Below are 57,006 nucleotides of genomic sequence, written 5' to 3'. Positions count from 1 at the left end.
CACGGAGTCGGCGCCACCCGCGACTGCGGCCTGTACGAGTTCGCGACCGCGCTGGCCGCCGCCGGCGTCGACGTCCTCACGTTCGACTACCGTCACTTCGCCGAATCCACCGGCACGCCAAGGCAGTTGGTGGATTTGGACAAACAGCTCGCGGACTATCACAGCGCGATCAGCTACGTCCGCGCACTGAGTGATGTCGATTCGCAGCGCATCGTGGTGTGGGGGGTGTCCCTGTCCGGTGGCCACGTCGTCAACGTTGCCGCCCACGACCCGACAATTGCCGCCGTCATCAGTCTTACGCCGGCGGTGGACGGATTTGCGGCCGTCCGTCAGATGGTCAAAGCGAACGGACTCGCCCACATCGCGCGGTTGATGCGGATCGGCCTCGCCGACGCCTTCGCCGCAGCGCTACGACGACCGGCGGTACTGACACCGATCGTCGACTCTCCTGGAAAACCTGCTGCGCTGTGCTCCCCCGGCGCCGTCGACGGAATGCGCGCGATCGCCGGACCGACTTGGCGCAACGCCATCGCGGCTCGGATCTTCCTGCGTATCGGCCGCTACCGGCCCATCACGGCCAGCGAGCGAGTCCGATGTCCAGTGCTCATGCAAATCGCCGACGGTGACCGGTCCGCGCCCCCCAGCGCCGCAACCGCGGCCGCTCAGCGTCTGCGGGCCACCGTGCACCGCTATCCCTGTGACCACTTCGACGTCTACCCCGGCGCGTCGCTTCACGAACAGGTGGTGCAAGACCAGGTGCGCTTCCTGCGACGCGTGATGTCCCCTATCAACGAGGCGGTTCCCGTATGAGAGCGGTCCAGCTGATCGCACCTGGAGAATTGGCGATCACCGAAGTCGATGTGCCGGCGATCGGTCCCGGCGAAGTTCTGCTCAAAGTCGCCGCCGCCGGGTTGTGCCACTCGGACGTACATGTGCGACACACGCCCGAGGCGATGTTCCCCTTGCCCTTGACCTTGGGGCACGAAACCGCCGGCCATGTCGTGGGTATCGGCTCAGACGTCGCCGGTTGGTCGGAGGGCGACGGAGTACTGGTCCACCTGATCTGGGCCTGCGGCGTCTGCGCCGCATGTGCGCGGGGCGATGACAACGTCTGTGACGAATCTGGACGGGTGGCCATTCCACCTACCCCTGGTTTGGGACCAGCCGGCGGCATGGCTGAGTACATGGCGGTGCCGGCACGTTACCTCGTTCCCCTCGGCGATCTCGATCCCGTCACCGCCGCACCTCTCGCCGATGCCGCCATGACGCCGTATCACGTCATCCGCAATTCGCTGCGCGTCCTACGCCCCGGCGCCACTGCCGTGGTGATCGGCATTGGAGGCCTGGGGCATCTCGCCGTGCAGATACTGCGTAACCTGTCGGCAGCCAAGATCGTGGCCGTCGACCTCAGCGACACGCGACTGGATACTGCGCGCCGCCATGGTGCACACGCCACCCTGCACGCGGATTCCGACGCAGCTGCTGCGATCCTCGAAATGACGGCGGGGCGCGGTGCGGACGCGGTGTTCGACTTCGTCGGGGGCCAGCCAACGGTCGAACTCGCCGCAGAAGTGATCGCTCCCGACGGCATCTATCAACTGGTGGGAATCGGCGGCGGCCATGTGCCGATCGCCGCAGAACCACGCTTCGGTGTCGGGTGGCCTTGGGGCGCCACTGTGCGTACCTCCTATGGCGGCACCAAATCCGACTTACTCAACTGTGTTGCTCTCGCCGCGGCGGGGCGACTGTCTGTCGATGTGGACACCTTCGCCTTGACCGACGCCATCACGGCATTCGACCGACTCGAAGAGGGAACCATCAATGGAAGGGCGGTACTGATCCCGTGACACGCCGATTCGAAAACCGCACCGTTTTCGTCACCGGAGGAGCCCGCGGCATGGGGGCATCCCATGCCCGCGCATTCGCCGCCGAAGGCGCGAACGTCGTCATCGCCGATATTCTTGATGACGAAGGGCACGCGCTGGCAGAAGAATTGGGTGCCGCGTCGCTGTACACCCATCTCGATGTCAGTGACATTCAGCAGTGGCAGAATGCAATTGGAGATGCCGAGCGCATTTTCGGACCGCTCCATGCGCTCGTCAACAACGCCGGCATCGGCGGAACGCCCGCGACGCTGCTCGATACCGAGATCGATGAGTGGCATCGGGTGCTGGGAGTCAACTTGGACGGGACGTTCTTCGGCATCAAGACAGCGACACCGTCCCTCATCCGCGCCGGCGGGGGTGCCATCGTGAACGTGTCATCGTTCGCGGGCCTGCTTGGCTCGCCTCTGCTCGGCGGCTATTCGGCGAGCAAGTTCGCCGTCCGGGGGTTGACCAAGGTGGCTGCGATGGAGCTGGGGTCCTTCGGAATTCGCGTCAATTCGATTCACCCGGGGTACATTCGGACTCCCCTTCTCGAGGGCATCCCAGATGAAGCCGTACACGGGCGGCTGGCGATCGACCGCATCGCGACTCCAGACGACGTCACACCGGTGGTGCTGTTTGCCGCCAGTGACGATGCGCGCTACTGCACCGGAGCCGAATTCGCCGTTGACGGCGGCTGGTCTGCCGGGGAGCCCAGCCCGATCTTCGTGGCACCGGGTGCGCCGATGCCCGAGGCGCTGACGCTATGACCGCCGCCATGCCCGAGGTCGGTTTCTACACCCTGGCCGGTCAAGCCGACCACCCAAGTGACCTCATCGATGAAGTGCGTGATGCCGAAAACATCGGCATTGGCGAGTGTTTCATTTCGGAGCGGTTCTCCACCAAAGAGGCAGCAACCATCTGTGGCGCTGTGGGCGCCGTCAGCGAGACGATCGGGATCACCACTGGCGCCACCAATCACAACACCCGCCACCCGATCGTCACCGCCGCCTACGCGACGACGATGCATCGTCTGACCGGTGGACGATTCACCTTGGGTATCGGACGCGGAGTTCCGCCGATCCAGCGAGCGTTCGGGATGCCCGAGATCACTACCGCGCAGATGGAGGATTTCGCGCATATAATGCGCCGCCTGTTCCGGGGTGAGACCGTGGTCGGCCACGACGGACCGATCGGCCGCTACCCGGCGCTTCGCCTTGACCCGAATTTCGACGAAGATGTCAAGCTCGGCATCGTGGCCTTCGGCCCGAATTCACTGGCGCTCGGGGGCCGCGCCTTCGACAAGGTCATCCTGCACACGTTCTTTACCGATGACACGCTGCAGCGGTGTGTGCGCACCATCAAGTCGGCTGCCGAGCAGGCCGGTCGCGATCCCGCCGACGTCCAGGTGTGGTCGTGTCTGGCGACCATCGGCGACCATCTGCCCGAGGAGTTGCGCCTGCGAAAGACGGTCGGACGCCTGGCCACCTATCTCCAGGGCTATGGCGACCTCATGGTTACCACAAACGGATGGGATCCACTGGTACTCAAAAGGTTCCGCGAAGATGCGGTGGTCCAGGAATTCCAGCCACCCGGCGGTGCCCTACGAGTCATCGACAGCCCGTCAACAACCGTAGCCCAACTGGAACACATCGCGACCTTGCTGCCCGACGAGTGGGTCGGCGTCGCCGCCGCCGGCAGTCCCGAGCAATGCGCGGCCACTGTTAAACGACAGCTCGAACTCGGCGCCGACGGCGTCATCCTGCACGGCGCATCGCCCAGCGAGCTCGACCCCATCATTCCCGCATACCGGAACATCCGTTGAACACGAAGGAATCTGTCATGTCATCGATCCCGCACACCGTCGCGGAGTTCACCCCCGAGGCGGTGACCGATCTGCTGTCCCAGCGGCCCGAATGGAGCGATCTGCGTGTCGCGGAGGTGCAACCTGCCCCGGTCGGCACAGGCCAGATGGCCAGTAGCTACCGACTAACGCTGCAGTATGCAGCGCGACCCGACGGCGCGCCGTCCTCGGTGATCGCCAAGGTCTCCAGCACAGATCCCACCAGCCGGCAGATGGGTGCGGCTACCGGGGCGTATCAGCGCGAAGTGCTGTTCTACCAACATCTTGGTGATCTGACCGACGTGCGGGCACCGGAGTGCTTCGCTGCCCACATTACCGACGATCACACCGACTTTGTGTTGCTACTCGAGGATATGGGCCCCGCCCTGACGGTCGAGCAGATCGGTGGGTGCACCGTTGACCAGGCCAACCTGGCTCTGCAGCAAGCAGCGGCCCTGCATGCCGGGTCGTGGGGCCATGACAAATTAACCGAGCAGTCCTGGCTTCCCGTCGAAACCGTCTGGAACGCATTGGCCGGCGGATTGCCGGACATCATCGAGCCATGGCTCCAGCGTTTCGGCAGTTACCTCAAGCCTGAGCACGTCGACGTGGTGCACCGGCTCGGCGGTGAGGTGCCGAAGTGGCTCTCCACGCTGAGTGAACACCGGACGCTGTGGCACGGCGACTTTCGGCTGGACAACCTGTTGTTCGACGCCCAGGACGGACGGACGGAGATCGCGGTCGTCGACTGGCAGAGCGTGGCTGCCGCCCCCGGGATCATCGACGTCTCCTACCTTTTGGGCACGTCATTGTCCGAGGCAGACAGGACCACCCACGAACGCGCGCTCGTCGGCGAATACCATCGCCACCTACTCGCGCGTGGCGTCACCGGATACGACGCCGATCAATGCTGGCAGGAGTATCAGGCGCACGCCCTCTACGGACTGGTCCTATCCATACCTGTCTCGTTGGGCGTGGTGAGTACAGACCGCGGCGACACCATGTTCGGCGCCATGGCAAGCCGCGCGGCCGCCCAGATCGTGGACAACGACAGCTTCACAGCACTGGCAGGGTTGGCCCGGTGACCGAGCCCGATCGGACACCCATCGTCCTGCTGCACGGGGCGACGTCATCAGCGCGGACCTGGGACGACGTGGTGCCTGCCATCGGCGGTCCCCATGAGGTTCTGGCGCCAACTCTGGCCGGACACCTCGGTGGCCCGCCCCTGTCGGTCCCGCCCCGCGACGTCGTCGACGGCATCGTCGACGCCCTTTGCCGCCATCTCGATGACGCCGGGATCGAGACTGCACACCTCGTCGGGAACTCCCTCGGCGGCTGGGTAGCGCTGGAACTGGCGCGACGCGGCCGCGCGGCATCGGTTCTGGCGCTCTCCCCGGCCGGGGCCTGGCGCACCAACCGCGACCTGCGCCGCTTGCTGCGACTCTTTCGTGTCGGCGCGTTCGGTGCTCGGCACGTAACAACAATCAGCCGTCTGATCCGACCTCCGTGGGGCCGGCGCATCTTCATGCGCCCGATGGCCGAGCACGGCGACCGGATGAGCCTCGCGCAGGTCAACGCGGCCCTCGAAGACATGGCCGGGTGCGCAATCTTGACCGATTTGCTTGCCGGAGCTCGTGATCGGGGCCCTATCCGTCGGATTGAACAGCTTGACTGCCCGGTGCGGATAGCGTGGGGAGTCGAGGACAGGACGCTACCGTTCATGCGATATGGGGTACCGATGGTCGCGGCGGTGCCCGGCGCGCAGTTGACGATGGTGCCCGACGTCGGGCATGTGCCGATGATCGACGACCCTCAACTCGTCGGTCAGATGATTGCTAGCTTCGTCGCCGAAGTCTGTGACACCAAGTGATTTTCGGTGACGCAGGCGCCCGACCGCTACCGCCCGCCGAGCGCACTCCCGAGTTCGGCGCGCCAGGCCAGGACTCTTCCGGCGACCCCAATGTCGATATGTTGCCCCAGCCAGTGCCCGCAGCGACGCCTCATGTCCTGGTTGTCCGCCACCTCCTCGGGAAAGATGCCGATCCATGTTGATTGCATTTGACGACTACCCGGTACATCAGACCGCGCTCCCGCTGGCGCAGTGCGGCAACGGCAGTCCGAATCACTACGACCGTTTCTGGTTCAATGGCTTTCGCGAAGACCTGATGTTCGGTGTCGCATTCTGCGTGTACCCCAACCGGCAGATCATGGACGGTGCGTTCTCGGTTGTCCGCGAAGGCCACCAACGATCGGTGTTCGCCAGCGGCCGGATCAATCCAGATCCGCTCGACACCCGGATCGGACCGATCCGCATCGAGGTAATCGAACCCATGCGGGTCAATCGGGTGATCGTGAATGCTCCCGAGCATGGTGTAGTGGCTGATCTGACCTACATCGCTGCCACCGACGCCATCGAAGAGACCCGGCAGATCTCCTATCAGGGCGCTCGACTGTTCATGGATGCCACCCGAGCCACCCAATGGGGCACCTGGACCGGTCACATCGAAATCGAGGGCGAAACAATAGATCTCAGGGACACCTATGCCACCAAGGATCGGTCCTGGGGCTCACGGTCAGCCCACGGGTGGACCGACGGTGCTCCCACGCTACCGCCGCAAGTCTTGTTCCTCTGGGCGCCGATCCATTTCGAGCGCCACTGCTTCCACTATCTGGTGTTCGAGAATCCAGACGGGACAAGCTGGGCACGCGATGCCCGCGTCGTTGCCAAACGAACAACTCATGGCGTTGAATCCGTCGCAGAGCCGATTGCATTGGCACGGGTCGAGCACCGCGTCGATTGGGCACCAGGGCAGCGGCGCTCACGGAGTGCAACCCTGCTCACCCACGCCTTGGACGGAACAGTCGATGAACTAACCCTCGAACCGATCGCCACATTCCAGATGAAGGGTATCGGCTACGGCCACCCGCGCTGGAGTCACGGCAGTTGGCATGACGAACTAGCTGTCGGCGGTGAATCCTACGACGTCGACGTGCTGGATCCTCTCGCGCCGGAGAATCTGCATGTCCAGCAATTGGTTCGGGCGACCTGGCGCGGCGAGCAGGGTCTCGGTGTGCTCGAGCAGGTCATGATCGGCCCGTTTCCGCACTACGGCTTCCCTGACTTCCTAGGTCCGCCAAATCACTGAGCGCAAACGCCCCGGCGCGCCGGGGTGCACCTGGGCGGTCAGTCTTGATTACCCGGCTATCTGTTGGCCCGCAGCAATATTCGCGCGGCTCGGTCGATGACAGGCTTGTCGACCATCTTCCCGTCGACGACGCACGCCTTCCCATCGGCCGCCTCCGCGGTGACCTTTCGCGCCCACTCCAGCTCCGGTGGCGACGGGGAAAATCCCTCGTGAACCACAGCGATCTGCCGTGGATGGATGCACAGTTTGCCGCCGAATCCCAGTCCCACCGCATGTCTCACGTCGTCAGCGAGCCGGCCCGCATCGCCAAGTTCGGTGGTGACCCCGTCAAGCGGTGCGGGCCGCCCCGCGGCGGCGGAGCCAAGCACCACGGCACTGCGCGCGTACTGCAGTGCACTTTGTGCATCCGGGTCCACACCAAGCTCGGCACTCAGATCGATGCTGCCGAAAGCCGCGCGCACCACTGTGCCGCATCCACAGATCTCCGCGGTCGCGTTGACCCCGACGGCCGTCTCGATCAGCGCCACGATCGGTGCAGCCGGCGCCAGCCGACTGGCAATACCCCCGACCTGAGAAACACTGTGTGCCTTGGGAATCATCACCGCTGCCTCGTGGCGGGAAAGCATTTCCAGATCGTCTTCACACCATGGGGTGTCCGTCCCGTTCACCCGCACCATGAGTTGAGCGCCGGTGCTGACCAGATAGTCGTCCACCGCCGCGCGCGCAGCGTCCTTGTCGGCGATCGCGACGGCGTCCTCCAAGTCCAGGACGACAACGTCCGCGCCGCTGGCGAGGGCCTTGGGAAATCGATCGGGCCGGTCGCCGGGGACGAACAGGACGCTGCGCGCGGTGGCGATCCGCTCGGCGAGACCGCTCAGCGCGACACCGCCGGCTTGTGGACGGCAACGATCTTCTCCACCACGATCTTCGCCGTCTCGGCACACGCCGTGGTTCCACCGTTGGCGTACTCCTTGACGCCATCGCCGACATTCCACAGCCCGGCGAACGGGGTGTCATGAGTGAGGTCGTAGCCGGCGACTGCACGCTGCGGTGGCCAGTCGTCGCGGGTGACCGCGATGTTGAGAACGCGGGCACGACGATCGAAGTCGTCGATGTTGTCGCGGAGATCCTGCAGCAAGAACTGGGTTTCGGCGGACTCGTCGAAGTCGCCGGTCGGATTCTTGGGCACCGAGGTTCCCACGTAGAGGTGCCAACCCTCCGGGGCCATCTCCGGGCAGACATCGGTGAAGTTTGCGATGTAGGCCAGTCTGCGCGACTTCGCGAAGCTGAGCATGCCGGGCACCTCGATCAGGCGCTCCTGGCTGGCGAAATTCACCGAGATCATCGATGTCGGGCGATCCGCCTTCTTCACCAAATCCTGATAATCCGGCGGCACGTTCTCCTCGCCGAGCAGCGCGACGGTGGCAGCAGGACCGATGTCGCTGACCACCACAGGCGCATCGATCCGCACATTCTCTCCGTTGCGAATGACCTCGATGCCGGTCACGACATCACCGTCACCTTTGTGGATCTTCGAAACCGGGGTGGACAGCCAGATCTGGCCGCCGTTGGCCACGACCGCATCGGCCAGGGCGCGCCAGATGCCGATGGTGCCTTCGGGGTGGAAGCCGAAGCGCTTGAAGGCACTCTTGCGGGTGAAGTAGGTCAGAAACACGCGCGCCGGCAGGTCCTCGGACCCCACGGCGAACACCGAGGCGCACATATTACGGAAGATGCCGTGCACGCCTTCGTTCTTCGTGTACTTGGACACCCAGTCAGCGGTGGACAGTTCGTCCTCGGGTAGTCCGGAGTCGTTCCGTGCGGCACCGATGCCTTTGACCAGTTTGGCGCCCTGACGGGTCAACTTGCCGAGCAGGAAACCCCACCCGCCGCCGGTGACGTCGACGTCTTTCCCGGCGATGCGGTAGAGAATCGGCGGCTGGGGTTCGCGGATGTCGAAGCGGGCTCCCACTTCGTTGCACGTCTCCTGGGTGATGCCGCCGACCTCGATGACGATGGCCCCGTTGTTGACCTTGAACCCGTCGATGTCATCGGTGGAAGCACGGCCCCCGACCTTGTCCAACCGCTCGACCACCAGGGTGCGGTAGCCCAGCTTGGTCAGACGGGCGGCCGTGAATAGTCCACCGGCACCCGCGCCGATCACCACGGCGTCGAATGTGTTGTCCGTTGACGTCATTGTCTTTCTCCTTCGGTGCTGTGAGGGCTGTCAGTACGAGCGGGGCAGGCCGAGAGAGGTCTGGGCGACGAAGTTCAGCACCATCTCGCGACTGACCGGCGCGGTGCGCATCAGCCTGGTGACGAACCACAGTTCAGACAGTCCGTATTCGTGTGAGAGTCCGTTGCCACCGTGGGTCTGGATGGCTTGATCCAGTGCCTTGAGGGCTGCTTCTGACGCCGAGAACTTGGCGATGTTCGCCGCCTCACCGGCAGGCAGCCCCGCGTCGAACTGCTGAGCGCTGAGCGCGGTCGCGAGCCGGCTCAACTCGACGGCGATATGGCTCTCGGCCAGCGGATGCGAGATGCCCTGGTGGGCGCCGATCGGGGTCGACCACACGGTACGTTCCTTGGCGTAGGCGGTGGCTTTCTCGATGGCGTAACGCCCGACACCTCCGCAGATGGCGCCGACCAGGATCCGCTCCGGGTTCAACCCGTCGAAGACCTGCCGCAGTCCGTTGCCCGCCTGTCCGATCAGTGCGTCCTCACCGACCTCCACCTCGTCGAGGAAGACGGTGAACTGCTTGTCGGGCGACACGATCGACGTGTCGATCTGTTGATACGACAAGCCTTTCGCATCGGTCGGCACGACGAACAAGGAGAGCTTGGACTTTTCCGAGGTGGAGTGGTCCCCGTCCCGAGCCACGACGAGCAGGGCGTCGCACTGGTCGATAGCTGAGATGTAGTACTTCGATCCGGAGAGCACCCAACCGGTTGCGGTCTTGCGGGCGGTCGTCTTGACGTTGTGGCTGTTGGACCCGGCGTCAGGCTCGGTGAGCCCGAACGCAATCTTCTGGCTGCCGTCGGCGATCCCGGGCAGCCAGCGCTGTTTCATTTCTTCCGAGCCGTGGTGGGCCAGGATACTGCCGCAGATCGCCGGCGAGATCACCCAGATCAGCATCGGCATACCGTGTGCCGCCAACTCCTCGACGACGACCACGGCCTCGGCCATCCCGCCGCCACCGCCGCCGTATTCCTCGGGCAGGTGCACCCCGAGCAGGCCGGCCGCGCCGAGATCCTTCCAGAGTTCCTCGATGTCCTCACCGGCCCGGCCTCGCTGCAGGAAGTACGCCTGCCCGTAGCGGTTGGCAATGCCCGCGACGCTTTCGCGAATTGCCTTGTGCTCCTCGGTGTCCTGGATGAGTCCGACCATGTCATCGTCCTTCGAAGATCGGGGTCCGCTTCTCGGCGAACGCCGAGATGGCGGACGCCGCATCGCGGGTGTTTCCTGTTGCCTTGGTGCCGCGCAACTCCGCGGCGAGTTGTGCGGTCAGATCATTGCTCCAGCTGTCCTTCAGCAGAGCTCGCATCGTGGCGAAAGCCACAGTCGGCCCCTCTGCCAGTTCGCGCGCCAAAGCTGTTGCACGAGCGCGGAGTTCATCGGCCGGCACGATCTCGTTGACCAGGCCCCAGGCGAGAGCCTCCTCGGCGGTGATCGGCGCGTTGCGCAGGTAGGCTGCCGCGGCGCGGCGCGGCCCGATGAGGCGTGGCAGGTAATACGTACCGCCACCGTCACCGGATAGACCAATGCCGGCGAAAGCCGCGATAAATCGGCTGTCCTCAGCGGCCAGGACGAGGTCGGCAGCATAAATGAAGCCCAGACCGCCGCCTGCGACCGCTCCGTGGGCTGCGGCAACGATAGGTGCCTCGACCCGGCTCAGGATGTCGAATCCCTCGTGGTACGGCCGGATCATCTTCTCAAACAGCTTGTCGTAGCCTTCCCCGCCGCCTTCGAGAAAATACGAGATGTCACCACCGACGGTGAGGGCCGGACCGTTTCCGCAGATCAGGACTGCACGGACCGAACGATCTGCGGCGATCCTGCGGGCGACCTCCAGGGTCTCCTGGCCCATCCGAAGATTGATCGCGTTGCGCTTGTCTGGCCGGTTCAAGCAGATTGTGGCGACACCGTGCTCGACCCGGTAGTCGATGGTCTGCAGTATTCCGTCGCCATCGAGGGCCGCATGCCAGGCTGCGGTGTCGGTGAGCTGTTTGAGTGAGGCGATGCGCCCATCGCCGTCGAAGGCCAGGATATGTACAAATGCGGCGTCGAGTTCGGCGCCGCTGCGCCGCGCGGTGCCGCGGTAGGTGCCGATGACTGCGAGGCGGCCGTCCTCCAGCGCCTGAAAGTCCTCGGCAACAGCGCGGGCTTTGAAGTGCTCGCCAATCCGCCACCACAGATTGGTGCGCATAGCGTCGGCTCCCACATGAGTGCCGCCCATGTCGAGCGGCAGACCTTCGGCGGCATGACCGATGAAATCCGATGCCAACAAATGTGTCAGGGCGTCCGCGTTGCCCGTCGCCAGCGCCTGGTAGAGGCTCTCGGCGGCGGCGACTTTCCAGTCTCGGGTGATCTCAACCGACATAGCGCACAATCGATTCGATCACGGCGGCGGGCTTGGCCGCTCCTTCGACCTCGATGGTCGTGACGAGGGTGGCTTGGACTGCGGTGTCGAGTCTGTCGACCTGTGTGATTCGCGAGGAGGCGCGAAGCTTGGCACCGACCGGCACCGGGGTGATGAAACGCACCTTGTTGAAGCCATAGTTGATCGCCATGGCGACGTTGTCGACCCGGTAGAGATCGTGCATGAACCGGGGCAGCAACGACAGCGTCAGCAGGCCGTGTGCGATGGTGCCACCGAATGGTCCAGACGCGGCCCGGTCAGGGTCGACGTGGATCCACTGGTGGTCATCGGTGGCGTCGGCGAACTTGTCGACGCGCTGCTGATCCACTTCGAGCCAGTCGGTGGGGCCGAGTTCGGTCCCGGCTGCCGATTCAAAGTCCTCGAGGTTGTCGAATACCTTCATAAGGTCGAAAATCCTTTCTCTACACGTGTTTTCCGACGGGTTCTCCGTCACAGATCTGGTCGAGGTATTCGGCCATGCCATGGACTTCGTCGCCCTCTTCGAGCTGCCAACGGATCGCGGATTCGACGATGCGGGTGGTCGCCGATCCATCAGCACTGCGGTGCCTCAGCGGGACAGAGGACAAGGCCTCGCCGCGCAGTCGCCACTTGCGTTGGCCGGTGCCGATGGACACTTCGATGCGCTGCTGAAAACCGTCGTCGTCGCGGTCTGTGGAGATGGTGATGTCGTCGCAGGCATGCACGTTCTCCCCGTCGAAGACGAACCCTCCGCGGCGGCTGGACCCGTCGGGTTCGCCGAAATATGCTGCCATGAAGCCGAATTCACTGGAACTACCGTGAATCCAACGGTAGAACCAGGGGGCTTGCCATGAGCGCGGGCCCCACGAATGATCGCGAAGGCCGTGCCCCTGGACGGTGTGGCGGTGGCCATCGATCTCGATAACACCACTAACCGCAGTGAGTTGTTCATAGTGGTTCGGCGCGAAGGACTGGTCACCCGATTCGAAGGTCTGTTCATGGGCCGGCGCAATAGCGCTGTAGCGCAATTCGATCCGCGCCGGAGCGATCGGGCTCGCCGTCAGCGCCGCCTTCGGCTCACTCATGGCGCGAGGATCGGCCAAGACAGAGACATCGCCGGCGAAACGGACCCGCACCTCCTCCATGGGCCGCACGACATCAACTGCCACGCTGCCGGCATTCATGGCCGCATTCGCAGTGACCTTGGGCCGAGCGAATCCGAAGCCCACCTTCCCGCCGGGCAGATAGAGGCATACCGTTCTCTCCCCTATGCCTTCATTGGGACGGTTCGCCAGGCGCAGGAAACCGGCGATCCCGGTGTCGGGATCGTGGAACTCGAAGTACATCGACTCGTTGAAGTTGAGTTCCGGTCCGATCGGATGCGTGTAGTCGTCCAGCGCCGTTACCATCGATGATTCCTCAGCAGTGATGCGGCCTCGATGAGGCAGTAGTTGATTTCTTCGTCGACATTGCCCAGGTCCGCCTGGGACACATCGGTACGGCGTCGAGTCTCGGCGGCTTGCAGCAGCGTCGCGGAAGTCCAGTAGGCAAGCGCCCTTTGGTAGTTCAGGTTGTGCAGTTCGATGCCGGTGCGTGCGGCGTAGAAGTCGAGCAGTTCCTCCCTGGAAGGAAATCCGCCGACAAGAGTCGGGCTGTTCGGGCAACCGGTCGGCTCGTCGGGCCCGCGCCAGCTGTTGAGCAGCCACGCCAGATCCGACAGCGGATTTCCTGCCGTACACCGTTCCCAGTCCAGAACCGCGACAACCTTGGCGTCTTGGGTGACGATGTTGGCTAAGCGATAGTCACCGTGTACCAGCCGGATACGGGGCTCGCGGTCGGGCCGGCGCGCAAGAAGCCGGGTACGCACTGCGCACCAAGCAGAATCGTGCACGCTACTGCTTCCCGATGATGTCCACACGTCGGCCAGCACGGCCAACTGCCGGTCCATGTGCCTCGCGCCGAATTCGGGTAGCCCGACACTGGCCGGATCCACCGTGTGCAGCCGCGCGAGCGCATCGACGACGTTCTCACCGAGGCGACGGCGCTCATCGACCGTCAAACGCGATGCCTGCAGCTCATCGTCGATCACCACTCCCGCCGCCACGCTCGTCACCATGAAGTGGCATCCACGCTGGTCGCCGTGCCCGGTCACTCTCGGGACCGGCAGGCCCATGGCCGACAGCCGGGTCAGTACCGCCGCTTCCCGATCGAACGAACGCGAGTCGGGGCGGGTCCGCTCCCGCAAGATCCACTGACGCCTGGCCTGGTCGGTCACCAGCCATGTGGCATTGGTGTAGCCCAGACCCGTGCGCGTCACAGCGAGCGGCGCGTCAATGGGCCCTGCTTGTTCTGTAAGCCAGGCGGCGAGCACGCGTGGGCGTCCCGACATCGGCCGATCCAAAGCCGGTAGCCGCGACCGGTCCAACGCTCCGATGACCATCGCGGCGGACCTCCTCTGCGCAAACAACTGGGTTTTGAATAGGCCTTTGACCACCTGCAGTGGTTCCTATCACGGCTATATCGCGACGCTAACACATTTTTCTAGTTTCTGTTAAATTTTTGTGTGAAGCCAGACAGGAGCATTACCAAATGTCACATCCATCAGCTGCCGAGGTCGTCCACGAAGTGGAGCCGGTCACCGATACCGCGACGCGCGTCGCGCTGCCACTACCCCTGCCCGACCTGCAGGTCGTCAACGCCTACGTCATCTGCTCGCCCGCAGGTGTGACTCTGATCGATCCGGGATGGGCCTACCCACCCTCTGAGCAGGCATTGATCCGTGCACTGAACGGGCTGGGATACAGCGTGCGCGATGTACGCAGAATCGTCGCCACCCACCAGCACTGGGATCACTACTCACTTGGCGTGCAATGGCGCGATCAGCACGGAATCGAGCTCATGCTGGGCCGCGAAGAAGAGCACAGCATCGACGCCTTCTTGCGACAGCCCGACGTGGTTCATCCCCATCAGATCGGCAAACTGAACGAGGCCGGTGCGGCCGAACTGGCCTCGGCGATCGGCAAACTGGAGTGGGAGCCTTACGAGCGAGGCGTAGCTTTCGCCCCGCCAGATCGCTGGCTCGATGACGGCGACGTGATCGACTGCGGCACGATACAACTCGTGGTGCGTACGACTCCCGGTCACACGCGGGGACACATCGTGTTCGAGGACGCGGAGAACTGCGTGATCTTCACCGGCGACCATTTGCTACCACGGATCACCCCGTCGATCGCATTCGAGCGTGCACCAGGGAAACTCCCGCTGCGCTCGTACATCGATTCGCTGCACCTCGTTCTTCGCCTGCCGGATGCGAAGATGTTGCCTGCCCACGGCAGCACCGCGGGTACCACCCATGCCCGCGCTCACGAACTGATCCAGCATCACGAAACGCGGCTACGCCAGGTCGGAGATCTCATCGCGGCCGGCAATTCCAGCTCGTTCGAGGTCGCGTCGGAGATGCGCTGGACGCGGCGGGAGCGCACGCTCGACGAGTTGGACGTCGTGCACCGCATGACGGCAATTCTCGAGGTGCAGTCCCATCTGGATCTGCTGGTGGCGCGCGGCGAACTGACCAGCGCCCTGGACGACGGAGTGCGCCGATTCGACGCGGCCTAGCCGCGTCGTCAACTAGGCCGCGGTGCAGCACCGACCTGCTGCACCAGGCGGTACTTCTGCACCTTGCCCGTTGGTGTGGTCGGCAGGTCTTCGGCGCGGTAGAACACGACGCGCTTCGGGACTTTGAACCGCGCCAGATTCTCTCGGCACATCCCCAGTACCTCGTGCTCGGTGATGTCGTGATCAGCTGCCGGGACCACCACCGCACAACCGATCTCACCCCAGCGCTCGTCGGTGAGGCCAATCGCGAAGACCTGGCTGATTCCGGGATGCTGTGCGAGCAGATCCTCGATCTCCTTGGGCATGACCAGTTCGCCGCCACTCTTGTACAACTCTTTGCTGCGGCCTGTCACCTGTAGGTAGCCGTCGAACCGTACCCGGCCCAGGTCCCCCGAGTGCAGCCAACCGTCTCGCAGATTGCGAGTGGTGTCTTCCGGGCGATTCCAATACTCGAGCATCGTGGTCGGTCCTGATGACAGCAGTTCACCTTCGCCTTCCGGCGGCATAGTGGCGCCGGTATCAGGGTCGACGGCGCGGTAGACGACGAGGGCATCGGTACCGGGTACACCGGCAACGCCCGCCAGCTTCGGTCTTCCCACCGTCGTGGTCAGCGATTCCAGCGGATCTTCGGGCAGGGTCAACGTCATCGCCCCACCGCATTCGGTCATGCCGTAACCCGTGACGATCTCGGTGACGCCGAATTCGGCGGAGACCTGCTCCCACAGCCAGATTGGAGCCGGGGCAGACCCACACAGGATGGCCTTGAGTGAGCTGAGGTCATAGTCGCTGCGTGCCGGGCTTTCGACCATCGCCACGGCCATCGTCGGCACACACAAGATATCGGTGGCGCGGTGTCGCTCGATGCCACGGAAGTACCCTTCCGCGCTGAAGGATGGCTGCAAGGCCACCGCGCCGCCCACATACATCACCGAGAGCAGCCCTTCGACATACCCGAACATGTGATAGCAGGGCAGGGAATAGAGGATCCGACGGCCGTCTTCGTAGGCCCGGGTCAGAGCGGACGCGTAGCCCGTGCGAAGGACCGCATCGTGCGACACCACGACGCCCTTGGGCGCACCTGTGGTACCCGAGGTGTACAGCATGTCCCCAGGAGCCGACGGATCGATGGCCGGCGCGGAGAACGTCGCAAGGCGGCCCTCACCGAGCGCAGCGAGGTCGCGCACCGCCAACGCGCCCTGCCGCGGCTCACCACCGGTATCCAGGACGACGACACTGCGCAGTTCTGGTAGTCCGTCGGCGTCCGAGGCTCGATCACTGAAGCCGGGAACATCCCAGCCTGGGACGATGCGGTCGAGCATTCCCTGGTAGTCCAGAAGACCGAACTCCGTCATCGTGATCAGCACCCGGCAGCCGGAATCGGCGAGCACGAAAGCCAATTCATTTTCGCGATAGAGGTAGTTGAATGGCACCGCAACCGCGCCGACACGCGCGATCGCGAATTTGACGGCCACAAACTCGGGATAGTTGGCCATCACCATGCCCACCCGGTCACCGGGGCGCACGCCCAGGGCTGACAGGCCCGCAGCCAGCCGGCGCGATTCCTCTGCCACGTCTCTATAAGTCAGCTCCGCCGAGTCGGAAAGCACGAAGGGGCGTGTCGGGTACCCCGCTGTGCATGTGTCGAGCCAGTCGGCCAGGCTCGTCGGCGACCAGACGGGGAAACGCTCGCGTAGCGCACTCCGGCGCGCCTCGATCGAGGGCCTCACATTCATAGTTCGTCCAACTCCTGCGCGCAGATTGCTTCACGGAGGGCGAACCGTTGAATTTTGCCCGTCGGCGTCATCGGGAAATCCTCGATGACAAACCATCGAGCCGGCACTTTGTACGACGGCATGTGCGCTCTGGCATGTTCAACCAGGCGCTCCCGCAAGCCTTCTCGGGTGTGGTCTATACGACAGACCGCGGCGACGATCTCGCCCATCTTTTCATCGGGGAGTCCCACCGCCACGACGTCGAGAACATCATCGTGCGCGGCGAGGACTGCCTCGACCTCGGCGGGTGAGATGTTCTCACCGCCACGGATGATGAGTTCCTTGAGCCTGCCCGTGACCGTCAAGTATCCGCGGTGGTCCATGGCGCCGAGGTCGCCGGTGCGAACGAAGCCGTCGGAGTCCAATGCTCGTGCAGTGGCATCCGGGTCGTGCAAATATTCGAGGAACTGCTGATCCCCCCGGGCGCAGATTTCACCGACCTCGCCCACACCGAGCGTCGCACCGGAGTCGGGATCGACGATCTTGCAGTCCAGGTGAGGCAGCGGACGCCCGACAGTCGTGAGCTGGTCATGCCTGCTGTCTCCGGGGCGGGTCAGAGAGAGCACGGGTGCCAGTTCGGTCTGGCCGTACAGGTTGTACACCTCCGCCCCGAAAACGGAAGTGGCACCGTCGATCAGCTCACTGGATACACTGGACGCACCGCCCATGATGATGCGCAACCGCGGGGCGGGCGTATCGAGCTGCCGCTGCCGCTGCAGCAAAGCCAGCAGCACGGTGGGGACGTAGAAGAGCACCGAGACGCTTTCGCGTAGCAGTGCTTCCAGCGTCGCGTCGGGGGTGAAACGCTCGCAGAGTATCGAAGTGCCCGCAACCCACAGCGGACCGATGGTGGCAATGACGCAGCCGGCGGTGTGAAACAGTGGCAATGGGTTGAAGCAGACCGCCCCCGCGGCCACCCCGGTGGCCTCCATCGTCAGCCTGGCGACGTTGACCAGCGCCCGGTGGGTCAACAGAACGCCCTTGGGCCGCCCTGTGGTACCCGATGTGTACTGCAGCATGACCGGCGAATCAGTCTCGATGTCCACGACACTGTCCGATGGTGCGGGCGCCATCCACAGCTCCTGCTCGGACAGTGAGATCCGGCGGATACCGGGGATGCCCGCGCACACCCGCGTGGCGACCTCAGACATCACGTACTCGCGGCTGACGTCGGCATGCAGCAGCACCCGCGCGCGGCTGTGCCGCAAGGCATAGTCGAGTTCGCCATCGCGCAACACAGGGTTCAGCGCCACCAGTACGACGCCGGCGAGGGCTGCGCCGTACTGGATTAAGGTCCACTCGATGACATTCGGGGCCCACAGGGCTACGTAGTCGCCGGGCTCGGCCAACTCCGCCAGGGCCGCAGCGACCCGGCGGGATCCCTCGAGAAGTTCTGTGTACGTGACTCTTTCAGTCTCACCCGTACCGTGACGGATACCGACAAGAGCTTCCCGGTCGGGGTGTTCGGCGGCGCGGGACGCGAGCAACCCGCCGACCGTATGGCTGACGAGAGGTTCCGATCGGTCGCCCTCCCGGTAAGCCCGCACGAGCTCAGTCGCGCCGAGGCCTGGTGGAGGCACAGTACTCACAGCGCGCCTCAGACAGGATTGCTGCCAAGTTTGGCATCAGACATATCGCTGATCCGTGACCACTTCGCGGTGATCTCCGCCAGACTGGGCGGCGTGGGGAACGTGACGCCGTCGTTCTGGAATTGCGCGACGCGCTGCACCAGGCCACCGCCGACCACGAACACCGATGCGGTGTCCTCGTTTTCGGTCGATACCAAGTAGCCGACCGCAGGCGCGACCAGCTCCGGATCGAGCTTGTCCAAGAGTTCCTGCGGGGCGATGTCGGCGGTCATCCGGGTGGCGGCAAGTGGTGCGATGGCGTTCGCTGTAATCGAGTACTTCGCACCCTCGACCGCCAGGGTGTTGATCAACCCCACCAGCCCAGCCTTTGCCGCTGAGTAATTGGCTTGTCCGAAGTTGCCGTAGAGGCCGCTGGTGGACGTCGCAACGACGATGCGACCGAATTTCTGCTCGCGGAAATGCGGCCAGGCGGCGCGGATCACGTTGAACCCGCCATAGAGGTGCACCTTCTGCACAGCCTCCCAGTTATCGGCCGACATCTTGTGGAAGGCGCCGTCGCGCAGGATGCCGGCGTTACTCACCACTCCGTGCACGGCACCGAACGCAGTGAGCGCGGTATCGATGATGGAGGCGGCGCCGGCCTCGTCGGCGACCGAATCGTAATTGGCGACGGCTCTTCCGCCGGCAGCGCGGATCTCCTCTACCACGGTGTCGGCGGCCTGGGTACCAGCGCCCGAACCATCCCGGGCACCACCGAGATCATTGACGACGACTAGCGCACCGTTGGCCGCCAGAAATCGTGCGTACGAGCGGCCAAGGCCACCCCCCGCACCCGTAACGACGACAACCTTGTCTTCAACACCAGACACCTGCGCTCCTCTGCCGGTCAGTTCTACCTGATTGAATCTAGGTTAAAAAAATACAATCCGTCAAGGCGCAAACGTGGACCACATCCCTACAAGACCCGGTATTGACGCCGATTACAGCGCTCAGGCTGCGCGGTGCCGCAGCGACACCACCTCCAAATTCAAAATAGAACCTGCCAGGCAGAGTTACTCGTCGGCAGGAACGAGAATGGCGTCACCGAACCAGTGCACCAACATCAACGCCACCTCAACGTCAAGCCGATCATCAGCCACGTCCCGTCCACGACGCTCGACGGCACGCTGCACGCGGTACTTGACCGAATTCACATGCAAATGCATACCATCGGCGGTCGCCTTGAAGCTCGACCCCAACTGCAAGAAGACGCGTAGGGTTTCGCGCAGGCGTTCATCGCTGTCGGTCATCGATGCCAGGTCACCGAGTACCGCGGAAACCCATCTGCGCGTCTCGACGAGGTCCCCGCTGAATCTGACCGCGACCTGCACCCCCGGATCCGAGGCCGCGGTGAATCTCGACGGCTTCGCCCGCGAGGCGAGTACTGCCGTACGAACGTCGAGCGCTTGTCTGTGCGATCGGCGAAATCCGTGCGGACCGCTCGCAGGCACCCCACAGACAACCCAGGGCGCATCCGGCAGCGAGTGTACAAATTCCCTTGCCCGGGTGACCGTCTCAGCAACATCGCTCTCGGGGATGACAAGCCACACCCAGGCAGTCAGTCCGTCGGCCGCTATGAACAGCGGGCGATACCGGGAATCGACCACTTCACCCAATCGGGAGGCAAAGCGTTCCAAGTTCGGCAGCTCGTCCCCCGTCGCAGGCCTATCGCGCCAAACCCCCAGGGCCAGATGAGTCAGCCCGAACGGATAGCCGACGGCACGGGTCATTTCGTCGAAATCGGCGTCGGCGTCGTCGAGCACCTCCTGCACCCGAAGCTCCCGGAGCCGGTTCTTGTTGGTCAGCCAACGATCACGTTCTCTCTGGTGGCTGGCAAGTACGTCTTCCATGATCCGGTCCACGTAGCCGAACGACACCGCAGACAGATGCTGAAACACGTCCAGACCGAGCTGCGCATCCAGGTCCAATTGATGGATCTCGTCAACTAGTTGGTCAAGAAGCGCCTGGTGCCCCAACCGGTAGCCCCTGACCAGCGTATTAGCCGGAACACCGCGCTGCGCCATCCTTCGGGCATGTTCGAGCGCCGCGGTCGGCGGCCGGATGTGTTCGATCGGGATGCTGTGCCGGATAGCCGGGATGTATGCATCCAGGTTTCCTTCCACGGCGTCGTGCAGCAACTCCAGCAGTTCACCATTTCCGCCGATCTCAGCGAACTCCTCTGCCAAAGCGGTCCGCACGGCACTGATGACGTCGGCCAGCTTCAACTCCATCTGGCTGACGACCGTTGCCGCAAACTTGGCGACGACGTCCCCGTCGGTGGTGTCGCATCCGCGCATGTTGCCGACCATAGAGCTGCAACCTGTGTGACGAGCCAGTAACCGGAAGAATCCCCTCGTACAGGATTCACCCGGAGAGCACCGGCGTTTTCCTCGAACTTGTGCACTTCAGCCAAACGGTTCGGCCCGGGGCTGCCGAACTTCGTCGATCAACGACGTAGCCCGGCCACATCGAACTTCGTAGCGTTGAAGCGGGCCCACCGGCGGATCTCGGCGATCAGCCGGCCTCGGCCGCATGCGATCCGCAGCGGATGACGACACAGCCGATGGCCACACCGTCGCCAGTTCTCGTTCGACCACTACACCGGATGATGTACGAAAGGTCGTTTAATGCACAGACTTTCGAGCCTCGACGCCCAGTTCCTCGCTGCAGAGGTGGGCAATTTCGGCGCGCAGTACTGTGGCGTGGCGATCTATCAGACCGGGGATCGGGAAACGATCAATGCGGTGTCGATGACGAAGTTGGTGTCTGAGCGAATCCACCTGTGCCCGCCGCTGAAGTGGAAGCTGGTCACGGTCCCGTTCGACTTCGACCACCCGGTGTTCGTGGAATCTCCAGTAGACCTCGCCGAGCACATCACCGAGACGACACTGGCGGATGCAGCGGACGAGGCGGGTTTGGCGGGCGAAGTCTCCGAGATCATGGCGACCCGGCTCGACCGGAAACGTCCACTGTGGAGATTGCGCGTGATACACGGATTACCCGGGCGCACCGCGGTCGTGATGACGCTGCATCATTCCGCGGCCGACGGGATCGCCGCCAGCGAAATCTTCTCTCTCCTTCTTGACCCACTCGGCGGCCAAGACCCGCAACCGTCGACAGAGCAGAAACCGATCGCCATGCCCAACCGCGCGGCCCTGGCCGTACAAGCCCTGGCATCCCTACCCCTGCGTAGCATCCGCGCGGGCATGGCGGTGCCTAAAGTGCTGGCACATCTCGATCAGGTGCCTTCGCTCCGGTCGTTACCCGGTATCCACTCCCTGACTCGCGCCATCAGTGACGAGGCGCCGCGAGAGCGCCTTGACGCACCCCGGACCCGATTCAATACACCCCTGTCACCGGCACGCTCAGTAGCGTTCGGATCGATGTCGCTGCTCGATATCAAGATGGTGAAAAACGCCATGGGCGTCACCGTCAACGATGTTGTCGTAGCCATCTGCGGTGGAGCGCTGCGACGCCGGCTCACGGTGACCGACGAACTGCCCGCTGACCCACTTGTGGCATACCTGCCCGTTTCCACCCGCGATCCGAATGCCACAGAGCGCTTTGGCAACGCAATTTCGTCGATCATCGCGCCCATCCCGACGCACTGCGACGACGCGCGGGACAGGCTGTCTTTCGCGCATGTGTGGTTGCGGCACGCCAAGGCCCGCATGAGGCTCGCCCCGCCAGCACTGTTGAGCGCGGTCAACGATCCGATCCCAGCGCCGATCTTTGGACTGGCCGCGCGGGGCATCATCGACATCGTCTCGTCCAGGGCGGTCAGGCCTCCGATCAACCTGATCATCTCGAATGTGCCTGGTTCACGAGTTGGCCTGTCCTGCTTCGGAAATCCCCTCACGGCGCATTATCCGATGAGCGTCATATTCGACGGATTCACCCTGAACATCACTGTGGTGAGCTACCAAGACCAGCTCGATATCGGCATCGTCGGCGATGCCGAAACACTGCCCGACGCCTGGGAACTGCTGGACGACATGGCTGCCGAATTGACCGAACTTGTCACGCTGGCCACCTCAACCAGAGAGGGCAGATGATGTCCACTGAAACCGCCTATCCAATACAAGCTGCCGGCACTGCGATCCACGAGTTCGCCAGCGATGTCGTGATCACGGCGCGAACTGATGTCGCCGACCATGTGGTAGCACTCGACCTCGCCAAACCCGATGGCGCCTCGTTACCGTCGTGGCTGCCTGGCGCACACATCGACCTTCTGCTGGGCAACGGTCTCGTACGCCAGTACTCCCTTTGTGGCGATCCCAACGAAGCGGACGTGTGGCGAATCGGCGTACTGCTCGACCCACGCAGCCGAGGCGGCTCACGATTCGTCCACGACTACTTGATCGCCGGTTGCACCGTCCGTGTGCGCGGGCCGCGCAATCACTTCCCGCTCATCGATTCTCCGAGCTATTTGTTCATCGCCGGCGGCATAGGTATCACCCCGATGATGCCCATGATCCGGGCCGCACAGCAGTCCGGCAGTGATTGGCGCCTGATCTATCTGGGACGCAGCTCCTCGACAATGGCATTCGCCTCAGAACTGGCCGCGGCCTACGGCGACCGGGTGCTGCTGTGGCCCGACGATGTACACGGCATCTTCGACCTCGGATCCGCACTAGCTCAACCCCTCGCCGACACCCTCGTCTACTGCTGTGGACCGGAACCGCTTCTCGCCGCCGTCGAAACGCACTTCGCCCAGTGGCCACCGGGCAGCCTTCACCTCGAACGGTTCGCCGCCAAGCCACTCGCTCAGCCCGCGGCCGACGCCTTGGACACGTTCGACGTCGTGTGTCGGAGATCCGGAGTGACCGTCGAGGTACCCGCTGAGAGTTCGATTCTCGAAGCACTCGAAGACGCTGACGTCCCGATCATGTCGTCGTGCCTTGAAGGCGTCTGCGGAACTTGTGAAGCCTCCGTAGTCGAAGGTATTCCCGACCACCGCGATTCAATGCTGACCGAAGCCGAGCGGACAGCCGGCAACGTGATCTTGACGTGCGTATCGCGTTCGCGGTCGCAGACATTGGTCCTGGACCTGTGAACGGCAACCACCCGGCCAACCTGTGGTATGTCGCGGCAACCTCGGAAGAACTCGTGGACCGGCCGCTCGGGCGTCGGTTGCTCGACGAGGAGGTCGTGCTCTGGCGGGACGCCGATGGCACGGCGCATGCACTGGCCGATCGGTGCGCGCACCGAGGATTTCCCCTGTCGGACGGTCACGTCGACGCCAACCTCCTCGTCTGCGGATACCACGGGTGCAGCTACCGTCCTGACGGGCAGTGTGTGCACATCCCGACTCAGCCCGCGATCCCACCCGCGATGCAGGTACATCGCTACCCGATATACGAAGAACCGCCGTTCGTCTGGATCTGGGTTGGCCGTATGTCGCCACCGTCGAAGTCCCGTCCGCCACGGCTGCCGTGGTTGACGGACCCTGGCTGGACAACCTTTCCCAGCATCTGGAGCGTCGGGGCCAATTACCTCATGGTGCACGAGCACTTCCTCGACTTTTCGTATGCGCCGATCGTGCACGAGAACCACATGCCACCCGGGACTGCCCGATTGCCCGCGTTCAGCAGTGTCGAGGTGACCGAGACCTCGGTCGCCTACACCCGAGAGCTTGCTGCCATGCCGGCGGCCGACTGGGAACGCGACGCCGTCGGACTGGATGCCGAGCGACTGTACTCACGCACCGAGAGCGGTACGTTCGTCTCTCCAGCCGTCCATGTGCAGCGCTGGGACATCGCCGGAGATGGGTTGCTCTCCAGCATCCGGACTCACGCCTTGACACCGGAGTCGGCCACGAGGACCCATGTCTTCCAACAGTCTTCACGCAACTACTCACTGAACGACACCCAAGTGACCGAGACGCTGGAGAAGTTCGTCACCACACTCATCGAACGAGACACCGCACTGCTCGAGCGGGTGCCCGACTACGACATATGGCGATCAAGCGTGGAGTTCCAAGCCGACACCGCGGCATTGCGCGCGCGACGGATCGTTGCGGCGATGCTCACCCGGGAGGCGGGTCGCTCGCCTCTGCGCCCGGGCTGGGCACCCGTCCTGGACTTGCAGAACTAGTCAACCCCGATCAGAAGGGACTTCACCGTGACATCATCCCTGCCGCTGGCGGAAATCGACCTGGCCACCGTCGATCTCACCGATCTCGAGTACTTCCGGGACGGACCTCCCCACGCGCTGTTTGCCCGGATGCGCCGGCAACCCGAACCGCACTGGAATCCGTTGCAGGGCGACGAGCCTGGATTCTGGTCGTTCACCAGAGCCGCCGACATCACCGCGGTCAGCCGGAACCCTCAAGTGTTCTCGTCAGCTCGTGGCGGTGTGTTCGCTACCGCTCAAAGTGGCGTGCCCGTCGAGGTGCTCCGCGAAGTCATTCTCGGCATGGATCCACCCCGGCACACGCAGGTGCGCAACGTGGTTCAAGCGGTGTTCACGCCCAAGTTGATCCGCCAGAAAGTCGACGATATCCGAACTACCGTCAACGACTTGATAGACGAGGTGATTGAGCAGGGGTCGTGTGATTTCGTCAACGACATCGCTGTCGAGCTTCCGCTGCGGGTGATAGCCGACATGCTCGGCGTACCGCAGGAAGACCGCCGGAAACTCTTCGAGTGGACCAACCAACTCTCTCGCGCGGCCGCCACTGCCGATCCACATCTAGGTCTGGGCGCACTCCTGGAAATCGGCGGCTACCTCACCGCCATCACCAGTGAACGGCGCCAGAACCCCGGCGAGGACCTGGTCTCCAGGATTATCGCCGCCGAAGTCGACGGTGATCGGTTGTCCGAGGCGGAGATCACCTATTTCTTCGCACTGCTGATGTTCGCGGGCAACGATACGACCCGCAACACCGCATCCGGCGGAATGCGGGCGCTGATGGAGCATGACGATCAACGGCGCGAGCTCGTCGCCGTCCCCGAAGCCATCCCGAACGCGATCGAAGAGATGCTGCGTTGGGTGACACCGGTCATCTACTTCACCCGTGTCGCCCAGTGCGACACCACGGTGGGCGAGCACCCCGTCAAAGAAGGTGAGCGCGTTGCCCTGTGGTATTCGGCCGGATCCCGGGATCCCGAGCTCAACGAGAATCCGGAACGCTTCGATGCCTTCCGGCAGAAGCCGCCCCATCTGGCATTTGGTGGCGGGGGTGCCCATTTCTGTCTGGGGAACCCACTCGCGCGCCTCGAGCTGAAAGTGCTCTTCGAGGAACTACTCCGGCGGATACCGGACATGCAGCTGGCCGGACCGGTCGAGCGGCTGGTGTCGAATTTCTCCAACGAACTCACTGCCATGCCGGTGACGTTCACTCCGGGCGCCCGACTACGGACGCCTTGATGCGGAACCCCCCGGGTCCCTGTGGCCCAGCGAGTCGCTGAGCCACAGGGACTTCACGGCAAGGGGCACAACAGGGTACGTCACCGCCACTCAACTGACCGATCCTGGTCTCAGCTCCGAAACGTGGGCCTGTTCGAGACGATCGACACGAAGGACACACATCCGCCGGGACGACCACCCAGATTGTGCGTGAGGGCTGTGTGAGGATCGGACAGTTGACGTTTGCCCGCCTCTCCCCGGAACTGCAGCCACGCTTCGTAGAGCATCCGCAAGCCGCTGGCTCCCACCGGATGACCGAATGACTTCAGCCCACCATCGGGGTTGATCGGAAGCCGCCCGCCTGCGTCGAAGTCACCGGCCAAGACATCCTTCCACGCCTGCCCGGCATCGGAGAATCCGAGATCCTCCATCAGCACGATCTCGGTAGGGGTGAAGCAGTCATGGACCTCGGCGAGCGAGAGTTGCTCAGCTGGGCGGTCGATTCCCGCCTGGGCGTAGGCGTCCTTGGCCGCCTTGATCACCTCTGGGAACGTGGTGTAGTCGAAGGCCGAATCCATCGATCCGCGCGTGGATCCCGCAATGAGAGACAACGCTTCGACGTACATCGGGGTATCGGTGAACTCGTGTGCGCGCTCGGCGGGCACGATGAGTGCACACGCCGCACCATCGGAAACGCCTGAGCAGTCGAACACACCGAGACGCCCGGCCACCTTCGGGGCCCCGTCGATGGTCTCGCGTGACACCGGCGAACGGAACTGCGCCTTCGGGTTTCGGGTGCCGTTGTCGTGATTCTTCCAGGCGACGTGCGTCATCGCAGCCCGCATCTCGTCGGGATGCACGCCGTAGCGGTCGCAGTAGGCCGGATCGAGCAGCGAGAACGCTGCCGGGGCGGTCATCGAGATTTCCGGGGCGGTACCGTCGCCGGGCGGATCTTGGCGCAGCAACCCGGAATACCCGGAGTCCTTGAGCTTCTCGACGCCGACAGCCATCACAATGTCGTAGGCGCCGGCCGCGACGGCGTAGCACGCATTTCGGAAGGCTTCAGATCCAGTGGCGCAGAAGTTCTCAACTCTGGTCACTGGCTTGTCATCGGTGCCAATCGCGCGGCTCAAGGTCAAACCGCCCAGCCCGGAACTCAGCGTGCCGAGCCAGTAAGCGTCGACATCAGAGCGGTCGACGCCGGGGACCGCCATCAAACACTCCTGGTACGCCTCCAGGATCAGGTCGTCCGTGGAAGCATCCCACCGTTCTCCGAACGTGCTGCACCCCATGGCCACGACCGCGACCTTGCCGGCGATTCCGTTACTCGGCACTGTCCTGCACCGCCTTCCAGAAATAGTCGTGAACATCGCCGGCAGTGAAGAGCCGCCGGAATGAAAAGCGAACGCGTGTCCCGACTTTGAGTTCCTCCGGGCGAGCATCGGCCAACTCGAGGGTGCACCGGCCGCCGCCGTCGACATCGATGACAGCCTGGATCATCGGCGGTGAGGGAGAGAACGCCAGCCGGTCCACCGTATACGTGACGACCGTTCCGCCCAGTCGCCCGGCCGCCACGTCGACCATCTCGTCGACCGACGCACACGACCGACACACACGTGTCGGGGGAAGGTGGGTGAAACCGCAATTCGTGCACTGTGTTCCGGTGAAGCCGAACTTCCACTGCGCGGTTCTTGCTGCTGGTGGAGCGGCGGCGCGTTCAGGTTCGGGCCTGCGTGGGGATTCGCGTTCGACGAGTCCCCGCCACGACAGATAGGTCAGGTGCGGCACTGGAAGCCCGCAACTGCGCTGAGCGCTCAGCGCAGCAGCCTGTCGATGCTCGGTAATGGCGCCGGTGGTGCGGAACACGATGGAATCGCATCCATCGACGGCGGATATCAGCAGAATCGTGTCACCGGGGTCGGCGGTATCAAGGGCACCCGCCAAGGCGATCAGAGGGTCGGCAGCACCGGTATGCCCGATCGGCGACGTGATGACAGACTTCTGCCCCTTGACCAGAGTTGCGGCGCGCTTGACCACCGCGGTGTTCGGGCATGCCAGCACGACGTGGTCGGCCTCTGCCACGCCGGCTGCGTCCAATGCCTGTTGCGCCGAGAGCCTGATCAGTGCGCTGTAATGCTCGGCGCCGAATCGTTCCTCCCATTGAAACCCTGTTGGCGACAGTGGATCCCGCCATCGATCCAGAAATTCAGCGGTCAGCGATCGCGTTGCGAGGATGTCCGCGATGGGTTCGCCGTCACCGAAGTACAGCGCTGCGGCGCCGTCGCCACCGGTCTTCTCATCGGCCGATCCAGGCTTGCCGACGCGGACGTCAGCCGCGACAACCAACCCCCCGGAGCGGGCGCAGGCAAGGATGCCGACGACGGTACTGCGAGCGGTGCCGCCGAGGTCGGCAGCGAGCACATCAGTGGGCAAGCCGAGTGCAGCGTGCACGGCACTGGCATTCGTCTTGTCCGCGTAGGCAGGCGTGGTAGTCGCCAGGTACAGCGCACCCGGATGCGCACCCGGCTCGACCACCTGGCCGGCAGCGTTGACGGCCATGGTGGTCGAGTCTTCGTCGTAGGAGGCCACCACTCGGTCGCCCCTACGCAGTCCGATATCGGCCCCGTTGAGTCGGTGCCTGGGCAGATAACTGGCGTATCGCAACAATCCGATCGTCACGAGGCACTCCTGAATGCCGCAGCGATCCCCTGTCCTCCGCCGATGCACATGGTCTCCAACGCCAGGCCGCCACCGCGGCGACGCAGTTCGTGCAACATGGTGGTCAGGATGCGTACCCCGGTTGCCCCGATGGGATGGCCGAGTGAAATCCCGGAGCCGTTGACATTGAGCCGGTCTTCGACGTCGGCGGGCTTGAGGCCCCATCCGGATAGTACCGCGAGCACCTGGACTGCAAATGCCTCGTTGATCTCGATGAGCGAGAGATCGTCGAAGGTCAATCCTGTCCGACTGAAGAGCTTTTCGACCGCTCCAACCGGTCCGATGCCCATCCGGGAGGGTTCACAACCGACCGCGGCCCACCCTTCCAGGAAGCCGATCGGTTCCAGGCCGAGCGATTCGAGCCGGTCCTCGGCAACCACGAGGCAGGCGGCGGCCGCGTCGTTCTGTTGGGCTGCGTTTCCTGCGGTGACGGTGCCCCCGGAAACCACAGAGCGCAACCCCGCCAGCGTGTCCACGGTGGTGTCAGGCCGGATACCCTCGTCTCGGGTCACCGTGACCGGATCTCCACGCCGCTGCGGCACATCCACGGCGACGAGTTCGTCGTCGAACAGACCACCGTCCTGCGCTGCCGCGGCACGACGGTGGCTGCGCACGGCGAATTCGTCTGCTGCCGCCCGGTCGATACCGTAGTCGGACGCGAGGTTCTCCGCGGTTTCGATCATTCCGCTGATCTTGCCGAACCGCCACACCGGTTGGGACAGTTCACGTCCGCGGTCGAGACGATCATAGAGAGTCTGGTTACCCGACCGCGATCCCCAGCGAGCGGTGGTGGTGTAGTGCTCGATATTGCTCATCGATTCCACGCCGCCGGCCAGGACGACGTCGGCGGCACCGGTCTGAACGGTCATCGCGGCGGTGATGACCGCCTGCAGTCCGCCGCCGCAGCGCCGGTCGATCTGCAGGCCGGACACGCTGATCGGAAGACCGGCATGCAGTGCTGCCCACCGTCCGATGCAGGGCGCTTCGGAGTTCGCGTACGACTGTGCCATGACGACGTCTTCGATGACGTCGGGGTCGATGCCGCTACGAGACACCACCGCTTTGATGATGTGGGCTGCCAGGTCCTCGGCGCGCAGGGGCCGCAGGCTGCCGCCGAACGCCCCGACCGGTGTCCGTAGTGGCGCAACGATGGCCGCACGTCTCATTCGTCGCCTCGCCAACGGTCGGCCGACGGGTCGAGCAGGCTGTTGAGCCGGTCGTTCGGGAGCCAGATGACGGTTTCGAGTTCGAGCGCGTCGAGGAACCGCACCCGGCCCGTTCGCAGATCCTGCAATTTGAGCCGCGGTGAATTGGCCTGATTGTCAATGCTGACGGCCACCTCGGCGAACTCGCTGCCGATGACCGCGCCCACCCCGGGTATGGCCACCGGTGCCGATTCGTCGAATTGGATGCCCATGCATGCTCCTTTAGATGAGGAAGCCCAGTGTCGGGATCGGTTTGTCGGCATCCACCAACTGCACCTTCTTGTAAGCCAATCGCAGTTCGCCGTCGACGCGGCGCAAGCGATAGGTGGTGCGGCCGCCCCAGATGTGGTTACCGCGAGGCCGTGCCTCGATGACGATGAAGTTCGCCCCGACCTCCAGATCGAGAGTGCCCTCGGGATTCGTTCGGCCGCCGAGGAATTCGATGTTGGAGATGAGCCGGCGTAGATGTGACGGGGGCGCCTGTGCGTACCGACGGCCGGTGCGCACCTGTTTCAGCCTGGTCGAGATGCGGCTGCGGTTGTCGTAGATGATGGACATCTGCCGCATCGGATCGGGGTCACCGGACTCAGCGGGTACCCAGTACAGGGCATCGTCGGTCCACAGCGCCTCCCATGCGTCGTAGTCGTTCTCGTCGGCGTAACGGGCTTCGCGGAAAAGGAACTGCTCCACCGTTGACCGATCGAACTCTTCTGGAGCCGGCGCCAGTTCACCAGAGTCCTGCAATGACGTTGTCACGATCCTCAGTCCTTTTCCATCAGCGTCTTGTAGTGGGACCAGAAGCCGCGCATGCCGGTTTCGTCGGTGTTGGTGCCGATCGTGAATCCGTTCTCGTCGACCTTTTCGCGATTCATCCCGCGGCGGACGTCGAGCCACTCCGGGGTCAAGGACGCGATGCCCTGCTGGTTGCGCTCGTACATCTCGGTGTCGTCGGCGAGCAGCATTCCTGCCGGACCCACGGAACCAACGCACTGAGAGACCATGCGACGGTTGAGTTCTGGCGCGCCTGCCAATTGGACGGCCGTGGCGTACTGCACGCATTCGTCGACGGCGACCGGCTGGATGTTGAAGACCTGAATCTCGGCGATGAACAGGTTCGGGAAAATCATCACGTGAGGCGCGCCTTCGACGAGGATCTCTTCCGCCGCGTCCCCGTGCTTGGCTCGTATGGCGGCCACGTAGTCCGGTACCCGGGATTCGGTGGTTCCGAACCACCGCATCGGCTGGGCGAACTTCCGAAACTCCGGACGAAGGTCGTTCTCGCTGTGGCCGCCACCGAGATCTCGGGTCACTGCGATCGATGAGTCGCTGTACAGCGGGCCGATCGTGCTTCCGGTGACCCCAAAGATCGACCCGTGCACGAACTGGGGGTGATAACCGTCGGTTTCGTTCTCCGCCAGAAGTTTCCAGTTGGCCCGCGCCTTGTGTTGAAGCCAGCTGGCCGTCAGTTCCACGCGGCCTTCCGGCGAGAGCCGGACCAACCGATCGATCTCGCCGGCAGCGGCACCGAGATGTTCCACCAGTGACGGCCCATCCGGGGCGAAGCTGCCGAAGACGAATCCGCCGTAGCAGTCGACCCGCGGGACACGCCCCATCGCCAGGTCCAATTTGCGGTCGCCGTAGCCCTTGAAGAACGGAAAACCGATGAGTTCTCCGTCATTTCGGAAGGTCCAGCCGTGATACGGGCACCTGAAGGTGCTGGAGTTGCCCTTGGCGTCGTCACACACCTGATTGCCGCGGTGGGCACACCTGTTGAGCAGGAGGTGGATTTCGCCATCGCGGTCGCGGGTCATGATGACGTCCTGCGGCCCGAGCTTCTTTCGCACGTAGTCGTTGGGCTGGGCCACCTCGCTCTCGTGGCCGACGAACACCCACGTGCGATACCAGATCTTCTCAAGCTCTTCGGCATAGATGGAGGGGTCTGTGTAGAGCGTGCCGTGGACCTTCTCCGGGTGGATGAGCCGTTCGTATCGGCTGCCGGTGTCTGCCGAGGGATCGATGACAGAGGTCATGAGGGAACTCCTTGTCGTAGGCCGAACGAAGGCCGCCGTTTCTCCCGGAAGGCAGCGATGCCTTCGGCGAAGTCATCACTGCCGAACAGCCGTGCCTGATGGGCAGCTTCATGATCGAGCACTTCCATCGGAGGCAATACCGGGCTGATCGCGAGCAGGGCCTTGATGACGCCATAGGCCTGCGCGGGCCCCGCCGCGAGCAATTGCGCGTCGGACTGCGCGGCGGCCAGGACACTGCCGGGTTCTGTCGTGGCGTCGACCAGTCCCCAGCTCTCCGCGACGTCAGCGGTGAACGGCCGGGGAAACAGCAACATTTGACGCGCCCGGGCCAGGCCGACACGGCGCGGCAGTGAAGCGAACGCTCCCATGTCGCCGGCGAGTCCGACGTTGGTGAAGGTTGTCGCGAATCGGGCGTCACGCCCGGCGACGACGCGGTCACAGGCCGCGGCCAGCGCCGCACCGGCTCCGAATGCTGCGCCCTCGACGGCAGCGATCACTGGCTTCGGGGTGTTCCAGATCGCCCGAATCACTCGCTGCGCCAACTGAGCGCGTTCCATCGCTTCGGATTCGGACATGACCTTCATGGTGGAGATATCGCCGCCTGAGCAGAACGTGCTGCCCGCACCGGTAAGAACGATCGCGCGTACGCCGGTGTCGGCGTGTGCCGATTCCAGGGCGTCGGCCAACTCCAGCCGAAGCGGGATATCGATCGCATTGCGCACGTCGGGCCGGTTGAGGATGACGGTGCGCACGGCACCGTCATCGTCGATGAGGATGCTCATTGTCCGGTATACCTCGGTGCGCGCTTTTCGATGACCGCACGCAGACCCTCCAGCGCATCGGCTGTGCCGGACAGCTCGGAGACCGTGCGCGATTCCTCGGGCAGGCGTTCTTCGATGGAGGCACCGACGCCCGACCACACCAGCCGTTTGGTCGCCGAGAGCGCCTTGGTGGGCATGGCAGCCAGACCGGCGGCGATCGCCTCGGCCCGGTTCTGCAGCTCGGTGTCCTCGACCACCTCGGTGATCAGCCCGATCGCCGCGGCATCGTCAGCGGTCAGCGTGGGGTTGGTGAGCAGGATGCGCAGAGCCTGCCTCAGTCCCACCAACTGCGCGAGGGTGACCGAGGAGCCTCCATCGGGAGCCATCCCGACGCGGACCGCGCCGGAGAAGAATTTCGCCGAGCGCGCGGCGACAACGATGTCGGATGCGCAGACGAGCCCAAGGCCGCCGCCACCGGCGGCAAAGCCTTGTACGGCGGTGACGACAGGGACTCTGAGCTGGATGAGTGCCGCGGTCGCCAACTGCAACCAGGCTGTCGCTTCGCGCAAATAGTCCGGCAGGGCGGCACCCTTGGATTCGAACGTGTGGATGTCGCCCCCGGCGCAGAAGTTGCGTCCCGCGCCGGTCAGCAGTACCACCTTGACGGCCGGATCGGCATGACAGGCCAATACCGCCTCGTGGAGTGCCTTGAGCGTTTCGACATTGAGCCCGTTGGACGTGGCTGGACGATTCAGCCGGATGTTGGCAACTCCGTCGGATGCCACTTCCTGCAGGACGGCGGCGTCGATCGTGGCGGTCATGCTTTGACCTCTCTGCTCTTGAATGCGGATACCCCGTCCTGACCGGCTTGGCCGCTGATCCGCCATACAACGGCGTCGGTCTCGTCGGCGTTGGCGCTGTCGAAGTCTTTGTTCAGGCCCTCCATGACAAGCCGCTTGACAGCGGTGAGTGCCGACCGCTCACGCCCTGCCATTCGCGACAGAAAGGCTTCCACCGAGTCATCGAAGGTTTCAGCGGGATACGAGTGGTACGCCAGCCCCAGTTCGACGGCGTCGAAACCCGTGAACTTGTCCCCGGACAGCAGCAGCGCCAAGGCCTGCTGACGGCCGAGGATGCGCGGAAGACGGGCGGTGCTGGCCCCGCCCGGGATCATCCCGAAGTTGATGTGATTGTCCGCGATGCGCGCCTCGTTGGCGGTCAGGACAATGTCGGCAGCCTGCATGAGCTCGAACCCGCCGGCCATGGCGACGCCTTCAATAGCGGCCACGACCGGAACCTCGGCGCGGCCAATCGCGTCGCAGGCTGCCTTGAACGTCGTAAACAAGGTGCGAAGTTCCGAAGGGCCCGCCGCACGCAGTCTCTGTACTTCATCGAAGTCGCCGCCGGCGCAGAAGTTGCCTCCGGCTCCCCGAATCACGATGACATTGATGTCGCGGCGCTCGCCGAGTTGCATAATCGCTGCCTCAAGCGTGCTGGCAAGTTCGACGGTGATGGCATTCATCCGGTCAGGACGATTGAGTGTGATGCGCCCGATTTTCCCGTCGATGTCGCTGACGACAGTATTCACATGTACCTCCCGCCACCGACCTCGATCACCGATCCGGTGATATAGCTGGACAGGTCAGAGCCGAGAAAGACCACTGCACCTGCGACCTCGGCCGGCTCGCCTGCGCGTTTCATGGGCACGTCGGCCTCGCGCTGGGCGAACACATCCGGGGGCATCGCCGCGGTCATCGGGGTCCGGATCAGGCCGGGCTGCACCGCATTGATCCGCACATTGTGATGAGCAACTTCTTTCGCCGCAGCTTTGGTGAGACCGACGATGCCGGCCTTGGCGGCGCTGTAGTTGGTCTGGCCGGGATTACCGGACTTTCCTGACAGCGATGAGATGTTGATGATGCTCCCCGACTTCTGCTCCCGCATCACGGCTGCCGCTTCGCGGACCCCGAGCCAGGTGCCACGGAGGTGCACGGTGACGACCGCGTCGAAGTCGGACACCTGCATCTTCTTCAAGGAGGCGTCGCGTGTGATGCCGGCATTGTTGACGAACACGTCCAAACGGCCGAAGTCGCGGACAGTGTTGGCGATCAGGCTGCGCATCTGGTCTTCGGAGGTAACGTCACACACTGCGCTTCCACAGTCTGCGCTCGCACCGGCAACCTCCTCGACCGCCCCACGAGTGGCCTCTTCATCCAGGTCGGCTAGCACTACCTGCGCGCCGTGCTGGAAAAGAGTTCGGGCGATCTCAAGACCGATCCCCTGCGCAGCACCGGTAACCACCGCTACCTTTCCCTGCAGCAGTCTTCCCATACTGGCCTCCTATCGACGCACCCGACGTAGACAAATCTAATCGATATTTCTAATCTAGGTTAAATCACGGGACCGAGAGGTTTCAACCATGCTTCGCCAAGGAAGGATCGTCATGGATCTGGGGCTGACAAACGCGCGAGTCGTCGTGACCGGTGGCGCCTCCAACATCGGGCGAGGCATCGTGCACGCTTTCGCCGCCGAGGGCGCACGAATCGTGTTGAACGACATCGATGAACCGCAGGCATCGAAGGTCCGCGATGAGGCCATCGACCTCGGTGCCGCCGCGGTGGATCTGGCGATCAGTGACCTGACGACTCCCGAGGGAGCCGAAGAGACACTCGGGTTAGCGGTCACCCAGTGGGGTGGTATCGATGTTCTGGTCAACAATGCAGGCTGGAGTGTGCCCGGGTTCGTCGCCACTGACACCGACCGCGACAAGTGGCAGCGCACGATGGCCGTGAATTTCTACAGTGCCGTGGCTGCCACCCAGGCCGCCATCGGACCGATGAAAGACGGCGGTGGCGGGGCCCTGGTGTTTATCGCAAGCGACGCGGCGTTCGGCCAGATCCGCCAAGGTATCTACGGAGCTTCGAAAGCAGCCATGGTGGCCTTTGCGCGCACCACCGCACGCGAACACGGTCGCCACGGCATCCGTTCGAACATCGTCTGTCCGGGCCTGGTGATGCCGGACGGCCCCGATGCGGTGGGTGCCTCCAGCCTGTGGTCTGTCGGCCAAGACGAAGTGTTCAACCCCAAGCAGATTGACTTCATGCTCAAGGACACCCCCATGCGCAGGCTGACGACAGCCGAAGATGTCGCGCGGGCGGTCCTGTGGTTCTCGTCACCGCTCGCCGCACGTCAGGTAACCGGTCAGATGCTCTCGGTCAGCGGCGGCTACACAATGCCATGACCTGAGCCGGATGAGTAGAGGTTGCACGCAGCCGAGATGTTTCGTCAGACGGGTTCGAATGACGAAATCAACCAGTGCCCGTCCACCTTGTCCAGCCCCACCCGAACCGACGACGCGGTATCAGTCGGGGCATCTGTGCCGACAATTGACGTCTGATTGACGAAGACCAGCACCTCAGCATGACGGCCCGATGCTGAAATCGAACTCGCTGCAGGGATATTCACCACCGCAGAGATCTTTTTCTCCCGAGCACCGGGAATCACCACGTCATGGATCAGCTGGCCGTAAGAATCGCGGAACGAGCCGGTGAGCCGTGTTTGAGCCGCTTCCAGAGTCTGCTGGACGGTATCGGGCTGATAGGAGAGCAGCGCGATAGTAGTGTCACGCGCGGCCTGCACCGATTCGGTTGCGGCCACATGCGCTTCGCGTGCCGAGCCGTCGACCCATTTCAGCCATCCCGTGACTGCACTCAGTGCGACGACAAAAAGTGGCACCACAATGAAAGCGATGGCCTGGCGCCGGGACATACGCGTCTTCACAGTCGAATTCGACCCAGTCAGGTCGTCGAGAGTATGAGAGCTGCTGTCGGCGGATTCGGCAGCACTAGCGGTGTCGTCGATGATTTCCACTGAAGACGCAGCTGCGCTCGTAGCGGTGTGTGTGGGCACGGTACTCCTTGAATCCTTGGTCGCAGCGCGGGGCTGCGGGCGAGTGAGCTAGGGAACGAACGACACGTTGGACACTTTGATGTCGTTGCCCAGCTTCTGTACCGCGATGCGCATTCGCCATGACCGCGGTTGTTGTTCTGCGCTGTCCCCAGTCGTCGTCTTGACGCTCACGGCAACCAGCACCTGTGCATCCTGATCGGTCTCCGACTCGACGCCCGACGCGACTACCGTTCCCACCGACTTCGACTGTGCATTCTTCACCACGTCGATGAAAGGTTGTGCACGGCTACTGAAGTCGTCGTAGAAAGTGCCGGTTGCCGAGTCCAGAATACGTTTGACATCTCCCTCAACCTCGCGGTGATCGATCGTCGTGAGATTGATCGCGCCTTGTCGCGCCACCTCGACGAACATCGCCTGCTGTTGATCGAGCTGACGGGCGTGATAGGCGGCCACACCGAGCCAACCACCCACGGATGCGATGACGACGGCGGTCAGGAGCCCCACCACCAACGCGACCGTTGTTGGATCGCGGCGCTGCAGGCGCTCCTCGTTTGTGTCGAGAACTCCGTCAGCACCGGACTCGTCGTCCGGCGGGGACTCCAACGAGTCTGCCGACGCTGTCAATTCCGGTTGGGCGGCATCATCATCGACTGCCATGTCTGCTCCTGAGCGTTGTGGGCGAGGTTGGCCTGGGTGTATACGTGGCCGTCCGGTCCGAGGTAATTACCTGTCGCCGGGTCGTACTCGGCGACCGCTATCGGTGGCGCCGTAGGGGCCGGACCGGGTACACCAGCCGGCGGTCCGGGGTCGGGCCCCTGTCCGGGTGAGAGTTGCGGAATCGGCTGTCCAGATAGCGTCGCGTTCGGGTCGCCCTTCCAGTTGAATCCGTCGTTGAGTGGGACATAGTTCTCGTCGCTCTCGCACATCTTCACTGTCGGGGCACGCTTGCCGGGTCGCGTTTCACACGGATAGTTACGCGCGCCGCGCACGTTGAATTGGGAGTCCTGGGGCACTCGGCAGTAGTACTCGCCGGCGGGCCTGTCCGGGTAGTCGGTGAGGCTGGTCGCTCGGGCCTGCTGCGCCGGGAGGTAGCCAGTCAGACATGGTGGTGGCAGGTTGAGGTTCAGATTGAAGCTGAGGAACGCACCCTTGTAGGCCTGCTTGGTGTTGCGGTTGGTGAGTCCGGCGCCTTGCACCACCTCGACAGCTGATGGTGCAAGGACCAGGAGTTGCTCGATATTCGGCTGATACGTGACAGCCACGTTGCCGATGGTGACCAGGTTCGCCAGAACGACCGGCAGCGTCGGCTGCAACTGATCGATCAACTGGCGGGCCTGATCTGCCGCTTCCGGGCTGTTTTTCAGGATGCCCTGCACCGACTTGTCTTCGTTCTTCAGTTGGGAGGTGACAGAGGCCAGATTGGCAGCCCAGTTCTCGATCGATCCGGCGGTGGCGGTCTGTGAATCCAGGATCGGTTTGGAGTTGTCGATCAGGTTGGTCAGTGAATCGAGGTTGTTGCGTGCATCGATGGCCAACGTGGTGGAGCCTTTGACGAGTCGTGCGAGGTCAGGCCCGAGCCCTCCCACCGCTGTGGCCGCCTCGCTCACGGCCGTCTGCAGGTTGTCGCCGGGGATCGCATCCAGTCCTTTGTCCGTGGCGGCAAGCAGCGTGCTGATATCGGGCGGAACCGAAGTGCGGTCCCGGGAAATGACATCGCCGTCCTTCAACGGACTTCCGTCCCCGTGCGGGAGTAAGGCAACGTATTGCTCACCAATTGACGAGGCACTGTGCACTTCTGCGGCGAGGTCGCTGGGGATCGGAATTCCGGACTTCAACGCCAGGTCCGCGACGACACCTGTGTCGTCGAGGCGGACGTCGGTGACCTTGCCTACCTCAGTGCCTCGGTAGGTCACGTTGGCATTCTTGTAGAGACCGGCTGCAGCGGGAAGCTGCACCGACACCTTGTATTGGCCGACACCGAACACGAGGCCCGGCAGCCCCATGTAGTTGAAGATCATGATGGACCCGCCGACCAGCGTGATCACGGAGAAGAATGCCAGTTGGATGAGAATTCGTTTGCTGAGTACCATCTAGGGCCCCTGATTCAGGTGGTACGGAACAACCAACGGATTGCCCGCGGTGTAGGGACTTGGCAATTGGCCGATGGTGCGGCCCCATTGCATTTCGAGTTCGGTGAGGTCGCCCTCCCATCGCGTGCCGGTGAGGAAGGACGAGTCCAGGCGGCTAAGCGTGAGGTCGATGATCGCGGTGAGGTTGGCGTAGTCGCCGCGGAACCACTTGCTCAGTGTGTCCTTGGCGAAGGGGTACACCGAGAAGAAGCTCAAAGACCGGGTGAGCGCTGGACCGGAATCCGACAAGGACTTCAGCACGGGGCCGAGGTCCTTGAGCTCTTGAACCAAAGCCTCTTTGGTCTGGTTGGCCGAATCTGCCGCCAGCGCACTGAACTTCCCAAGCTGATCAAGCGCATCGGCAAGCTTGGTCCGTTGGTCTTTGATTACCGCCAGAGCATCCGGGATCGTGTTCAGAGCTTTGTCGACCACAGGCTTCTGCTCGGAGAAGTCCGATACCAGGTTGTTCAGGCTGTCGGTGGCTTCGATGATGTCATCGGTTTGAGCGTTGGTGTTCTGAATGAATGTATCAAGTTGTGTGATCAGGCTTTTGAGGTCATTCTCACGGCCGGCGAACGCCGTGCTGAATGCTGTCGTGATGTCCTGGATTTGCCCTATCCCACCGCCATTCAGCAGCAGTGACACCGCTGCCAAGGTCTGTTCGGTCGATGGGTATCCACCACCGGATGCCAATGGAATCAGCGAACCTTCGTGTAGCCGGCCCTCGGCCGGTTCGCTGACAGGCGGGGCCAGTTCGATGTGGAGGGATCCCAGCAGGCTGGTCTGTCCGATGGTTGCGGTCGCGTTGGCGGGCAGCTTGACGTCACCGTTGAGTCGCATGGTCAGCAGTGCGTGCCAGCCCTGGCGCTCGATGTTGGTGACAGTGCCGATGTTGACGTCTCCGACCCGCACACGCGAGTTCTGCTGAATATTGTTCACGTCAGGCATCTGCGCCTGGATCGTGAAGGCACCCGGGCCGTCGCCCTCGGTGCCCGGCATGGGTACTGAGTTCAGGCCGCGCCATGCGCCGCAGCCACTGAGCAGCACCGACAGCGCTGTTGCAGCGACCGAGGCCTTGACGAAATGCCCTGGCCGCGTCACGAACCTGCTCCTGCCGGGACCATCAGCCCGGACAGCCCGGCACCCGGATCAGTCTGGGTCGCCTCGGCAGGCAGCGGCGGTGCCGGGGCGGTCTCCGCAGGCGTCGGTGCCGGCGCGGCGGGTTGCGGTGGAACGTAATCGGGACGCATCCAGTCCTCGCTGTAGGTCACTTCGTTGGGACGCGCACTGGCCCCCACGAATGGGTTTCCGCCGATCGGGAAGAAGTTCATCTGCCGGTTCTTCACGATGGGTGCGAGGTACTGCACACACAGTTTCGACGACTGCTCGGCGTTGAGCCTGGAGGCCGCCTGTACGGCACCGCAAATGAAGCTGATCGGGTCGCTGAAATTGTTCGTCGATAACGCGCCGGAGAGCGTTCCTTGAGCAGGTTGATAGATGTTGATGAAGTTCTGCAGCACCGTGGGAGAGATATGCAGCAGCTGCTTGACGTCGTCGATGCTCTCGGTGACCGTCTGCGACACGGCACCGAGCTTCTCGGAGGTAGTGCCCAACGATTCCTTGTTGTCTGCAACGAATTTCGATACTTCTCTCGAGACGTCGCTGACGTCGCGCACGGCGTTGCCTACCTCGTCTGGATCATCCGCGAGCGCTCCGCTGACGGAGGCCAGATTCCGGTTGAGCTGTTCCATCAGGCCTGAGCTGTCCTGCAGCGCCGACACGAGCAGCGACAGATTGCGCAAGGTGCTGAACAGGTCGGTGCTGTGGTCGCCGAGCGCCGAGGTCGCCTGGGACAGCTTTACCAAGGTGTCGTGGATGTTCGCGCCCCGACCGCGGAGGTTGTCCGCGGCGGTGTTCACCAGTGATCCCAGCGTGCTGGTGCCACCGGCCTCGGTGGGCTGCAACATCTCGGTCAGGCGCTGCAACTGGGTGCGTACGTCATCCCATTCCACGGGAACGGCGGTGCGCTTCTGGGGAATGACCGCACCGTCAGCCAAGGTGGGTCCGGTGGTGTAGGCGGGCGTCAACTGGATCGCACGGGCGGTGACCAGGGACGGCGCCAGAATGACCGCTTTGGCGTCGGCCGGCACCTGATACTTGTCGGCCACCCAGAAGCTGACCTTGGCGCGTTGCGGCTCAACATCGATCCGGGTGATCTCCCCGACCGGCACACCGAGGATGCGGATCTCGTCACCGACGAACAGCCCGTTGGTGTTGTCGAAGTAGGCAACCACTTGATTGCGCGAGATGTTCGTGGTTGCCGGGATGATCACGACGAGGCCTGCGATCAGCAGCAGCGCGAAGATGGCCACCACGGCGATACGTATACGCGGTTGCGTCATTGGTGATCTCCTCCAGGAGCAACGGGGCTGCCGTCGGGCCCGATTTCACCGGGCGCAAGCTGCAAGACCGGGCTGGGAGTCGGATCTGGCGACGAGGTGTGCCCCGGAGATTCAGGCGCTGGTGGGCCCGGCGGCGGGCCGCCGGCAGGTACTGGCGGCCCGGGGTCGCGGTAGGGGTAGCAGCCTGGGCCAGGCAGCGGTATTCCTGGCGGGCCGCACTGCTGATCACCGGGGTTGCCGGTGATGGCATCGGGGATCGTCATTCTGGGTTCGCCGCTCTGTCCGGTGCGCGGGAAGGGGACGGGCAGTGCCGGAGTGCCAGGTTGACCGGTCTGGGGATCGGTGCGTTGTGAGGGCGCCAGCACATGGGGGTCCAGGCCGAGGTCAGAGAAGGCGGCGTCGATAAAGGGCTGAACGAATTGGCCCGGCAGCAGGTTGGACAAATAGGCCTTGAAGAACGGGCCCGATGCCACCGACTCCCCCAGCGCGAAGGCGTAATTGGTGAAGCCCTTGATCGATTGCTGCACTTCGGTCTTCCGGTTCGCCACGATGGTCAATGCGCCGTTCAGCTTGTCCAGCGCTGGCTTGAGCGTGTCTCGGTTGTCACCGATGAACCCTTTGATCTGGGTGGCCAGTGCAGAAATGTTGTTCGAGATTTGGTCCAGTGCGGCGCGCTGCCCCTCCAACGCCACCAGTAACGCATTGGATTCCCTGACCAGTTGAACGATCTTGTCGCTGCGCTCGGCGAGAACGCCTGTCGCTTTGTTGGCGTTTGCCAGCAGGTTGCGCAGCTGCTCGTCTCGGCGGTTGAGGGTGTCGGAGAAACGGCCGACTCCTTCAACGGCGAGGCCCAAGTCTTCAGGGGTGTCGCGGAATGTGTCGGCCAAGGTGGACAGTGAAGCCGACAGCTGATCGGTGTTCAGTCCGCTGATTTGAGCAGTGATATCACCGATCGCGTCCGGCAACTGGTAGGCCGATGTCGTGCGTTCCAGCGGGATGACGCCCTTCTGCGTACCGTCGCCGCGCGGGGTTATATCCAGGATCTTCGATCCGAGAAGGCTTTTCGTCTTCACAGCAGCCTCGGTGCGATCACCTAGGTGGACGTCGTCATCGACTTGGAACCGGATCAGCACCCGCGGGCCGTCGAGCGAGATGCTTTCGACCTTACCGATTTTGAAACCCGATACCTGCACGTCGGCACCTGAGGTGAGGCCACCCGCCTCTGCGAAGTACGCAGCATACGAAGTCTGAGAGGACACGAACGGTAACTTGTCGTAGTTGAGTACACCGGCACCGATGGCAGCTACGGAAACAATTCCCACTGCGCCGATGACGAAGGGGTTTCGTTCCTGGAATGTCTTCATCGAGGCGTGCACCTGCCCGAGTCTTGGCCGGCCATCTTCACGTAGACCGGTTGTCCGCCTTTGCCGTTCAATTTCAATACCAAGTCGCAGATGTAGAAGGAGAAGTAGTCACCGTTGAGCCCTTGCCGACCGAGAATTCGGTAGGAGTCGGGCAGCGTGGCAAGCAAGTTGTCCACATAGTCGTGATCGGCGACCACGATGCCTGCCGTGCGGTCGGTCTCGCGAACGGTGTTGGCCAGGGGAGGTCGCGCCCGGGTGAGCAGGTCAGCGATGGTGGCCGCCGAGGCGTTGGTGTAGGCGACCGCGTTGCTCAGATCATTCTTGCGCGCTTCGAGGGTATGCACGATCTCGGTGAGCGAATCGACGGCACTGCCGAACTTTTCTTTCTGATCTCCGAGAGATCCCAGCACCGTGTTGAGATTGGTGACGACTTGGCCGACGAGCTGGTCGCGGTCGGCCAGGGTGTTCGTCAGCGCGGCGGTCTGAGACAGAAACGATCCGACTGTGGCGCCTTGCCCCTGCAGAGCTGCAAGTAGTTGTCCACTAAGCGCGTTCACCTGATTCGGGTCCAGTGCACGAAACAGCGGACGAAAGCCGCCGATGAGGGCATCCAGATCCAGTGCCGGCACGGTGCGGTCGACGGGGATGGTGGCGCCGGGCGGCAGAATTTTCGGCGAGCCGGTGCCTTCTTCAAGCGCCAGGTACCGGCCACCGATGACGTTGTCGTAACGGATCGCCGCGCGACTGCCTTCGGTCAGCACGACCGAGTCCTCCGCGCTGAATTCGACCGTCACAGTGCTGTCTTTGTTCAGGGCGATGGTGTTGACCTTGCCGACCTCGACACCGGCGATGCGGACGAAGTTCCCGTTCTCCAGACCCGTCACATTGGTAAAAACCGCTCGAAACGTTCGCGCTTCACCGAAGCGGAACTGCGCGAAAATGGTGAGCAGCGCGAACATTCCCAGTGCGGCGACGACCACAAACGCGGTCAGCCGCCAGGCCGCGCCTGACAAGTTGTCTTTCACGTCTATCGCCTCTCACGGTTCTTCGGGTGGGGTCGTCTCATGGGGCGGTCATCCCTGCGGTGGTGAGGTTGGATCGGACGGCAGTCCGCCGATTCCGGGCGGGACGGGCGCCTGAGCGGCATCCGGCACCGCCGGGGCGGGCGGCACACCCGGGAACAACGGAGTGCCAGCGGGCCCGTATTGCGGAGCGCCGTAGGGCGGTTCCCACGGCGGCGTGGGACCCGGTGCGGGGCCACCGGGGTAGCGGATGCTCGGCGGCTCCGGCACGGCCCTGGTGACCGGGAAGAAGTTGGCCCAGCCGGGAAATCCGATGCCGGGGTTGGGCCGGTTGTCTAGCCCAGTGCCGAACCCGGTGTCGGTGACCAGCGTGCGCACCGGCCAGTTCTTCGACACGTCCGGTAGCGAACCGCACCCCGGCTTTCCTCCCGGACCGCCTTTGGCGCCGTTGATCGGCAGATTATCGGGGTATCGGTAGGGATCGTCGCCGAGTAACAGCGCCGCGTCGACGATGAGCGACTTGCCGTTGCCGCCACCCGTGTAGTCGCCGTGACCGAAGTCGATGACGTTCTTTCCGCCCAAGAACAGGCACGTCAGCTCGGGGTTGTATTTGTTGAGCAAACCAGTTGTTGGTCGAGCGGTGTTGATCGCGTTGACCAGATTGTCCTTGTTGGGTCCGAGGAGTTGGATTCCGCTTTGTGAGAATCCAATGACGTTGACCAGCAAGGAATCCAACTCGCGTGAATTCGAGGTCACCGTGGCGCTGGTAGCGCTGGCTCCCTCTAGGATGCGGATGATGTCAGGAGCAGCGGCGGCGTAGGTGTCGTTGAAGCTCTTGAACGCGCGCCAGTCTTGGCCGATGGCCTCGGTCCGGGCGTTCAGTGCGGTGAGAACCTCGTTGGCCGACGTCGTCGCCTCGCCCATACGAGGGCCCTGACCGCGCACCCCTTCGGCGACGGCCGAAAGTACAGAGTTCAGTTTTGCCGGATCGACCTTCTTAATAACGCCGACGAGATCCTGGAAGACGGTGTTCACCTCGGTGCTGACATTCTGTGACTGCAGCACCGCTCCCGCCGCCAACACCTTGTCAGAGGGTTGTTCAGGGAAGATCAAATCGACGTACTTGGCTCCGAACACCGATGTCGAGGCGATACGAGCCTCCACATTGGAAGGCAGGTATCGGACTTTTTCCGGGTCCAGTTCGAGCTGAAGGCTCACCGGGTCACGTCCCCCGGTTATTGATCCGACACGTCCGACCGGGACGCCGCGCATCTTGACTTTCGCACCAACCTCCATCACCAGGCCGGCCCGGTCAGAGTTGAGGGTGACGGGGACGAACCGCCGGAAGGATCCATTGAAAAGCGCCCACGTTAGGGCAACGCACCCGACAGTAAAAGCGATCAGAATCGCAGTCCACCAGTCGGCGTGGACGCGTGCTTCGCCTGCTCGACGCGCCATACCTCAGCCCGCCAGGTTGAAATTGCCGGACTGTCCGTAAATGGACAGAGTTACCAACAGGGTGACGAAGACGGCGACGACAAGTGATGTCCGGGTGGCCCGGCCCACGGCCTCTCCGACGCCGGCGGGGCCTCCTGAGGCAGTGAACCCGTAATACGTATGTACGAGCATGATTACCACCGCGGTGACCACTGCCTGGACGAACGACCAGATCAGGTCTGTGGGGATGAGGAATGTCCGAAAGTAGTGGTCGTAAACGCCAGTGGACTGGCCGTAGATGACCGTCGTGCCGAAGCGCGCGGCAAGGAACGACATTATTACTGCCACGCAGTAGAGGGGGACCACCACGACGACGCCGGCCAGAACCCGCGTAGTTGCCAGGTAGGCCAATGAACGAACGCCCATCACCTCTAGTGCGTCGATCTCCTCGTTGATGCGCATGGCGCCGAGTTGCGCAGTGGAGCCGGCACCGATGGTGGCGGCCATGGCGATGGCTGCGGTCAGCGGCGCGATCAGTCGCACGTTGAAGTACGCGGATGCGAAGCCGGTCAACGCCTCGACGCCGACCTGCGCGAACTGGTTGTAGCCCTGTACGGCAACCAGCGCTCCGGTCGAAATGGTGAGGAAACCCACGATGACGACGGTGCCGCCGATGACGGCGAGGGCACCGGTTCCCAGGCTCATCTGCGCGATCAGTCTGACAAGTTCGGTCTTATAGTGTGCGAACACGTCCACCGTCGAGCCGAGGGTGCGACCGTAAAACTGGGTCTGTTCACCAACTCTCGTCCAGCCCGCATGCCACTTGCGTGATCGTTGCAATGTACGTGGAAACCGCTGTTCTACAGTGGCTTTGAAGCTCACAGGTTCACCTTGATTCCTACGGCGGTCATGAAGATGTTGATGACGAAGAGCGCGAGGAACGAGAAGACCACGGTCTCGTTCACCGCATTGCCGACACCTGCGGGGCCGCCGCCGACGGTTGTTCCCATGTAGCAGGCGATCAGGCCGGCGGTCATCCCGAACAGGGTGGCTTTGATGAGTGAGACGACGACGTCACCAGCACCCGTGATGAGGGTGAGCCCGGCAATGAACGCCCCGGGTGTGACGTGCTGGAAGAACACCGAGAACGCGAATCCGCCTGCAAGGCCGACAAGAATCACCAGTGACGACAACAGTAATGCCACCACTGTTGCCGCCAAGACGCGTGGGACGACCAGCGCCCGGATCGGGTCGATCCCCATCACACGCTGAGCGTCCAATTCTTCACGGATGGTGCGCGCTCCAAGGTCTGCGCACATCGCCGTAGCGCCGGCGCCCGCGACGACGAGAACGGTAACGATCGGGCCGATCTGGGTTACCGCTCCCAGCGCTGCACCGGTACCCGAGAAGTCTGCGGCACCGAACTCCGCCAAGAGCACGTTGAACGTGAACACTGTCAGGACTGTGAACGGAATCGACAACATCAGCGTCGGCAACAGCGACACCCGTGCCACGAACCACGACTGAAGGACGAATTCGCGCCAGGGAAACGGCGGATGAAAAGTCGCGACCGCAGTGTCGAGTGACATGGCGAAGAATCCACCGATGGCCCGCACAGGCTTCGCGGCATTACTGGTCTTGAACACCAAGCTCCTCACAGTTTCCTGTCGGTACGGCAATCACGAGCGGCCACGTCCCCCTGGCTCCAGTTCGCTGTAAACGGTCACGGTGCGCATCTCCCCCACCGCACGTCCGCGGGTCACATCGATGTTTCCGAGTGATGCGGCTCACGGATCGAATCAAAATTAAACTAAAAACGTCAAGTTTGAGCAAGGGTGGGATCCGCCCCCGCCCCCCGATCCGACCATCTGTGCAGGCCGCTCATCGTTTGACGTTGCCGTCAGAGATTTGAGCCATCGGCCGCATCCGACCAACTGCTTACCAGCACTAATTAGAATTTTGCGCCCACGCCGGACCGAGCCGGACGGACGCTTTGACGCCGCTGGCGACCACGCTGCTACCGAGATCACTCATCTCTCCCGCAAATTTTTGAATACATGATAAATTTTTGGGATGACTACGAGTACCCCCCATCCCGCCGACGAAGGCTTCGCCGACGCATACGGCCGCGCTTGGAGCGAAGATCCCGAACTGCTTTGCATGTTCTTTGCCAGCGAAGGCGCCTACACCGATGTGGCTATGGGGGGCACCTACGTTGGACGCCAGGGAATTCAGCGCTTTCACCGCTGGATGTTGAAGTTCTCCCCCGATTCATTGATCGAGTTCAGCCAGCCGGCAGTACAGGACGACCGGGCGTACTACGAGTGGACCTGGAGCGGTTCAATCAACGGCCCGCTTCGCCTGCCCAGCGGCGATCAGGTCGATGCGTCGGGTCGCGAGTTCTCGGTCACCGGCATCGCCGCCTGCCGGTTCGATCAGAACGGAAAACTGACGAGTCACCGTGATTATTGGGACGTCGGACTCTTGGTCGAGCAACTCGGGCAGTCGCTTGTTGTGAGAACTGCCTGAACCGCATGCCAAATGGGGCGCAGCATCTGGGCGGATACACGCCAGCCCGCCCCGGTTCGCCGCACTCCCAGGCGAAGCTTCCGCAGGCGGTCGGACACTCCAGCAATATTTGAATATTCATTAAATACTCATGTCAGACCTGCGCACAGCTCCCTCGCAGATGACGACATCGACCCGGGCAGAGGTGACACCGATATGACGACGAACGACACAGTGGCGACGATCGCCACAGCTGGGCGCATTGCTGCGTCCGTCGTCAGGGAAAGACTGCTGCCACGACCCCGTCTCCTTGATCCCTCGACAGTGCCCTCGTCAGCTGAAGCCATCACCCCGGAGTGGTTGACAGCGGTGTTGTGCTCGCAAGTTCGCGGTGCACGGGTCGTCGGCATCACGGTGTCTAGCGGGGACAACGGCACGAGTGCACGACGGGCCCTCGTGGTGTACTACAACGACGCCGGCATGGCAGCTCGCCTGCCGACAAAGCTGTTCACGAAGTCAACGGCCACGATCGGTTCACGCATCCTGCTCGGGGTGACCGGCATCGCCGAGGGCGAATCGGTCTTCTACAACAACGTCCGTCAAGACCTCGCGCTGCGTAGCCCTCGTGCCTACTACTCAGGCTACGACGTCACACGTCATCGCTCTTTGGTGATCCTGGAGGACCTGACCGACCGTGGCTGGTCGTTTCCCGATCCTATGGCCAACGCTGTGCAGCGCAACGACGCCGAAGACATGGTTGCGCAGCTAGCCGTTTATCACGGTGCTCTGTGGGACAGCCCGCGATTCGCCACCGACCTGGCACCGCTACGTCCCGCCTATGACTGGCAGCAGAATCTGAACCGCAAGGTTGGTTTCGAAAAACGAACACTGACGGGCTTGCGACGGGCAGAAGGTGCTGTCGACACCCGGCTCTATAGCGAGCGGGACAAGTTGTATCCCGCGTTCATGCGGTCGCTGTTCCTGCACCGCTACGGCCCTTCAACGCTCCTACATCAAGATCTACACCTCGGGAACTGGCTGCGGGATGAGAACGGGCGCATGGGCCTGTACGACTGGCAGTGCGTCGCGAAAGGCCACTGGGCACTGGACTTCTCGTATGCCCTCGGCGCAACCCTGCCCACACAGAATCGCCGCGAGTGGCAGGAAGATCTGGTGCGGCTCTATCTGGAATGCCTTAGCGCCACCGGAGTGACCGACGTGCCATCGTTCGACCAAGCGTGGCTTGCCTACCGCCAACAGTCAATGCACGCGTTGGCCTTCGCACTCTTCACCTACGGCGGAAGCCGCTTCGAACCTGAACTCCAGCCGCGGGACTACACGCTGAACTCGATCGTACGTATCGCTGCGCATGCGACCGATCTGGAGTCGATCCAAGCTCTTACCGACTGAACGCCACCAACAGGCCCTTCTCGACTGATCCCTACATGGAGGTTGCACCTTGGACTCAACTGCATTCACTCTCACCCCCCGGCAGGAGGGGATCGTTGAATCGGCACGGATGTTCGGTGAGAAGTGGGCACCTCACGCCACAGAGATCGACCGTAAAGACACCGCCCCAGTAAATGAGATGATCCGGGACACTGTCGATCTCGGTTTGTCCGGCCTAACCATCCCAAAGGAATTCGGGGGGCGCGGTTACGATGCCATTGAGTTCGCACTCGCCGTCGAGCAGGCCTGCCGTTCGATGAAGTCGTGGATGGCAGGCGACATTCTGTTCGCCACGACATGTACCGGCCCGTCGGTCATCATGATGAGTGACAACAGCACGGCACACGCCAGATATCTACCCAAGATTGCCTCAGGGCAGCGCACCGCCGCCATCGCTCTCTCCGAGCCCAAGTACGGTTCGGCTGTCACCGACATCGAGACCTCCGCGAGCCTCGACGGGGACGTGATCTGCATCAACGGATCGAAGCGATTCATCACCGGTGCACCGGATTACGATGTTTACGTCACCTTCGTGCGCTTGAACAACACTCCTGGCATGCGGGGCGTCGGTGCCGTCGTGGTGGACAAGGGCACCCCTGGTTTGTCGCTCGGAAATGGACCCGAATACATGGGTTCGCGCGGCTCGCCGCACGGCGAGCTGTTCTTCGACGATTGCCGCGTTCCTCGCGAGAATCTGCTGATGGGTGAGGGTTCGTTCGCCCATCTCATGCAGGCCTTCAACATGGAGCGCCTGTACATCTCGGCGATGTGCCTCGGGCTGGCGCAAGGGGCGTTCGACGAGGCTGTGACCTACTCCGACGAACGCGAACAATTCGGGCGACCGATAAATGAGTTTCAGGCCGTCTACCACATGATTGCCGAGATGTGGACGCAGATCGAATCTGTGCGCTACCTGACGTACAAGGCGGCGCTGACTGCTGAACGCGGCAAGTTTCCGAAGGCTCTCGATGTCTCGACGGCCAAACTCCACGCAGCCGATATGGGCCGCGACATCTGCTGGAAGGCCATGCAGGTCCTCGGCGGAAACGGTCTGGTCACCGGATTCCCGCCGGAGCGATGCTTCCGCGATGTCATCGTGTCCTCCATCGCGGGCGGAACCACTCAAGTGCTCAAGAACACCATCGCCGCCCAGGTTCTCGGGAAGCGGCTCAATCAGCGTGTGTGAGCGGTGACCTCACAATCTCACCACTTCATGGAAGGTGAGCGGATGTGTATCGACGACTGGGCCGACTGTGCTCATCCGTCAGTCACACCAGCCGGTCTTAAGCGCCGCGAGGACATTCTGTGTGCCGCGACCCGTCTCTTCGCACATCGCGGGTACCAAGGCACGCGGGTGAGCGACATTGCGGCCGCCTCCGACGTCAACAAAGCGACGCTCTATCACTACTACCCCAGCAAGGCCAGCCTGCTGTACGACATCTTCCGACTAGCAGCGTCGGCGACGATGGCAGCGGTTGAGCTCGATCCGACCGTGAGACCGGTACAGGCCATTCACGAATGCACCGTGAACCTCCTGCGGATGGTGGCGCGAGATCCGCACGGTATGGCCGTGTATACAAAGGAAAGTCCGTTCATCGCCGAATGGCTCTCTGCCAAGCAAGTGGAAAGCATCCGATTTGCGGAAACCACCGTGTATCGACGCATCGCCGACATCATGGACCGCGGTGTCGCCGATGGATCCTTCCGTCCTTGCGACTCGCACATCTTGGCACTGGGATACCTGGGAATGACTATTGGTTCGCACCGATGGCTCACACCGATTGACATCGACTCAGCCGACCGAATCGCCGATGAAATCGCGAGTACGTTCATCCGCGGCCTCACCCGACGTCTTGCAGATGATGCCGCATCGCAGGTCCGCAACGTCTGACGTCACACCTGCGGAATCAGAACATCAACGCGGTGAAGCGCCAATCCAGTACTTGCCGGTCTTTTTCCCCCGCCGCATCACTCGCGGCGAACACAACGGAACGAAGAGACAAGGTACCTCCGCGACCCTCAGGCAGTGGTGTCGCCGCTTCGATGTGCAAGTCGCTATACAGCGTGTCGCCTTCGTGTACAGGTCCGGTGTGATCACACGATGCCCACCGCAGGACACTGGCAAGATTGGGCAGCAGTCGGGTCGCCTGTGCCAGCGCGATTCCAATGGTATGACCGCCGTAGACCAGTCGACGCCCGCCGCTCCGCCAATCATGGTGAGTAGCAGCGATATTGAGACTCAACCGCGCCAGCTCCGGGGCGCTAGTCACAACATCGCCCGTGCTGCGCAACGCGCGACCCTCTAGGTCTGTGGTGAAATGCGGCCCGGGAACTCGAGCTCGGAAGACTTCGCCGTCCCAGTCACGGGACGGATCGGTGGCCACCTCTCCTGCGCCGATCGTTGACAGATCGTCGTGCCGGCCAGTCTCGCGCACCCCGGGTGACAGCGGCAGCATCGCGCAGCGATGAAAGTCGAGCACCAGCCGGTCATTCTGATCGGCAGTCGTCATTCGTAACGCGACAAGACCTGTCGGAGCACGTCCCTCCCGGACTGAGTTCTGCTTCAAACCAACCACTTCAGTACGCGTGAAAAGTGAATCGCCGATCGCCGGAAATCGATGAAACGCAAGGCCGCGGTAGAACAGATTTGCTTTGACACGCTGGGTCGCCAACGTGCTCTGCCCGATCGCCACGTCGGTTACCAACGACGGGTGCGCGAGAGCATGTGAGCTTCCTGTCACTGCGGCGGCGAGCGGCACATCCAGGGCAAGCCGCATCCGATCACCCAGGATTGCCTGGTGCAGCGCAGCGGCTCCGCCAGTGAGCGTCATCGGCGGTGCGCTGTCGAAGATCCGACCCACCCACATGTCATCGAAGTACGGACCGCCCGAAACATCAGCCTCGCCCTCGTTGCCCATCGCAGTCCTTTCTGACGTACCAGGATGGCGAGCGTCACGACCCTTCAACAGCGACGCAATCACAACTCCAGAATTGAATATAGATTAAACGATGTTGCCAGTTTTTCCGGGGCAGGATGAGGACTTCTTGTGTCCACATCACCGCGCCGCCGCCACCGCCGCCACCGCCGCCAACAACAGCAGACCGCCGGGAATCGTGGCTTACACCACAGCACAACAACGCCGAAATGACGGGCTTGTTCTTCGTGTTGATCGTAGATCGCTCAAACCATGCGGTTGTGCAGAACTCGTTAAGCATTATGGCCAGCTTGGACGTACCACCAGCACAATCACTATCACGAGCGTCAACGAGCACAGTGTTGTTTCGTCTTGCCCAGGCTCTCCTTCTCCGTACTAGCCCCGGGGTGAAGCGGCTGGTGCTTGGCTGCTGATGTGGTGAAGCGCCGACGGAGTTTGTGCTGGGCATTGGCACTAGCGTAGGCGCGGCGGTGAGCCGAACGTAGGCGTGGAAGGAGCGCGTTTTGGTCGGATTTCGTCAGTCGGTGAATGCGCCCGTGGGTGGCTGCGATCATGAGTTCTCGCCAGGATTGCGCAGCCTCGGTTGCGCTGCGCGCGTTGAGGATTGTTAGCGCCGTGGCGATACTTGCGGCGGTTTCAGCCGCTGCATTCCGAGCGGTGTGGCCAGAGTAGGGTGCCGTGAGATTGAGGTGTCCGGGTTCGCAGGAGGCTAGAGCGGTCTGCGGTTCCAGTTGGGCGTAGTCAATCGTCTTGGCGACCCACCTCACGAGGACTCTCAAGGTGGTGAGCGCGGCGAGCGGGCCGTGATCATCTTGAGGAGCAGCGGGTGCCGCGGCGAGAAGCATCCCCATCACGTGTTGCTGGGCGTCAATGAATATGGGCTTATCGGAGAGATCGATCGGTTGCACGGAGGCGAGTTCCGCACCGCACGCACGTAATGCTCCGGTCGTATCTCGTTGGCGCACACCGCGACACTGACCGGGATATGGGATGTGACTCATGGAGTGCGCAATTCGACGTTGGTCACAGTGGCACTCCGGACACGCGTCGGCCAGCAGGCAGTTGTGGTCGAGACATGCGAACGTCCAGTTCAGACGCCACACGAGTTTCCATCGCCCGCCGTTGCCGTTGAGGCAGTGTGGGCAGTATCTGGAGTTTGCCCGCCAATCCCAGGGCCCGGACGGCAAAGTCCTCGCCAGACACGTGCTCGTGCCCGTCCGCGCTCCAGGGTTGCGAGGCAGCGCCATCGCATCAATATCGCAGGGGCTGAGGCCGGTCACGTCTGCGATACGCCCGAAGGTGTCGCGGTCGAGGAGGCGTACCCAACCACCGGGTCCCGCGGATCTGATGCCGCACCGGTGGAGCACATCGCCGAAGTTCACGCTGTGGCGTTGTGCGAGGGCTTCGAGCCAGGAATCCAGAGCCTCCCCAGGCAGGAGTTCGACCCGCAACGGCAAGGTTCGGCCGTGCGATATGACCTCGGGCCTGAGCGTCCCGGGAGGGTTGGCGTCGGGCTGACGCTTTGGGCGTCTAGTGGCGGCCACATTGGGAATGAGCGGGGTCCCCTGACCATCCGTAGGCCAGCTCTTCGGTGACGCAGCATCTGCGCCCATTACACGAATGTACTGCTAACTGTACATTTGTGTATGTACTTTCAGAGGTGCAGACTTTTGTGCACTCGTACGTCCTACTGGTGGGATGCCGACACGCGCCCCGGATGACGACCCGCGTCGGGGCGAGCAATGGCAGCGCCGCCGCAAGCTCATAGGCCACCGGATTCGGACATTGCGACTGGAACGGGGGTTGTCCCAAGAGAGTCTCGCCCTTGAATCCGGAATTGCCCGCAACCAGCTGATCCAGATGGAGCACGGACGCCGCGGAATTCTCGCCGAACGGCTCTATGACATCGCCGAGGTGCTCGATGTCGCGGTCAGTGAGCTTCTCAACGAGGACGACTCGTAAGGACGCGGAGCAGAGCCCCTAGGTGCTGGCGTAATGAGAGTGGCGTTGCCAAGAATTCACCTCGCCATGCCCCTGCCTGGAATCGCCGCACGCAGGCCCAGTCATCCCAAGCCGATGATCACCCGTACGGCTTCAGCGAGTCGAACGCCGTCCGGTGTGGGCCGCTGTCCCATGCTGCGTCGGGCACGCTGGATCAGGCGAGCTCCGTACCGGCGTTCGACGGCGTGAATCTGTCTCCGTAAGTGGTTTTCACAGATAGCCATCCCGTCCGCGGCGGCCTGGATAGTGGGATAGTTCACGGCCTGCGCGAAGTGGCGCAGTTGACGTCGTTGCAGATCCGTCAGAGTGTCTGGGCTGAGAAGTGCGCGTGCAGCCCGCACCCCAATCCGTCGGTGTGTGATCGCCGGCGGAGACGGCCAATCAGGCCTGGCTCGCCTGATCCATTGGCGCACAGTGGCTTCGTTCACACCTACCTCGGCGGCGATGCCGTGGCATGTGCGCCGTTTCACGGCGTATTCTGCGAAGAGCCATTGGCTTGTACGAGTGGGACGTCCCCTCAACGGAATTCCGTGTGCTTCTGCGACTTTCCTCACCAGCGGTCCCCGGACACCGTAGCTTCGCGCGATAGTGCTGAACGGTTGCCTCAGTCGGACATAGAGGTCCTCGAGTATCGCTGGGGTTAGTTCGGCGCAGAGTCGATCGCGGACAGGGTGGGGCGAGATGTGGTACTCGGCAGCGGTAGTGCTGGCCTTGTCGATTTCCATCTCGAGCAGGCAGCGAACCACCGCGGTACTCGTGTTGAGGCGGCGCGCAATGGGCCCAATTCGGGCTGGTTGGCTCTGATTGAGGGCGCTGCGGAGCCCATCTGAGTCAAAACGTTCGGGGTCAACGCCGGGCAGGGTCAGGCCGCGCAAAAGGGTGAGTGGCGGATGCCACACGAGAGGTTCGTCAATACCGATGCTGGACAGGAATTGGCGTCCTTCGTCGAGCAGTATCGAAGCAAACTGTGAGGAGGCCTCGGCCGGGAAGTTGAAGACTCGTAACCAGAAGCCTACTGAGTTCTTGCTGTCAGCCATGAACGGTGCGGCTCTCGCCGGTAGTCCGCTGATCTTTTCATAGAGGTAGAGGCGGGCGATTTGTCGCCGTACACCGGTTCCGGCTAGCTCTCCTGTTTCCCGACATATTTCATCCCACCGCTCGTCAGTGAGCAGATCCTGGTAGTCGAGCCGACGTCTACGCGCATAGTCAATCGGAGCTGGGTGGGTAGCGAGATAGCCCGCGACCCTGACCAGTGCAAGGCAAACATCGTTCCACTGCGGCACTCGCTGCAGGGCGATGAGTTGCTTTCCTGCGGAAGAGCCATTGGTCGCGTCGCCCAGAAGATGAGCTGCATCGCCAGCACTGCACGTGGTGCCCACGAGCAGCACCGCGCACGATAGTGCGAGGGGAAGCATGTAACGTCCTGAAACCGGAGGGGTGAGGCGCACTGCCCACGCAGGCCAAAATACCGCTGGCACATGCTCGCTTAGACATTGCAGCCGGTCGTGACTTTCACTGGGAGCCACCGGGAACGGCAACGGCAACTTATAGCGCAGTTGTGTGCATGGCCCTCGACGGGGAGCGACTGCCTTGATCAGTATCGCCGCGATCAGCGGGCTTTCCTGCGCGCAGGTATTCAAATTCGCCGGGTAGCAGCGCCTTCCTCGTCGTCTTTCAACCATCCACGCGGCCCGCTCGCCGGCGTCGGCGACGCTGCGTGCGCGCAGTATTTTAAGCGCTGCGGTGATCGCAGTGGCAGCTTCAACTGCGCAGGCGGGTGCTACGTTGGCTCTATTGCTCATGTACCTTGTACGCCGTCCAGGCGGCGGATCATCCCGCGAGTACTCACCTACCAACGTTGGCGGCGTAATCGCCGATAGGCCATGCCGATTCGCGTACATGAAGGCGCGGACAGCAAGCGCCTTGATATCGCGTAGAGCGTCGCGCGCATGGCATGGGTCGCCACGGTACACGCCGAAATCGGCGCGATCTGTGTCGATGATGTCGAAGACCATTCGCTGGGTGCGAATAATCTGGTCTGCGTCTCTCAGGGTGATCACTGGCGCGCCGGTCAGGTCAGCGTTACACGGTTCAGCGAGATTCGAGTGTTGGCATCTGTTCGGGTGAGGCACTGTGAGCCAGCGTGACTGGATCATTCGCTGCGATTGACCGCACCGAGGGCAATCGTCAACGAGCAGACAGTGGTGGCGCAGGCAGGCGAATGCCCACCCCAAGCGCCAGCACAACCTCCAGCGGCCGCCCGACTCTGCAAGACAGAGCGGACAGTAACGCGAACCAGCATGGCGGGTGAAAGGAAACTTGGGATTCAAAAGCGCTTCGCCGTAGTTGATTTCGACAGCTCTTAGGTCGTATGTGCTCAGGGTGCAGCGCACGACACCTTCGGGATCGATCCCGGTGGCATTGGCAACCTGACGTCGCTCGTCATCTGACAGCCATAGGAGCCAGCGCGGACGGCCACCGTGCTCGTACGGGATGCCAAGTCGGCGGCAGATGTCTCCGAGCGGGACGTCGAATCTGACGGCGAGCGCTTCCAACCAGGAATCCAGTGCCTCGCCGGGCTCGGGCTCGACTCGCAACGGCAGGGTCCGGGTCATTGCAGTTGCAGCTTGGTGGTTTTTCTGCGGGTTCGGAACGCCGCAGCGAGTTCTTTGCGTGCCTTTTCGGCTGCGCTGTCGATTCGAACTTCTTCAAACAGGGTCATATTCAGGGTCTCGGTATGCTTCCGGATCGCTCGAACGCAGGCTCGTTGAATGAGTTCCATTAGCGAGCCGATATACCCTCCCGTGCGGATGTACAGATAGTCGGAGAGATCTTCAGCCAGCATTCCCTGGTGCTTGTTGCCGAGAACCAAGCGTTCCTCGATCGTGGCCAACAATGTGTGCCACTGTCGCCGCTGGGTTTCGGTGTCGACGTCGAAGATGCGCATCTCCGGTATTGTGGTGCGTCGCAGCGTTTGTGCGAGGACCTCGTCGAACGAGGCGTCAGCCAGAAGCACTCCGCGCTCACCTAAACCGATCCCGATCGACAGCAGCGTGACGGGAAAGTCGTTGGCGATGTACTTGAAGTGGTTGTTGATTTCAATACCGCCGTGCTGCTGCCAGTGCAAGAAGTGCAGATCATCGATGATGAGCAAGCGAGTCTCGCATTTCAGCACCAGGTCTAGGGCATACCGACCCAGCTCGTCGGCGGAGCTTGCACGTATACCGGTGAGGTGAGCCCGTTGTAGTGGTCCAGTCGTTATGGGACTCTGTTGCCCGAGTGCTCGGGCAGGAAGAA

54 protein-coding genes and 1 pseudogene (1 of these 55 only partly in view) are annotated in these 57,006 nt (G+C 62.9%); 18 read left to right on the top strand and 37 right to left on the bottom strand.

The window, feature by feature from the left end:
- The 6 genes in view from AC4ELH_RS28360 to AC4ELH_RS28335 are tightly spaced (at most 17 nt apart) and all read left to right on the top strand, a layout consistent with a single transcriptional unit that may run on beyond the window.
- A protein-coding gene (locus AC4ELH_RS28360; RefSeq protein ID WP_498888084.1) for an alpha/beta hydrolase crosses the window boundary here: on the top strand, positions 1-810 show its 3' portion. 105 nt of this gene lie to the left of the window's left edge; only the last 810 of its 915 coding nucleotides appear in the window; the start codon falls outside the window, past its left edge; it ends in the stop codon at positions 808-810.
- Positions 807-1,847, top strand: a complete 1,041-nt coding sequence (locus AC4ELH_RS28355) for an NAD(P)-dependent alcohol dehydrogenase (RefSeq protein WP_498888082.1) — start codon at positions 807-809, stop codon at positions 1,845-1,847. Before AC4ELH_RS28360 ends, AC4ELH_RS28355 begins: the two co-directional genes overlap by 4 nt.
- Positions 1,844-2,635 carry a glucose 1-dehydrogenase gene (locus AC4ELH_RS28350; protein WP_498888080.1) on the top strand — a complete coding sequence of 264 codons (792 nt, stop codon included), beginning with the start codon at positions 1,844-1,846 and terminating at the stop codon, positions 2,633-2,635. The genes AC4ELH_RS28355 and AC4ELH_RS28350 overlap by 4 nt, the downstream gene beginning before the upstream one ends.
- A complete protein-coding gene (locus AC4ELH_RS28345) occupies positions 2,632-3,690 on the top strand; it encodes a TIGR03857 family LLM class F420-dependent oxidoreductase (protein WP_498888078.1) in 1,059 nt (352 codons plus the stop codon). Before AC4ELH_RS28350 ends, AC4ELH_RS28345 begins: the two co-directional genes overlap by 4 nt.
- Before the next feature lie 17 nt (positions 3,691-3,707).
- Positions 3,708-4,793: an oxidoreductase family protein gene (locus AC4ELH_RS28340; protein ID WP_498888076.1), complete on the top strand. Its 1,086-nt coding sequence runs from the start codon at positions 3,708-3,710 to the stop codon at positions 4,791-4,793.
- Positions 4,790-5,578, top strand: coding sequence for an alpha/beta fold hydrolase (locus AC4ELH_RS28335; protein ID WP_498888074.1), 789 nt, complete (start codon positions 4,790-4,792; stop codon positions 5,576-5,578). Before AC4ELH_RS28340 ends, AC4ELH_RS28335 begins: the two co-directional genes overlap by 4 nt.
- Before the next feature lie 26 nt (positions 5,579-5,604).
- On the opposite strand, the gene AC4ELH_RS28330 is transcribed toward AC4ELH_RS28335, so the two are convergent.
- Entirely contained in the window at positions 5,605-5,766 is a 162-nt protein-coding gene (locus tag AC4ELH_RS28330; RefSeq protein ID WP_498888072.1) for a hypothetical protein, read from the bottom strand.
- Between AC4ELH_RS28330 and AC4ELH_RS28325 the strand changes: the two genes are divergently transcribed.
- Positions 5,754-6,854, top strand: a complete 1,101-nt coding sequence (locus AC4ELH_RS28325; protein ID WP_498888071.1) for an Rv3169 family protein — start codon at positions 5,754-5,756, stop codon at positions 6,852-6,854. The genes AC4ELH_RS28330 and AC4ELH_RS28325 overlap by 13 nt on opposite strands.
- A gap of 56 nt (positions 6,855-6,910) precedes the next feature.
- On the opposite strand, the gene AC4ELH_RS28320 is transcribed toward AC4ELH_RS28325, so the two are convergent.
- Genes AC4ELH_RS28320 through AC4ELH_RS28290 form a run of 7 tightly spaced genes read right to left on the bottom strand, consistent with a single transcriptional unit; the run spans position 6,911 to position 13,862 of the window.
- Positions 6,911-7,732, bottom strand: coding sequence for an HpcH/HpaI aldolase/citrate lyase family protein (locus AC4ELH_RS28320; RefSeq protein WP_498888171.1), 822 nt, complete (start codon positions 7,730-7,732; stop codon positions 6,911-6,913).
- Positions 7,729-9,051: a phytoene desaturase family protein gene (locus tag AC4ELH_RS28315; RefSeq protein WP_498888069.1), complete on the bottom strand. Its 1,323-nt coding sequence runs from the start codon at positions 9,049-9,051 to the stop codon at positions 7,729-7,731. The genes AC4ELH_RS28320 and AC4ELH_RS28315 overlap by 4 nt, the downstream gene beginning before the upstream one ends.
- Positions 9,052-9,081: 30 nt before the next feature.
- Positions 9,082-10,242 (bottom strand): acyl-CoA dehydrogenase family protein, encoded by a 1,161-nt coding sequence (locus tag AC4ELH_RS28310; protein WP_498888067.1) that lies wholly within the window; start codon positions 10,240-10,242, stop codon positions 9,082-9,084.
- A 1-nt stretch (position 10,243) separates the two neighbouring features.
- Complete coding sequence (locus AC4ELH_RS28305) at positions 10,244-11,455, bottom strand: enoyl-CoA hydratase-related protein (RefSeq protein WP_498888065.1); 1,212 nt, start codon at positions 11,453-11,455, stop codon at positions 10,244-10,246.
- Positions 11,445-11,897: a MaoC family dehydratase gene (locus AC4ELH_RS28300; RefSeq protein ID WP_498888063.1), complete on the bottom strand. Its 453-nt coding sequence runs from the start codon at positions 11,895-11,897 to the stop codon at positions 11,445-11,447. Before AC4ELH_RS28300 ends, AC4ELH_RS28305 begins: the two co-directional genes overlap by 11 nt.
- A gap of 19 nt (positions 11,898-11,916) precedes the next feature.
- The gene (locus tag AC4ELH_RS28295) at positions 11,917-12,882 is read right to left on the bottom strand and encodes a DUF7064 domain-containing protein (RefSeq protein WP_498888061.1); all 966 of its coding nucleotides are present in this window, start codon (positions 12,880-12,882) and stop codon (positions 11,917-11,919) included.
- Positions 12,876-13,862 (bottom strand): phosphotransferase family protein, encoded by a 987-nt coding sequence (locus AC4ELH_RS28290; protein ID WP_498888059.1) that lies wholly within the window; start codon positions 13,860-13,862, stop codon positions 12,876-12,878. Before AC4ELH_RS28290 ends, AC4ELH_RS28295 begins: the two co-directional genes overlap by 7 nt.
- Before the next feature lie 200 nt (positions 13,863-14,062).
- On the opposite strand from AC4ELH_RS28290, the gene AC4ELH_RS28285 reads away from it, so the two are divergent.
- On the top strand, positions 14,063-15,088 hold the full coding sequence (locus tag AC4ELH_RS28285; protein WP_498888057.1) for an MBL fold metallo-hydrolase: 1,026 nt from the start codon (positions 14,063-14,065) through the stop codon (positions 15,086-15,088).
- Between the two features lie 8 nt (positions 15,089-15,096).
- On the opposite strand, the gene AC4ELH_RS28280 is transcribed toward AC4ELH_RS28285, so the two are convergent.
- The 4 genes from AC4ELH_RS28280 to AC4ELH_RS28265 all read right to left on the bottom strand — a co-directional run bounded on the left by AC4ELH_RS28280 (position 15,097) and on the right by AC4ELH_RS28265 (position 20,785).
- Entirely contained in the window at positions 15,097-16,821 is a 1,725-nt protein-coding gene (locus tag AC4ELH_RS28280; RefSeq protein WP_498888055.1) for a class I adenylate-forming enzyme family protein, read from the bottom strand.
- Positions 16,818-18,440, bottom strand: coding sequence for a class I adenylate-forming enzyme family protein (locus AC4ELH_RS28275; protein WP_498888169.1), 1,623 nt, complete (start codon positions 18,438-18,440; stop codon positions 16,818-16,820). The genes AC4ELH_RS28280 and AC4ELH_RS28275 overlap by 4 nt, the downstream gene beginning before the upstream one ends.
- Positions 18,441-18,457: 17 nt before the next feature.
- Positions 18,458-19,318: an SDR family NAD(P)-dependent oxidoreductase gene (locus AC4ELH_RS28270; protein ID WP_498888053.1), complete on the bottom strand. Its 861-nt coding sequence runs from the start codon at positions 19,316-19,318 to the stop codon at positions 18,458-18,460.
- Positions 19,319-19,501: 183 nt separating this feature from the next.
- Positions 19,502-20,785 (bottom strand): PucR family transcriptional regulator, encoded by a 1,284-nt coding sequence (locus AC4ELH_RS28265; RefSeq protein ID WP_498888051.1) that lies wholly within the window; start codon positions 20,783-20,785, stop codon positions 19,502-19,504.
- 330 nt (positions 20,786-21,115) lie between these two features.
- Between AC4ELH_RS28265 and AC4ELH_RS28260 the strand changes: the two genes are divergently transcribed.
- The 4 genes from AC4ELH_RS28260 to AC4ELH_RS28245 are packed head-to-tail and all read left to right on the top strand — an operon-like array spanning position 21,116 to position 25,859.
- On the top strand, positions 21,116-22,543 hold the full coding sequence (locus AC4ELH_RS28260; protein ID WP_498888049.1) for a wax ester/triacylglycerol synthase family O-acyltransferase: 1,428 nt from the start codon (positions 21,116-21,118) through the stop codon (positions 22,541-22,543).
- Complete coding sequence (locus AC4ELH_RS28255) at positions 22,543-23,544, top strand: PDR/VanB family oxidoreductase (RefSeq protein WP_498888047.1); 1,002 nt, start codon at positions 22,543-22,545, stop codon at positions 23,542-23,544. The genes AC4ELH_RS28260 and AC4ELH_RS28255 overlap by 1 nt, the downstream gene beginning before the upstream one ends.
- Positions 23,541-24,584: a Rieske 2Fe-2S domain-containing protein gene (locus tag AC4ELH_RS28250; RefSeq protein WP_498888045.1), complete on the top strand. Its 1,044-nt coding sequence runs from the start codon at positions 23,541-23,543 to the stop codon at positions 24,582-24,584. Before AC4ELH_RS28255 ends, AC4ELH_RS28250 begins: the two co-directional genes overlap by 4 nt.
- Positions 24,585-24,611: 27 nt before the next feature.
- On the top strand, positions 24,612-25,859 hold the full coding sequence (locus tag AC4ELH_RS28245) for a cytochrome P450 (protein ID WP_498888043.1): 1,248 nt from the start codon (positions 24,612-24,614) through the stop codon (positions 25,857-25,859).
- Positions 25,860-25,969: 110 nt separating this feature from the next.
- Here the strand turns inward: AC4ELH_RS28245 and AC4ELH_RS28240 are convergent, their stop codons facing one another.
- From AC4ELH_RS28240 to fabG, 10 genes are all read right to left on the bottom strand, one after another.
- Positions 25,970-27,172: an acetyl-CoA acetyltransferase gene (locus tag AC4ELH_RS28240; protein WP_498888041.1), complete on the bottom strand. Its 1,203-nt coding sequence runs from the start codon at positions 27,170-27,172 to the stop codon at positions 25,970-25,972.
- A complete protein-coding gene (locus tag AC4ELH_RS28235) occupies positions 27,162-28,517 on the bottom strand; it encodes an OB-fold domain-containing protein (RefSeq protein ID WP_498888040.1) in 1,356 nt (451 codons plus the stop codon). Before AC4ELH_RS28235 ends, AC4ELH_RS28240 begins: the two co-directional genes overlap by 11 nt.
- Positions 28,514-29,722 (bottom strand): acetyl-CoA C-acetyltransferase, encoded by a 1,209-nt coding sequence (locus tag AC4ELH_RS28230; RefSeq protein WP_498888038.1) that lies wholly within the window; start codon positions 29,720-29,722, stop codon positions 28,514-28,516. The genes AC4ELH_RS28235 and AC4ELH_RS28230 overlap by 4 nt, the downstream gene beginning before the upstream one ends.
- A complete protein-coding gene (locus AC4ELH_RS28225; RefSeq protein WP_463807098.1) occupies positions 29,719-29,973 on the bottom strand; it encodes a hypothetical protein in 255 nt (84 codons plus the stop codon). The genes AC4ELH_RS28230 and AC4ELH_RS28225 overlap by 4 nt, the downstream gene beginning before the upstream one ends.
- Before the next feature lie 10 nt (positions 29,974-29,983).
- On the bottom strand, positions 29,984-30,451 hold the full coding sequence (locus AC4ELH_RS28220; protein ID WP_197514712.1) for an aromatic-ring-hydroxylating dioxygenase subunit beta: 468 nt from the start codon (positions 30,449-30,451) through the stop codon (positions 29,984-29,986).
- Between the two features lie 71 nt (positions 30,452-30,522).
- Positions 30,523-31,791: an aromatic ring-hydroxylating oxygenase subunit alpha gene (locus AC4ELH_RS28215; RefSeq protein WP_498888035.1), complete on the bottom strand. Its 1,269-nt coding sequence runs from the start codon at positions 31,789-31,791 to the stop codon at positions 30,523-30,525.
- Positions 31,788-32,573: an enoyl-CoA hydratase/isomerase family protein gene (locus tag AC4ELH_RS28210; protein WP_498888033.1), complete on the bottom strand. Its 786-nt coding sequence runs from the start codon at positions 32,571-32,573 to the stop codon at positions 31,788-31,790. Before AC4ELH_RS28210 ends, AC4ELH_RS28215 begins: the two co-directional genes overlap by 4 nt.
- Positions 32,570-33,373 carry an enoyl-CoA hydratase/isomerase family protein gene (locus AC4ELH_RS28205; RefSeq protein ID WP_498888031.1) on the bottom strand — a complete coding sequence of 268 codons (804 nt, stop codon included), beginning with the start codon at positions 33,371-33,373 and terminating at the stop codon, positions 32,570-32,572. The genes AC4ELH_RS28210 and AC4ELH_RS28205 overlap by 4 nt, the downstream gene beginning before the upstream one ends.
- Positions 33,370-34,140 (bottom strand): enoyl-CoA hydratase/isomerase family protein, encoded by a 771-nt coding sequence (locus AC4ELH_RS28200; RefSeq protein WP_463807103.1) that lies wholly within the window; start codon positions 34,138-34,140, stop codon positions 33,370-33,372. Before AC4ELH_RS28200 ends, AC4ELH_RS28205 begins: the two co-directional genes overlap by 4 nt.
- Positions 34,137-34,883 (bottom strand): 3-oxoacyl-ACP reductase FabG, encoded by a 747-nt coding sequence (gene fabG, locus AC4ELH_RS28195; RefSeq protein ID WP_498888029.1) that lies wholly within the window; start codon positions 34,881-34,883, stop codon positions 34,137-34,139. The genes AC4ELH_RS28200 and fabG overlap by 4 nt, the downstream gene beginning before the upstream one ends.
- Positions 34,884-34,995: 112 nt before the next feature.
- Between fabG and AC4ELH_RS28190 the strand changes: the two genes are divergently transcribed.
- Positions 34,996-35,793 carry an SDR family NAD(P)-dependent oxidoreductase gene (locus tag AC4ELH_RS28190; RefSeq protein WP_498888027.1) on the top strand — a complete coding sequence of 266 codons (798 nt, stop codon included), beginning with the start codon at positions 34,996-34,998 and terminating at the stop codon, positions 35,791-35,793.
- A 44-nt stretch (positions 35,794-35,837) separates the two neighbouring features.
- Here AC4ELH_RS28190 and AC4ELH_RS28185 read toward each other — a convergent pair whose 3' ends face one another.
- The 10 genes from AC4ELH_RS28185 to AC4ELH_RS28140 form a co-directional block, all read right to left on the bottom strand.
- On the bottom strand, positions 35,838-36,422 hold the full coding sequence (locus AC4ELH_RS28185) for a hypothetical protein (protein ID WP_498888025.1): 585 nt from the start codon (positions 36,420-36,422) through the stop codon (positions 35,838-35,840).
- Between the two features lie 87 nt (positions 36,423-36,509).
- Entirely contained in the window at positions 36,510-37,118 is a 609-nt protein-coding gene (locus AC4ELH_RS28180; protein WP_498888024.1) for an Rv1363c family protein, read from the bottom strand.
- Entirely contained in the window at positions 37,082-38,551 is a 1,470-nt protein-coding gene (locus AC4ELH_RS28175; RefSeq protein WP_498888023.1) for an MCE family protein, read from the bottom strand. Before AC4ELH_RS28175 ends, AC4ELH_RS28180 begins: the two co-directional genes overlap by 37 nt.
- The gene (locus AC4ELH_RS28170) at positions 38,552-39,691 is read right to left on the bottom strand and encodes a virulence factor Mce family protein (protein ID WP_498888022.1); all 1,140 of its coding nucleotides are present in this window, start codon (positions 39,689-39,691) and stop codon (positions 38,552-38,554) included. It abuts the gene before it with no gap.
- Positions 39,688-40,992, bottom strand: a complete 1,305-nt coding sequence (locus tag AC4ELH_RS28165; protein ID WP_498888021.1) for an MCE family protein — start codon at positions 40,990-40,992, stop codon at positions 39,688-39,690. Before AC4ELH_RS28165 ends, AC4ELH_RS28170 begins: the two co-directional genes overlap by 4 nt.
- Positions 40,989-42,356, bottom strand: a complete 1,368-nt coding sequence (locus AC4ELH_RS28160) for an MCE family protein (protein WP_498888019.1) — start codon at positions 42,354-42,356, stop codon at positions 40,989-40,991. Before AC4ELH_RS28160 ends, AC4ELH_RS28165 begins: the two co-directional genes overlap by 4 nt.
- Positions 42,353-43,381 carry an MCE family protein gene (locus AC4ELH_RS28155; protein WP_498888017.1) on the bottom strand — a complete coding sequence of 343 codons (1,029 nt, stop codon included), beginning with the start codon at positions 43,379-43,381 and terminating at the stop codon, positions 42,353-42,355. Before AC4ELH_RS28155 ends, AC4ELH_RS28160 begins: the two co-directional genes overlap by 4 nt.
- Positions 43,382-43,429: 48 nt before the next feature.
- Complete coding sequence (locus AC4ELH_RS28150; RefSeq protein WP_498888015.1) at positions 43,430-44,836, bottom strand: MCE family protein; 1,407 nt, start codon at positions 44,834-44,836, stop codon at positions 43,430-43,432.
- Positions 44,837-44,839: 3 nt separating this feature from the next.
- Complete coding sequence (locus tag AC4ELH_RS28145; RefSeq protein WP_498888167.1) at positions 44,840-45,655, bottom strand: ABC transporter permease; 816 nt, start codon at positions 45,653-45,655, stop codon at positions 44,840-44,842.
- Positions 45,656-45,693: 38 nt separating this feature from the next.
- Positions 45,694-46,404 carry an MlaE family ABC transporter permease gene (locus AC4ELH_RS28140; protein ID WP_197514713.1) on the bottom strand — a complete coding sequence of 237 codons (711 nt, stop codon included), beginning with the start codon at positions 46,402-46,404 and terminating at the stop codon, positions 45,694-45,696.
- Between the two features lie 484 nt (positions 46,405-46,888).
- Between AC4ELH_RS28140 and AC4ELH_RS28135 the strand changes: the two genes are divergently transcribed.
- The 4 genes from AC4ELH_RS28135 (at position 46,889) to AC4ELH_RS28120 (ending at position 50,663) form a co-directional block, all read left to right on the top strand.
- On the top strand, positions 46,889-47,344 hold the full coding sequence (locus tag AC4ELH_RS28135; protein ID WP_498888013.1) for a nuclear transport factor 2 family protein: 456 nt from the start codon (positions 46,889-46,891) through the stop codon (positions 47,342-47,344).
- Positions 47,345-47,539: 195 nt separating this feature from the next.
- The gene (locus AC4ELH_RS28130; RefSeq protein WP_498888011.1) at positions 47,540-48,733 is read left to right on the top strand and encodes an aminoglycoside phosphotransferase family protein; all 1,194 of its coding nucleotides are present in this window, start codon (positions 47,540-47,542) and stop codon (positions 48,731-48,733) included.
- 49 nt (positions 48,734-48,782) lie between these two features.
- Positions 48,783-49,958: an acyl-CoA dehydrogenase family protein gene (locus tag AC4ELH_RS28125; RefSeq protein WP_498888009.1), complete on the top strand. Its 1,176-nt coding sequence runs from the start codon at positions 48,783-48,785 to the stop codon at positions 49,956-49,958.
- A 42-nt stretch (positions 49,959-50,000) separates the two neighbouring features.
- The gene (locus tag AC4ELH_RS28120) at positions 50,001-50,663 is read left to right on the top strand and encodes a TetR/AcrR family transcriptional regulator (RefSeq protein WP_498888007.1); all 663 of its coding nucleotides are present in this window, start codon (positions 50,001-50,003) and stop codon (positions 50,661-50,663) included.
- 16 nt (positions 50,664-50,679) lie between these two features.
- On the opposite strand, the gene AC4ELH_RS28115 is transcribed toward AC4ELH_RS28120, so the two are convergent.
- Genes AC4ELH_RS28115 through AC4ELH_RS28105 form a run of 3 tightly spaced genes read right to left on the bottom strand, consistent with a single transcriptional unit; the run spans position 50,680 to position 53,321 of the window.
- Entirely contained in the window at positions 50,680-51,690 is a 1,011-nt protein-coding gene (locus tag AC4ELH_RS28115; RefSeq protein ID WP_498888006.1) for a MaoC family dehydratase, read from the bottom strand.
- Between the two features lie 34 nt (positions 51,691-51,724).
- Entirely contained in the window at positions 51,725-51,988 is a 264-nt protein-coding gene (locus tag AC4ELH_RS28110; RefSeq protein WP_498888004.1) for a hypothetical protein, read from the bottom strand.
- 46 nt (positions 51,989-52,034) lie between these two features.
- Positions 52,035-53,321, bottom strand: a complete 1,287-nt coding sequence (locus AC4ELH_RS28105; protein WP_498888002.1) for a TniQ family protein — start codon at positions 53,319-53,321, stop codon at positions 52,035-52,037.
- 85 nt (positions 53,322-53,406) lie between these two features.
- Here AC4ELH_RS28105 and AC4ELH_RS28100 point away from each other — a divergent pair, with 85 nt between their 5' ends.
- Entirely contained in the window at positions 53,407-53,670 is a 264-nt protein-coding gene (locus AC4ELH_RS28100) for a helix-turn-helix domain-containing protein (protein ID WP_498888000.1), read from the top strand.
- A 101-nt stretch (positions 53,671-53,771) separates the two neighbouring features.
- Here AC4ELH_RS28100 and AC4ELH_RS28095 read toward each other — a convergent pair whose 3' ends face one another.
- On the bottom strand, positions 53,772-56,324 hold the full coding sequence (locus AC4ELH_RS28095; protein WP_498887998.1) for a TniQ family protein: 2,553 nt from the start codon (positions 56,322-56,324) through the stop codon (positions 53,772-53,774).
- A pseudogene (locus AC4ELH_RS28090) lies at positions 56,321-57,006 on the bottom strand (ATP-binding protein); the annotation flags it as partial. The pseudogene AC4ELH_RS28090 and the gene AC4ELH_RS28095, both read right to left, overlap by 4 nt.

It is taken from the genome of Mycobacterium shunyiense (assembly GCF_058270075.1).
Note: the sequence above shows the minus strand (reverse complement) of the source record. Positions and strands in the feature narration are given on the sequence as shown.

Bases quoted from the DNA above. Each gene is read 5' to 3' on its own strand.
- AC4ELH_RS28325 (WP_498888071.1), top strand. From the start codon at position 5,754: ATGTTGATTGCATTTGACGACTACCCGGTACATCAGACCGCGCTCCCG.
- AC4ELH_RS28300 (WP_498888063.1), bottom strand. From the start codon at position 11,897: ATGAAGGTATTCGACAACCTCGAGGACTTTGAATCGGCAGCCGGGACC.
- AC4ELH_RS28310 (WP_498888067.1), bottom strand. From the start codon at position 10,242: ATGGTCGGACTCATCCAGGACACCGAGGAGCACAAGGCAATTCGCGAA.
- AC4ELH_RS28260 (WP_498888049.1), top strand. From the start codon at position 21,116: ATGCACAGACTTTCGAGCCTCGACGCCCAGTTCCTCGCTGCAGAGGTG.
- AC4ELH_RS28295 (WP_498888061.1), bottom strand. From the start codon at position 12,882: ATGGTAACGGCGCTGGACGACTACACGCATCCGATCGGACCGGAACTC.
- fabG (WP_498888029.1), bottom strand. From the start codon at position 34,883: ATGGGAAGACTGCTGCAGGGAAAGGTAGCGGTGGTTACCGGTGCTGCG.
- AC4ELH_RS28165 (WP_498888021.1), bottom strand. From the start codon at position 40,992: ATGACGCAACCGCGTATACGTATCGCCGTGGTGGCCATCTTCGCGCTG.
- AC4ELH_RS28110 (WP_498888004.1), bottom strand. From the start codon at position 51,988: ATGCTTAACGAGTTCTGCACAACCGCATGGTTTGAGCGATCTACGATC.
- AC4ELH_RS28265 (WP_498888051.1), bottom strand. From the start codon at position 20,785: ATGCGCGGATGCGACACCACCGACGGGGACGTCGTCGCCAAGTTTGCG.
- AC4ELH_RS28355 (WP_498888082.1), top strand. From the start codon at position 807: ATGAGAGCGGTCCAGCTGATCGCACCTGGAGAATTGGCGATCACCGAA.
- AC4ELH_RS28130 (WP_498888011.1), top strand. From the start codon at position 47,540: ATGACGACGAACGACACAGTGGCGACGATCGCCACAGCTGGGCGCATT.
- AC4ELH_RS28255 (WP_498888047.1), top strand. From the start codon at position 22,543: ATGTCCACTGAAACCGCCTATCCAATACAAGCTGCCGGCACTGCGATC.
- AC4ELH_RS28095 (WP_498887998.1), bottom strand. From the start codon at position 56,324: ATGACCCGGACCCTGCCGTTGCGAGTCGAGCCCGAGCCCGGCGAGGCA.
- AC4ELH_RS28215 (WP_498888035.1), bottom strand. From the start codon at position 31,791: ATGACCTCTGTCATCGATCCCTCGGCAGACACCGGCAGCCGATACGAA.
- AC4ELH_RS28230 (WP_498888038.1), bottom strand. From the start codon at position 29,722: ATGAGACGTGCGGCCATCGTTGCGCCACTACGGACACCGGTCGGGGCG.
- AC4ELH_RS28315 (WP_498888069.1), bottom strand. From the start codon at position 9,051: ATGACGTCAACGGACAACACATTCGACGCCGTGGTGATCGGCGCGGGT.
- AC4ELH_RS28100 (WP_498888000.1), top strand. From the start codon at position 53,407: ATGCCGACACGCGCCCCGGATGACGACCCGCGTCGGGGCGAGCAATGG.
- AC4ELH_RS28305 (WP_498888065.1), bottom strand. From the start codon at position 11,455: ATGTCGGTTGAGATCACCCGAGACTGGAAAGTCGCCGCCGCCGAGAGC.
- AC4ELH_RS28340 (WP_498888076.1), top strand. From the start codon at position 3,708: ATGTCATCGATCCCGCACACCGTCGCGGAGTTCACCCCCGAGGCGGTG.
- AC4ELH_RS28205 (WP_498888031.1), bottom strand. From the start codon at position 33,373: ATGACCGCCACGATCGACGCCGCCGTCCTGCAGGAAGTGGCATCCGAC.
- AC4ELH_RS28105 (WP_498888002.1), bottom strand. From the start codon at position 53,321: ATGGGCGCAGATGCTGCGTCACCGAAGAGCTGGCCTACGGATGGTCAG.
- AC4ELH_RS28280 (WP_498888055.1), bottom strand. From the start codon at position 16,821: ATGAATGTGAGGCCCTCGATCGAGGCGCGCCGGAGTGCGCTACGCGAG.
- AC4ELH_RS28225 (WP_463807098.1), bottom strand. From the start codon at position 29,973: ATGGGCATCCAATTCGACGAATCGGCACCGGTGGCCATACCCGGGGTG.
- AC4ELH_RS28115 (WP_498888006.1), bottom strand. From the start codon at position 51,690: ATGGGCAACGAGGGCGAGGCTGATGTTTCGGGCGGTCCGTACTTCGAT.
- AC4ELH_RS28330 (WP_498888072.1), bottom strand. From the start codon at position 5,766: ATGCAATCAACATGGATCGGCATCTTTCCCGAGGAGGTGGCGGACAAC.
- AC4ELH_RS28290 (WP_498888059.1), bottom strand. From the start codon at position 13,862: ATGTCGGGACGCCCACGCGTGCTCGCCGCCTGGCTTACAGAACAAGCA.
- AC4ELH_RS28140 (WP_197514713.1), bottom strand. From the start codon at position 46,404: ATGTCACTCGACACTGCGGTCGCGACTTTTCATCCGCCGTTTCCCTGG.
- AC4ELH_RS28160 (WP_498888019.1), bottom strand. From the start codon at position 42,356: ATGAAGACATTCCAGGAACGAAACCCCTTCGTCATCGGCGCAGTGGGA.
- AC4ELH_RS28210 (WP_498888033.1), bottom strand. From the start codon at position 32,573: ATGAGCATCCTCATCGACGATGACGGTGCCGTGCGCACCGTCATCCTC.
- AC4ELH_RS28190 (WP_498888027.1), top strand. From the start codon at position 34,996: ATGGATCTGGGGCTGACAAACGCGCGAGTCGTCGTGACCGGTGGCGCC.
- AC4ELH_RS28150 (WP_498888015.1), bottom strand. From the start codon at position 44,836: ATGGCGCGTCGAGCAGGCGAAGCACGCGTCCACGCCGACTGGTGGACT.
- AC4ELH_RS28135 (WP_498888013.1), top strand. From the start codon at position 46,889: ATGACTACGAGTACCCCCCATCCCGCCGACGAAGGCTTCGCCGACGCA.
- AC4ELH_RS28345 (WP_498888078.1), top strand. From the start codon at position 2,632: ATGACCGCCGCCATGCCCGAGGTCGGTTTCTACACCCTGGCCGGTCAA.
- AC4ELH_RS28175 (WP_498888023.1), bottom strand. From the start codon at position 38,551: ATGGTACTCAGCAAACGAATTCTCATCCAACTGGCATTCTTCTCCGTG.
- AC4ELH_RS28285 (WP_498888057.1), top strand. From the start codon at position 14,063: ATGTCACATCCATCAGCTGCCGAGGTCGTCCACGAAGTGGAGCCGGTC.
- AC4ELH_RS28180 (WP_498888024.1), bottom strand. From the start codon at position 37,118: ATGGCAGTCGATGATGATGCCGCCCAACCGGAATTGACAGCGTCGGCA.
- AC4ELH_RS28120 (WP_498888007.1), top strand. From the start codon at position 50,001: ATGTGTATCGACGACTGGGCCGACTGTGCTCATCCGTCAGTCACACCA.